The sequence below is a fragment of the Streptomyces sp. MB09-02B genome, assembly GCF_033794485.1.
Taxonomy (GTDB): Bacteria; Actinomycetota; Actinomycetes; order Streptomycetales; family Streptomycetaceae; genus Streptomyces.
On sequence record NZ_JARGEE010000021.1, the window covers coordinates 1 to 43,580 of the forward strand.

Consider the following 43,580-nt stretch of genomic DNA (forward strand, 5'->3'; position numbering starts at 1 on the left):
CCCCTGCTGCCGAGGCGCCTGCCCCCCACGGGAACCCCGCTGCTGCCGAGCACCCCCTCCGGACTGCCCGGCTGAACCCTTCGGCGCCGCCTCGTCGTCCAACCGCAGCGTCAGCGAAATCCGCTTCCGCGGAATGTCGACGTCGAGCACCTTCACCTTCACGATGTCCCCGGGCTTGACCACGTCCCGCGGATCCTTCACGAACGTCCGGGACAGCGCTGAGACGTGCGCCAGCCCGTCCTGGTGGACACCGACGTCGATGAACGCCCCGAAGGCGGCGACGTTCGTCACGACGCCCTCCAGCACCATCCCGGACTCCAGGTCGGAGATCTTCTCGACGCCTTCCTTGAAGGTGGCCGTCTTGAAGGCCGGCCGAGGATCCCGCCCCGGCTTCTCCAGCTCCTTCAGGATGTCCGACACGGTCGGCAGACCGAACGTCTCGTCCACGAAGTCCGCCGGCCTGAGCGACCGCAGGACCCCCGTGTTGCCGATGAGCGCCGCCACCTCCTGCCCTGAGGTCTTCACCATCCGCCGGACGACGGGGTAGGCCTCCGGGTGCACGCTGGACGCGTCCAGCGGGTCGCCGCCCCGGATGCGCAGGAAGCCCGCGCACTGCTCGTACGCCTTGGGACCCAGCCGCGCCACACCCTTGAGCTCGGAACGCGAGGTGAAGGGGCCGTTGGCGTCACGGTGGGCCACGATGTTCTCGGCGAGCCCGGAGGAGATGCCGGAGACCCGGGCCAGCAGTGGCGCGGAGGCCGTGTTCACGTCCACGCCCACGCCGTTCACACAGTCCTCCACCACCGCGTCCAGCGAACGGGAGAGCTTCACCTCGGACAGGTCGTGCTGGTACTGCCCGACACCGATCGACTTGGGGTCGATCTTGACCAGCTCGGCAAGCGGGTCCTGCAGACGGCGCGCGATCGACACGGCGCCCCGCAGGGAGACGTCCATCCCGGGCAGCTCCTGCGAGGCGAACGCCGACGCCGAGTACACGGACGCGCCCGCCTCGGACACCATCACCTTGGTGAGCTTCAACTCCGGGTGCTTGGTGATCAGTTCACCGGCGAGCTTGTCGGTCTCCCGGGAGGCCGTGCCGTTGCCGATCGCGACGAGCTCGACCGCGTGCTCCCCGGCCAGGCGCGCCAGCTTGGCGATGGCCTCGTCCCACTTGTTGGCCGGGACGTGCGGATAGATCACGTCGGTGGCGACGACCTTGCCGGTGGCGTCCACCACGGCGACCTTCACACCCGTACGGAAGCCGGGGTCCAGGCCCAGCGTCGCGCGCGTACCGGCCGGGGCGGCGAGGAGCAGATCGCGCAGGTTCGCCGCGAACACGTTCACCGCCTCGTCCTCGGCGGCCGTCCGCAGCCGCAGCCTGAGGTCGATGCCGAGGTGGACGAGGATGCGGGTCCGCCAGGCCCAACGGACCGTGTCCGTCAGCCACTTGTCGCCGGGCCGGCCCCGGTCGGCGATCTGGAACCGATGCGCGACGATCCCCTCGTACGACGAGGGGCCGGGCTGCTCGGAGGGCTCCTCCGGCTCCAGGACGAGATCGAGGACGTCCTCCTTCTCACCGCGCAGCATCGCCAGGATGCGGTGGGAGGGCAGCTCGGTGAACGGCTCGGCGAAGTCGAAGTAGTCGGCGAACTTGGCGCCCGCGTCCTCCTTGCCGTCCTTGACCTTGGCGGCCAGCCTGCCCCGTACCCACATGCGCTCGCGGAGCTCGCCGATCAGGTCGGCGTCCTCCGAGAACCGCTCGGTGAGGATCGCCCGCGCGCCGTCCAGGGCGGCCTGCGGATCGGCCACACCCTTCTCGGCGTCCACGAACGCCGCGGCGGCGGCCAGGGGCTCGACGGTCGGGTCCCCGAGCAGGCCCTCGGCCAGCGGTTCGAGACCGGCCTCGCGGGCGATCTGCGCCTTGGTGCGCCGCTTCGGCTTGAAGGGGAGGTAGATGTCCTCCAGACGGGCCTTGGTCTCGGCGCCGCGGATCCGCCCCTCGACCTCGGGCGTCAACTTGCCCTGCTCGCGCACCGAGTCGAGGATCGCGGTCCGGCGCTCCTCCAGCTCCCGCAGATAGCGCAGCCGCTCCTCGAGCGTGCGCAGCTGCGCGTCGTCGAGCATCTCGGTCGCTTCCTTGCGGTAGCGGGCGATGAAGGGCACGGTCGAACCGCCGTCGAGCAGCTCCACCGCGGCCTTGACCTGCCGCTCCCGTACGCCGAGCTCCTCGGCGATCCTGCCTTCGATGGACCGTACTTCGATGGACCCGGGTGTCGTCACGTTCCCGTACCGCCTTCTCCACTGAGGTTGCGCGGCAATTGTGGCAGGTGGCACGGACAGCGGGGGCTCAGGGAGGGAAACGCGCGAACCCGTACAGCGGGGGAGCCGGACGCGACCACGCGTCCGGCTCCCCTGATGTGTCGGCCTGGCCGCCCTCAGGCCCGGCGGGCCCGCCCGGTGCGGCGCGTCGAACTCGACGCGCCCCCGAAGAGCCGGGCCACCGCCCGGAACGGCAGCGTGACCACCGTCGCGATGGCCCCACCGATCTGCCGCAACACGTCTGCGATCGCACGGAACACGTACTTCCCCTTTCGTCTCCCGGCTGGCTGGGCCAGGAACGATCGGGTACCGCGCCCGGCACTGTTCATGCCTGCGTCCTCCGGCCTCACCCCTTGCCGATCATCCCCGTCGGGAACGCCCCCGCGCCGAGCATCGTCGTCACCAGGCCGGTCATCAGCTCGGTGAGCCGCGCCACCCCTGCCGCGCCGAGATGCTCGTACGGGGCCAGGTCCAGGCGGTCCGTCGCGTCCTCGATCTCCCTGCGGAGAGCCACGCCCGCCTCCGTCAGCCCGCCCTCGGCGTCGAGCAGCCCGCGCTCCCGCAGCCGGGCGCACGCCGCGTCCCAGTCGTCCCGCGTCCAGCCGCGCGTGGCGACGGCCCACTTCGGGGACATGCCCTTCCCGGTGGCGGTGTGGCTCGCCAGGGCCTCGACCGGGTCGAGACCGGCGTCGAGGAGCACCGTGAGATGTCCGTCGCCCCGGTGCTCGCGCAGCAGCGTGGTCGCGTGCCAGAGCGCGAGATGGGGGCGCTCGGGTACGGGGAGGTCGGCGTGCGCGGCGTACAGGGGGCGTGCGCTCCGCACACACGCCTCGGTGGCGCGCAGCGCCAGCTCCGCCGCCTCGGCGAGCTCCACGGAGGCGAGCCGTTCCGCACCGAGCAGCCGTCGCAGCGTGGCGTCCACAGCGCGCTCCCGGGCCGCCAGCACCGCGGACGGCGACGCCGTCTCCCACACGGCGGGCACGTGCTCCGCCACCAGCTCGTGACGGAAGTTGAAGAACGTCGCCGTCACGACGCCCGCGCCGACACGGCCCAGGGCGGCGGCCCGTACGGCGAAGTACGCCGCCTTCGGGTCCTCGACCCCCACGGCGGCCAGCTCCCGCCCGAGATCCGTCGAGAAGTAGTGCGCGGAGTGGAACGGATTGAGGAGGCTGTGGCAGCGCCGCCCGGCGCGCTCCGGCAGGGAAGAGGTCATACCCGCAGGTTACCGACTGGTTGGTACGGGTGCGGAGGGCGGTCCCGCCCCCTGCCCCGATGGCAGGAAAGGTGGGGTGCTCGTCATTGCGGTCATGACCCGGCCACCCAAGAATCGAAGGCATGCGAACCGTCCTGGTCGTCCTCTTCGACGCCGTGCAGAGCCTCGACGTCACCGGCCCGCTGGAGGTCTTCGCCGGTGCGGAACAGCACACTCCGGGGACCTACCGCATCAGCACGGCCTCCCTGGACGGCACACCCGTACGCACCTCCAGCGGCCTCACCCTCGTACCGGACCACACCCTCGCCACCGCCCCCGCCGCGCACACCCTGCTCGTCCCGGGCGGTCAGGGCACGCGGCACCCGGCTCCCGAGGTCGTCGACTGGCTGCGCGAGCACGGTCCGCGCGCGGAGCGCCTGGTCTCGGTCTGCACCGGCGCCGTCCTGCTCGCCGAGGCGGGCCTCCTGGACGGCCGCAGGGCGACCACCCACTGGGCGTACTGCGACACCCTCGCCCGCCGTCACCCGGCGGTCGAGGTCGACCCCGACCCCATCTACGTCCGCGACGGGCACATCGCCACCTCCGCCGGAGTCACCGCCGGCATCGACCTCGCCCTCGCGCTCGTCGAGGAGGACATCGGCCGTGAGACCGCCCTCGCCATCGCCCGTCATCTCGTCGTCTTTCTGCGCCGCCCGGGCAACCAGGCCCAGTTCAGCGCCCAGCTAGCCGCCCAGACCGCGCAACGGGAACCGCTCCGCGAGGTCCAGCGGTGGATCAACGAGCACCCCGGCGACGACCTGAGCGTCGAACACCTGGCCGCCCGCGCCCGGCTCTCACCCCGCCACTTCGCCCGCGCCTTCCGGACCGAGACGGGCACGACCCCGGGCCGGTACGTCGACCGGGTCCGCCTCGAACACGCCCGCCGCCTCCTGGAGGACACCTCAGACGGGGTGGAGGAGATCTCCCGCACCTGCGGCTACGGCACCGCCGAGGCCATGCGCCGCGCCTTCGTGAAGGCCCTCGCCACCTCCCCGGCGGAGTACCGCCGCCGCTTCCGCCCGGCCTCCGACCTCACCCGCTGAAAGGAAACCCGATGCAGATCGCCATCGTCCTCTTCGACCGCTTCACCGCCCTCGACGCCGTGGGCCCCTATGAGACGCTCGGCCGTGCCCCGGACGCGGAACTGCTTTTCGTCGCGGAGGAGGCCGGCCCGGTCCGCACCGACCAGGGAACCCTGGCGATCACCGCCGACAAGACCCTGGCCGAGGTGCCGAACCCCGACATCGTGATCGTTCCCGGCGGACCCGGCCAGAGCGCGCAGATGGAGAACGAGGCCCTCCTGGGCTGGCTGCGCACAGCGGACGCCACCAGCGCCTGGACGACCTCCGTGTGCACCGGCTCCCTGCTGCTCGCCGCCGCGGGCCTGTTGCAGGGCCGCCGCGCCACCTCGCACTGGCTGGCCCTCGACGCGCTGGAGCGGTTCGGCGTGAAGTCGACGGGGGAGCGGGTGGTGTTCGACGGCAAGTACGTCACCGCGGCCGGAGTCTCCTCCGGCATCGACATGGGCCTGACCCTGCTCGGCCGGATCGCGGGCGACGACCATGCCCGGGCGATCCAGCTGGCCACGGAGTACGACCCGCAACCTCCGTACGACGCGGGCGCACCGGAGAAGGCCCCCGCCCACCTCGTCGAATGGTTCCGCGACAACAGCCGTCACGTCCTGCGGTGAGGCCGGGGGTGTGGGAGCTCAGGAACTCCAGGTGAACCGGGGCGGCCTGCGCTCCAGGAACGCGGCGACGCCCTCCGCGGCGTCGCCGCTGCCGCGCGCCTGCTCGGCCCAGTGGGCGTCGCGGTCGGTGCGGCCGTCCGCGAACTCCTTGGCCGCCGCCTGTGTCAGCCGCGAACGCGAGACCAGGATCCGGGTGAACTCCTCGACCCGATCGGTGAGTTCGTCGTCGCGCAGCACCTCGTCCACGAGCCCCGTGCGCAGCGCCCGCTCGGTGTCGATCAACTCGCCGGAGAACAGGAGGTACTTGGCGGTGCTCGGCCCGACCAGCGACACCAGCCTACGGGTGGAGGAGGCGGGATAGACGAGCCCCAGCTTCGCCGGGGTGATCCCGAACAGTGCCCCCTCCTGAGCGAACCGCAGATCACAGGCCGCCGCCAGCTGGGCCCCGCCGCCCACGCAGTGCCCCCGGATCGCCGCGAGGGTCGGCTTGGGAAAGGCGGCGAGGGCCTCCTCGGCGAGGCCCGCCAGTCGCTGGGCCTCTTCCGGGGACCCCCGCAGCGTGGAGATGTCGGCCCCCGCGCAGAAGGTTGCGCCCTCCCCGGTCAGCACCAGTGCCCGTACCCGGGGGTCTGCGGCCAGCCGGTCCAGCAGCGGCGGCAGCGCCCGCCACATCCCCGCCGTCATGGCGTTGCGCTTGGCGGGGTGGTGGACGACGACGGTCGCGATCCCGTCGGCGACGGTGTCCAGCAGCTGAGGCTCCATGCCCCGGATGCTAACCACTCGCCCTCCGGGCGCTTTACGGAGAGTGAGGGGCCGAGGGAGGAAGCGGGCGAGACCGGCGTCGAACCCGTACAACCCGAATAGTTCCGAAAGCGACGCAGCTCGAAAAGTCGCTGTCCTGTGCCCGACCGACCCGCTCACAAGTGATCCGAAAGTCGTCGATACACGCTGACTTCTGTTCAGTTCTCCGCGTGCGGCGTCGAGTTACCAACACTCGACATGTGGTGACAATCGAGCGCAAGGGTGGCGACCGGACCATGGACGACCAAGGGCGCGGGAGCGACCCACGCCCTGACGGCGGCGGGCACGGACCCGAGGCCCCGAGGCCGCCGGCGCCACTGCCTTACGAAGGGGTCTGGCGGTTCACCGCCACCGCAGTCGACGCCTCGGTGCCGCAGGCGCGACGCGCCGTCCGGGAACTGCTCGCCCGCCAGGGCGTGCCCATCTCGGACGACCTCGTCCAGGGGCTCCTGCTGATCGTCTCCGAGCTGGTGACGAACGCCGTGAAACACGCGGCGCTCCTGTCCCCCACGCTCGCCGTCGAGGTCGCCGTCGGAGCCCGGTGGGTGCGGGTCTCGGTGGAGGACAACCACCCCTACCGCCCGACCGCCCTGGAGACCGACCACGGCCGGCTCGGCGGCCGTGGTCTGCTCCTGGTGCGGGAGATCACCCTGGAGGCGGGCGGGGTCTGCGACGTGGAGCACACCGCGAGCGGCGGCAAGGTGGTCTGGGTCGCCCTGCCGCTCGAACCCGCACATCTGATCCAGGGGTGAGGGCCCGAGGCCCCGGGCCGGAGGCCGTGGTCACCAGCCCGCGGCCGGCCCCGTCAGCTCCCTGACCGCCGGACGGGCCGCGTCCAGGACCGTCATGAACCAGGCCGAGAAGGGGTCCTTGGCATGCCGCTCCGCGAGCTCGGCCGGGGTGACGAACGCGGTGTCCCCGACCTCCTCCGGGTCCGGCCGGAGCGGGGCCTGGAGCAACCCGACGAACAGGTGGTTGAACTCCTGCTCCACCAGGCCCGAGTCCGGGTCCGGGTGGTTGTAGCGGACCGTGCCCGCCTCACCGAGCAGCGCCGGGGAGACCCCGAGCTCCTCGTGCGTCCGCCGTGCGGCCGCCGCGAAGGGGGACTCGCCCGGGTAGGGGTGGCCGCAGCAGGTGTTCGACCAGACGCCGGGGGAGTGGTACTTGCCGAGGGCACGCTGCTGCAGCAGCAGCCGGCCACGCTCGTCGAAGAGGAAGACGGAGAACGCCCGGTGCAGTTGCCCGGGCGGTTGATGAGCGGCCAGCTTCTCCGCGGTGCCGATCGTGGTGCCGTCCTCGTCGACCAGCTCCAGCAGGATCGCTTCCGTGGTGCCGCTCTCGGGACTGTGCATCGCGGTGGCAGGTGTGATCGGCATGCCCATCCTTCGCCTCGTTCTTCGAGCCTCAAGTCTGCCGCACGACACCGGCTCTCCCGGCACGTCGCGGTCGACCCGCATGTCCTACCCGCACACCCCTGCCGAAGACACCTGGGCCCGTGGATCAGACCCCGAAAGCCGCCGGATACCTGATGGTGCCGGACGCCACCGTGGCGGAACCGTCGAGGACCAGCGCCATCATCGCCTCGTCCGGCACCTCGAATGCCGGCCGGATGGCGTACTCGGACGCACGTACGAAACCGAAGCGCGGGTAGTACCCGGGATGCCCCAGGACGAGGACGAGCCGCTCCCCGCGCGCGCGTGCCGCCTCCAGCACCGCGCGTACGACGGCCGCGCCCGCCCCCTGCCGCTGGTGATCCGGCAGCACCGCGACGGGGGCCAGCGCCAGCGCGGGCGCCTCGTCGACATGGCAGCGGGTGATCAGCGCGTACGCCGCGATCGTGCCGTCCGGGGCCTCGGCGACGTACGACATGCCCGGCAGCCAGGCGCCGGGGTCCTCGCGCAGCGCGTCGACCAGTCCGGCCTCCGCGTCGGTCTCGAAGGCGGCGGCGTTGACGCCGTACACCCCCTCGCGGTCGGCGGATGTCTCCGGTCGCGTGGTCCAGTCGGTGGTCAGTGACACAGTTTCGCCTCGTGTTCCGCGTGGCCGCTCGGCTCCAGTTGGAAGGTGCAGTGCTCGACGTCGAAGTGATCGCCGATGCAGCCCTGGAGGTCGTGCAGCATCTTCTCGTGGCCGATGGAGTCCAGCGTGTCGGAGCTCACCACCACATGGGCGGAGAGCACCGGCATGCCGGAGGTGATGGTCCAGGCGTGCAGATCGTGGACGTCCTCCACGCCGGGCAGCGCCAGGATGTGGGCCCGCACCTCGGCCATGTCGACGTTCTTCGGCGCCGCCTCCAGCAGGACGTCGAGGGTCTCGCGCAGCAGCTTCACCGTACGCGGGACGATCATCACACCGATGACGAGCGAGGCGATCGGGTCGGCGGTCTGCCAGCCGGTGAGCAGGATGACCGTCGCGGAGATGATCACCGCCAGTGAACCGAGCGCGTCCGCGGCCACCTCCAGGAAGGCGCCCCGGACGTTCAGGCTCTCCTTCTGGCCCCGCATCAGCAGAGTCAGCGAGATCATGTTCGCGACCAGGCCGATCGCGCCGAAGACGACGGTCAGTCCGCCCTGTGTCCCGACCGGTGTGATGAACCGCTGGATCGCCTCGAACAGCACATAGCCGCCGACGCCGAGCAGGAGCAGACAGTTGGCAAGCGCCGCGAGTATCTCGGCGCGGGCGAAGCCGAAGGTGCGGTTGCCGCTCGGCGGGCGGTTCGCGAAGTGGATCGCGAGCAGCGCCATGCCGAGGCCCACCGCGTCCGTCGCCATGTGCGCCGCGTCGGCGATGAGCGCCAGCGAATCGGCGAGCACGCCGCCGACGATCTCGACCACCATGACGGTGAGCGTGATCGCCAGCGCGATCCGCAGCCGCCCGCGGTACGCCGCTGCCGCCGTACCGCTGGTCGGCGCGTGATGCGCGTGCCCGTGGTCGTGACCGGCCCCCATGGAATCCGCCTCTCATGCGTCCGTGTGTTCGGCTCCGGATCACAGTCAACTACGGGTGGGGGGTATCCGGCAACGCGGCACTGAACACCGTTGTCATCTGCTCTGACCTGCGGAAACGACATGCAGGTCAGAGCGTTGCCATGATCCGGAGCGGCGGACGGGGGGACAGTCAGCGACCGTGGTGCAACCGCCAGCCCGCCCAGGCGGACTCGACCATCTCGCGCACCCCGCGCCGGGCCGTCCAGCCGAGCTCGCGCCGGGCCCGCTCGGCCGAGGCGACCGCGCGCGGCGCGTCACCGGGGCGGCGGGGCTCGACGAGCGCGGGACGGCGGTCCCCGGTCACCTCGCCGATGAGGTCGACGAGTTCGCGGACCGAAACGCCTTCGCCCCGGCCGATGTTCACAGTCAGGTCGCCCGTGACGTCCCCGCCGGTGAGACGGCGGGCCGCCGCGAGGTGCGCGTCGGCCAGGTCGGCGACATGGATGTAGTCGCGGACACAGGTGCCGTCCGGGGTGGGGTAGTCGTCGCCGAAGATCCTCGGCGCCTCGTCACGGGTGAGGCGGTCGAAGACCATCGGGACGACGTTGAAGATGCCGGTGTCGGCCAGAGCGGGTTCGGCGGCGCCGGCCACGTTGAAGTAGCGCAGACACACGGTCGCGATGCCGTGCGCCTGCCCCGCGGCCCTGACCAGCCACTCCCCGGCCAGCTTGGTCTCGCCGTACGGGCTCATCGGGGCGCACGGGGTGTCCTCCGTGATGAGGTCCACGTCGGGGTTGCCGTAGACGGCGGCGGAGGAGGAGAAGAGGAAGCGCTCGACCCCGGCGGCGGCCACCGCCTCCAGGAGCGCGGCGAGACCGCCGACGTTCTCCTGGTAGTAGCGGGTGGGCTGGGCGACCGACTCGCCCACCTGCTTGCGGGCCGCGAGGTGGACCACACCGGTCACGGCGTGCTCGGTGAGCACGCGCTTGAGGAGGTCGCCGTCGAGGGCGGAACCATGGATCAGCGGGATGTCCTCGGGGAGGCGGCCGCGGACCCCCGCGGAGAGGTCGTCGAGTGCGACGACCCGTTCACCGGCCTCGGTCATGACCTTCGCCACGTGTGCGCCGATGTAGCCCGCCCCGCCTGTGATCAGCCATGTCATGCGGTCACTTTATGCGGGGTGTCTGTTGTGCTCATTCGCCGTAGGGGGTGTGCAGGGTTGGCGGGTGCGCGTGCGGTCGTGACGGGTCGCGGCGTGCCCCGCGCCCCTCGAAGGGGCGCCGATCGCACGCTCCTGAGGGGCGGCAACCCGGCTTTTCGACCTCTATCCACCGATATCCGCACCGGAGTTTGTGGCGCAACCCCCACATCCCCGATGATGATCGCGGCGGAGGGCCGACGGCTTGAGCAGGCCGAACTGATCCGGCCGTGAACGGGCGGTGAACGCCCGCCTCTCTTCATCCGATAACCTCTGCCGACACGCCGCCGGGTCGCAGCGGGCCGGGGCGCCCCCACCACGTACATGTCCGGCGCGTATCGCGTCGGCACCCAGGGAGTGAGTTCGTCTGTCGACCGCCATCCTCACCGGTCAGCCGGTCCCCGGGTCGTCGCTGGAGGGCGATCTGCGGTCGCTCGGCTTCGACGTGCGGACCGCCTCCGACGCCGGTGACGCCGAGACGCTCCTGGCGACGGTGCCCGCGGACCAGCGGGTCGCGATCGTCGACACCCGGTTCGTCGGCCATGTGCACGCGCTGCGCCTGGGACTCACCGACCCCCGCTTCGAGGCCGCCGCCCTCCCGGGCGCCGTGACCGTGCGGCCGGCCGCACGCCAGGCGCTGACCCGGGCGCTGACCCGCGAGAACTCGGCCGAGGGCGGCACCACGGCCGTCGCCGTCGACAGCGTCGCCGACCGGGTCGTCGCCGCCCTCGACGCCGACGGTGTCGGCCTGTACCGGCCCGAGCTCGGCACCCTGGTCGCCGCCGTCCCCGCCGACCCGCAGGCCCGCGACGAGGCCCGCCAGGCGGTCGCCGACGTCGACGACGAGGCCGTACGGCTGCGCACGGCGGTGAAGTCCCGCGACGGCTTCTTCACCACCTACTTCATCAGCCCGTACTCCCGCTACCTCGCCCGCTGGTGCGCCCGCCGGGGCCTGACCCCGAACCAGGTCACCACGGCCTCGCTGATCACCGCCCTGATCGCGGCGGGCTGCGCGGCCACCGGCACCCGCGGCGGCTTCGTCGCGGCCGGCCTCCTCCTGCTCTTCTCCTTCGTCCTCGACTGCACCGACGGCCAGTTGGCACGCTACTCGCTGCAGTACTCGACGCTCGGCGCCTGGCTCGACGCCACCTTCGACCGCGCCAAGGAGTACGCCTACTACGCGGGCCTCGCCCTCGGGGCCGCGCGTGGTGGTGACGACGTATGGGCCCTCGCCCTCGGCGCGATGGTCCTGCAGACCTGCCGCCACGTCGTCGACTTCTCCTTCAACGAGGCGAACCACGACGCCACCGGCAACACCAGCCCCACCGCCGCCCTCTCCGGCAAGCTCGACAGCGTCGGCTGGACGGTGTGGGTACGGCGCATGATCGTGCTGCCGATCGGTGAACGCTGGGCGATGATCGCGGTCCTCACGGCGGTCACCACGCCCCGCATCACCTTCTACGCGCTGCTCATCGGCTGCGCCTTCGCCGCGACGTACACCACGGCGGGCCGCGTCCTGCGCTCGCTGACCCGCAAGGCGCAGCGCACGGACCGGGCGGCCCAAGCCCTCGCGGACCTCGCGGACACCGGCCCGCTCGCCGAAGCGCTGGCGCGGCTCCTGCCGGGCCCGCCGCGCAAGACGGCACTGCTCAGCGCGGCCTTCGGAGCCGTGGCCGTGGTGACCGCCGCCTGGGTCTGGGGCCCTGCCTGGCAGGTCGTCGCCATGGCCGCCCTGTACGTCGGGCTGTCGGCCGAAGCCGTCGAGCGCTCCCTCAAGGGCCCCCTCGACTGGCTGATTCCGCCGCTCTTCCGCGCCGCCGAGTACGGCACCGTCCTGATCCTCGCGGCCAAGGCCGAGGTGAACGGCGCCCTTCCCGCGGCTTTCGGGCTCGTGGGGGCCGTCGCCTACCATCACTACGACACGGTGTACCGCATCCGCGGCGACGCCGGTGCGCCGCCGCGGTGGCTGGTGCGGGCGATCGGCGGTCACGAAGGCAGGACCCTGCTGGTCACCGTCCTGGCCGCGCTGCTCGCGCCCACAGAGTTCACAGTCGCGCTCACGGCTCTCGCCGTGGCCGTGGCCCTGCTGGTGCTCCTCGAGAGCATCCGCTTCTGGGTGACCGCCCACACAACAGGCGCACCCGCCGTACACGATGAAGGAGAACCCGCATGATCGGCCTCGTGCTGGCGGCCGGCGCCGGACGGCGTCTTCGCCCCTACACCGACACCCTCCCCAAGGCTCTGGTGCCGGTCGGCCCCGAAGGCGCCGAGGAGAGCCTGACGGTTCTCGACCTCACCCTCGGCAACTTCGCCGAGATCGGCCTGACCGAGGTCGCGATCATCGTCGGGTACCGCAAGGAGGCCGTCTACGAGCGCCGTGAGGCGCTGGAGGCCAAGTACGGGCTCAAGATCACCCTCATCGACAACGACAAGGCCGAGGAGTGGAACAACGCCTACTCCCTCTGGTGCGGCCGTGACGCCATCAAGCACTCCGTGATCCTCGCCAACGGCGACACCGTGCACCCGGTCTCCGTCGAGAAGACCCTGCTCGCCGCCCGCGGCGACGGCAAGAAGATCATCCTCGCCCTCGACACGGTGAAGTCCCTCGCCGACGAGGAGATGAAGGTCGTCGTCGGCCCCGAGGGCGGCATGGCCAAGATCACCAAGCTGATGGACCCGGCCGAGGCGACCGGTGAGTACATCGGCGTCACCCTCATCGAGGGCGAGGCCGCCGACGAGCTGGCCGACGCCCTGAAGACGGTCTTCGAGACGGACCCGCAGCAGTTCTACGAGCACGGCTACCAGGAGCTCGTGAACCGCGGCTTCCGTATCGACGTCGCGCCCATCGGTGACGTCAAGTGGGTCGAGATCGACAACCACGACGACCTCGCCAAGGGACGTGAGATCGCGTGCCAGTACTGACGAGGCTCATCCCCTCGCCGGTCGTCGTGGACATCCGTCCCGGCGCGCTCGATGATCTGGCGACGATCCTGTCGGACCAGCGCATCGCGCCGTCGGGCCGGCTGGCCTTCGCGATCAGCGCCGGCTCCGGCGCGGCGCTGCGCGACCGGTTCGCCCCCGCGTTCCCGGAGGCGGACTGGTTCTGTGACGCCGACGGCACCATCGACGGGGCGGTACGGCTCGCCGACTCGATCAAGAAGGGCGGTCACTACGACGCTGTGGTCGGGCTCGGCGGCGGCAAGGTCATCGACTGCGCCAAGTACGCGGCCGCCCGGGTGGGCCTGCCGCTGGTCGCCGTCGCCACCAACCTCGCCAACGACGGTCTGTGCTCCCCGGTCGCCACCCTCGACAACGACGCGGGCCGCGGCTCCTACGGGGTGCCGAACCCGATCGGCATCGTCATCGACCTCGACGTCATCCGTGAGGCCCCGGTGCGCTTCGTGCGGGCCGGCATCGGCGACGTGATCTGCAAGATCTCCGCCGTGGCCGACTGGGAGCTGTCCAGCCGGGAGACCGGCGAGAAGGTCGACGGACTGGCCGCCGCCATGGCCCGCCAGGCCGCCGAGGCCGTGCTGCGCCACCCCGGCGGGGTCGGCGACGACGACTTCCTGACCACGCTCTCCGAGTCCCTCGTGCTGTGCGGGATCTCCATGTCCGTGGCCGGCGACAGCCGCCCCGCCTCGGGCGCCTGCCACGAGATCAGCCACGCGTTCGACCTGACGTTCCCCAAGCGGAACGCCCTGCACGGCGAACAGTGCGGTCTCGGCGGCGCGTTCGCCACCTTCCTGCGCGGCCACCACGAGATCGCGGGCCAGATGACCGAGGTGCTGCGCCACCACGGCCTGCCCGTCCTCCCGGACGAGATCGGCTTCACGGTCGACGAGTTCGTCCAGGTCGTCGAGTTCGCCCCGCAGACCCGGCCGGGCCGCTACACCATCCTGGAACACCTCGAACTGAGCACCGAACAGATCAAGGACGCCTACGCCGACTATGCCAAAGCCATCAGTAGCTGAGCTGCGCCCGGTCGTGCACCCCCCGGGTGTGAAGGACCGCCGCAGCGGTGAGCACTGGGCCGGCCGGCTCTACATGCGCGAGATCTCGCTGCGGATAGACCGGCACCTGGTGAACACCCGGGTCACGCCCAACCAGCTGACCTACCTGATGACCGTCTTCGGCGTCCTCGCCGCCCCGGCCCTGCTGGTGCCGGGCATCCCGGGCGCCGTCCTCGGTGTGCTGATGGTCCAGCTGTACCTGCTGTTCGACTGCGTCGACGGCGAGCTCGCCCGCTGGCGCAAGCAGTACTCGATGACCGGCGTCTACGTCGACCGGGTCGGCGCCTACCTGTGCGACGCGGCCGTCCTCGTCGGCTTCGGCCTGCGCGCGGCCGACCTGTGGGGCACCGGCCGCATCGACTGGCTGTGGGCCTTCCTCGGCACGCTCGCCGCGCTCGGCGCCATCCTGATCAAGGCCGAGACGGACCTCGTCGGGGTCGCCCGACACCAGACCGGCAAGCCGCCGGTCCAGGAGTCGGCCGCCGAGCCGCGCTCCTCCGGCATGGCGCTGGCCCGCAAGGCCGCCGCCGCCCTGAAGTTCCACCGGCTGATCCTCGGCGTCGAGGCCTCCCTGCTGATCCTGGCCCTCGCGGTCGTGGACCAGATCCGGGGCGACCTCTTCTTCTCCCGGGTGGGCGTCGCCGTCCTCGCCGGCATCGCACTGCTCCAGACCCTGCTGCACCTGGTGTCGATCCTCGTCTCCAGCAGGCTGAAGTGAGCGGCGCCATGAAGGTCGGCGCGGTGATCATCACCATGGGCAACCGCCCCGACGAGCTCCGCGCCCTCCTCGACTCGGTCGCCAAGCAGGAGGGCGACCGGGTCGAGGCGGTCGTCGTCGGCAACGGCTCGCCCGTCCCGGACGTCCCCGAGGGCGTCCGGACGGTCGAGCTGCCCGAGAACCTCGGCATACCCGGCGGCCGAAACATCGGCATAGAGGCGTTCGGCCCCAGCGGCCGGGACGTCGACGTCCTGCTCTTCCTCGACGACGACGGCCTGCTCGCGCACCACGACACCGCCGAGCTCTGCCGCCGGGCCTTCGACGCCGACCCGAAGCTCGGGATCGTCAGCTTCCGGATAGCCGACCCGGAGACCGGCGAGACCCAGCGGCGCCATGTGCCCCGGCTGCGGGCGGCCGACCCGATGCGCTCCTCCCGGGTCACCACCTTCCTCGGCGGCGCCAACGCCGTACGGACCCAGGTCTTCGCCGAAGTCGGCGGCCTCCCGGACGAATTCTTCTACGCGCACGAGGAAACCGACCTGGCATGGCGGGCCCTCGACGCGGGCTGGATGATCGACTACCGGTCCGACATGGTGCTGTACCACCCCACGACCGCGCCCTCCCGGCACGCGGTCTACCACCGCATGGTCGCGCGCAACCGCGTCTGGCTCGCCCGCCGCAACCTCCCGGCCCCGCTCGTCCCGGTCTACCTGGGCGTCTGGCTGCTGCTGACCCTGCTCCGCAAGCCCTCCGGTCCTGCCCTGAAGGCCTGGTTCGGCGGCTTCAAGGAGGGCTGGAGCAGCCCCTGCGGTCCCCGCCGGCCCATGAAGTGGCGTACGGTGTGGCGGCTGACCCGGCTGGGACGGCCTCCCGTCATCTGACAAGCTCGAAATCTGAGAGCATGCGGCCGTACCCGGTCCAGGTTTCCGCCTCGGCCCGACCAGGCTGCGCACTTTGAGGACGAAAGTTTCCATTTGTGAGTGAGACAACGCATGACGGCAGGGTTGTGGTGAGCGACCGTCCGTCGCCCGACGACGGGCTCTCCGCGACGGAACTGGCCGCCAAGTACGGGCTCGCCGTGAGCGGAGCCCGGCCCGGACTCGTGGAGTACGTCCGCCAGATGTGGGGGCGGCGTCACTTCATCCTCGCCTTCTCCCAGGCGAAGCTCACCGCGCAGTACAGCCAGGCCAAGCTCGGCCAGCTGTGGCAGGTGGCCACCCCGCTGCTCAACGCGCTGGTGTACTTCCTGATCTTCGGTCTGATCCTGAACGCCGACCGGGGCATGTCGCGCGAGGTCTACATCCCGTTCCTGGTCACGGGTGTGTTCGTGTTCACCTTCACGCAGAGCTCGGTGATGGCCGGCGTCCGCGCGATCTCCGGCAACCTGGGCCTCGTGCGCGCCCTGCACTTCCCGCGCGCCTCGCTGCCCATCTCCTTCGCGCTCCAGCAGCTCCAGCAACTGATGTTCTCGATGATCGTGCTGTTCTGTGTCACGGTCGGCTTCGGCAGCTACCCGCGCCTGTCCTGGCTGCTGATCCTCCCCGTGCTGGTGCTGCAGTTCTTCTTCAACACCGGGCTCGCGCTGATCATGGCCCGCATGGGGTCCAAGACCCCGGACCTCGCGCAGCTGATGCCGTTCGTGATGCGGACCTGGATGTACGCCTCCGGCGTCATGTTCTCCATCCCGGTGATGCTGGAGGACCACCCCAAGTGGATCGCGGACGTCCTCCAGTGGAACCCGGCCGCGATCTACATGGACCTGATGCGGTTCGCGCTGATCGACGGCTACGGCTCCGAGAACCTGCCCCCGCACGTGTGGGCGGTCGCCGGCGGCTGGGCCGTGCTGATCGCGCTCGGTGGTTTCGTGTACTTCTGGAAGGCGGAGGAGAGGTACGGCCGTGGCTGAGTCACTCATCCCCACCGTCATCGCGGACGAGCTGCACATCGTCTACCGCGTCAACGGCGCCAAGACCGGCAAGGGCAGCGCGACCGCCGCCCTCAGCCGCATCCTCAAGCGCGGCGAGGAGCGGGGCGTGCGCAAGGTGCACGCCGTCAAGGGCGTCTCGTTCGTCGCCTACCGGGGCGAGGCCATCGGCCTGATCGGCTCCAACGGCTCGGGCAAGTCCACCCTGCTGCGCGCCATCGCCGGTCTGCTCCCGGCGGAGAAGGGCAAGGTCTACACCGACGGCCAGCCCTCGCTGCTCGGCGTCAACGCCGCCCTGATGAACGACCTCACGGGCGAGCGGAACGTCATATTGGGCGGCCTCGCGATGGGCATGTCCCGCGAGCAGATCAGGGAGCGCTACCAGCAGATCGTCGACTTCTCGGGCATCAACGAGAAGGGCGACTTCATCACGCTGCCGATGCGTACCTACTCCTCCGGCATGGCGGCCCGGCTGCGCTTCTCCATCGCGGCGGCCAAGGACCACGACGTGCTGATGATCGACGAGGCCCTCGCCACCGGCGACCGCTCGTTCCAGAAGCGGTCCGAGGCCCGTATCCGCGAGCTGCGCAAGGAGGCCGGCACGGTCTTCCTGGTGAGCCACAACAACAAGTCCATCCGCGACACCTGCGACCGGGTCCTGTGGCTGGAGCGCGGCGAACTCCGCATGGACGGCCCGACCGACGAGGTGCTCAAGGAATACGAGAAGTTCACGGGCAAGTAGCCGTGTACGACCCGGGCCCCGCCGGAACTGCTCCGGCGGGGCCCGGCGTCTGCAAGGGATACCGGGGCGAGGCGCTCGTCCGACAGACCGGGGACGGCAGACCGGGGGCGGCAGACCGGGGGCGGCATCCGCAAGGGAAACGCCAACTTCGGCAAGGATGCGTCAACTCCGGCCGCCCATAGGAATCTTGGGGGCAATCGGTGCGTTCTTGTGATGTGCAGGACACCCCCACGGAGCATGGTGCGTTGTACAACGTAAGCTGTACCGGTGCCGAATCGCGGCAAGTGGGTCCATAATGCGCGACACCCGGCATCAGCCGCAGACGCCGCCCACTGGGCGGCGTGTCCGAAATAGTGGGTATTGGGTCGGCAGTGTAGAACGGGAGATGTGACGGCCATGGCTACGGAGACTCCCCAGCGCAACCACGCTTCTGCCGTTCCCGCGCCGGGTGACGAGCGGTGACCGAAACCGGGACGGCGCGCATCGCGAACCCGGAGCGCGACACCCTCGACAAGGCCGGGGCCGAGAACTTTCCCGTCGCCCCGTTCTTCCTGCCGAGGGCCTGGCGTGACGACCTCATGGCCGTCTACGGCTTCGCCCGCCTCGTCGACGACATCGGCGACGGCGACCTCGCCCCCGGCGGCGCCGACGCCCGCCTCCTCGGGCTCGCCCCGCAGGACGCCGACGACCGCCTGCTCCTCCTCGACGCGTTCGAGGCCGACCTCGGCAAGGTCTTCGACGGCACCCCGAACCACCCCCTGCTGCGCAGGCTGCGGCACACCGTCCGCCGCCGCTCCCTCACCCCCGAACCGTTCCTCGCGCTGATCGCCGCCAACCGCCAGGACCAGCTGGTCAAGCGGTACGAGACCTACGACGACCTGCTCGCCTACTGCGCGCTGTCCGCCAACCCCGTCGGCCACCTGGTCCTCGCCGTCACCGGCGCGACCACCCCCGAGCGGGTCCGGCGTTCGGACGCGATCTGCACCGCGCTGCAGATCGTCGAACACCTCCAGGACGTCGCCGAGGACCTGGGCCGCGATCGGATCTATCTGCCCGCCGCCGACATGAAGCGCTTCCACGTCCGGGAGACGGATCTCGCCGCGCCCACCGCGGGCGCGTCGGTACGCGCCCTCGTCGCGTACGAGGCGGAACGCGCCAGAGCCCTCCTCGACGAGGGCGCCCCCCTCGTGGGCAGCGTCCACGGCAGGCTGAGGCTGCTCCTCGCGGGGTTCGTGGCGGGCGGAAGGGCGGCCGTCCACGCGATCACCGCCGCCGAGTTCGACGTACTTCCCGGCCCGCCCAAGCCCGGCAAGCTCCGGCTGCTGCGCGAGGTGGGCGCGACCCTGCGAGGAGAGGGGTGATCCGGATCGTGGAGTCGGAACCGCACGTGTCCGCGCCGGTACTCGCCGCCTACAGCTACTGCGAGGCCGTCACCGGACAGCAGGCCCGTAACTTCGCCTACGGCATCAGGCTGCTGCCGACGCCCAAGCGTCGCGCGATGTCCGCGCTCTACGCGCTCTCCCGGCGCGTCGACGACATCGGTGACGGCGCCCTCGCGATCGAGGTCAAGGCGGCCCGGCTGGAGGAGACCAGAGCGCTCCTGACCCGGGTCAGGAGCCGCTCGGTCGACGAGGACGACACCGACCCCGTCGCGGTCGCCCTCGCCCACGCCGCGGCCGCCTTCCCGATCCCGCTCGACGCCCTCGACGAACTCATCGACGGCGTCCTCATGGACGTGCACGGCGAGCACTACGAGACCTGGGACGACCTCAAGGTCTACTGCCGCTGCGTCGCCGGTGCCATCGGCCGGCTCTCGCTCGGCGTCTTCGGCACGGAACCCGGCGCACGCGGTGCGGAACGCGCGCCCGAGTACGCCGACACCCTCGGACTCGCCCTCCAACTCACCAACATCCTCAGGGACGTTCGTGAGGACGCGGAGGGCGGGCGGACCTATCTGCCCTCCGACGACCTCGCCAAGTTCGGCTGCTCGGCGGGGTTCGCCGGGCAGCTGCCACCCGCCGACTCCGACTTCGCGGGTCTGGTGCACTTCGAGGTGCGCCGGGCCCGCGCCCTGTTCGCCGAGGGGTACCGGCTGCTGCCGATGCTCGACCGCCGCAGCGGCGCCTGTGTCGCCGCCATGGCCGGCATCTACCGCCGACTGCTGGACCGCATCGAGCGCGAGCCGGAGGCCGTCCTGCGCGGGCGCGTCTCGCTGCCCGGCCGGGAGAAGGCGTACGTCGCCGTGCGCGGCCTCTCGGGTCTGGACGCCCGCCATGTGTCACGCCGTACCGTCAGGAGGCGCGTGTGAGGGACAATCCGCCCCAAGCCGAACCCATCGGCGAAAAGTGGTACGCAACCCTCCGCACCGGCGGGGCGTCCCAGACAGCGACGGTCCGCCGCGAACCGCTCCGGCACCCCGGCGGACCGTCAGGGGAGGGTGCACGATGACCGACGGCGCACAGTCCGGGGGACTGCCGGACGAGGATCGCGAGGGCCCGCGCCCACGCACGGCCGTGGTGGTCGGCGGAGGGCTGGCGGGCATCACCGCCGCGCTCTCGCTCGCGGACGCGGGCGTCCAGGTCACCCTGCTGGAAGGACGGCCCCGCCTCGGCGGACTCGCCTTCTCCTTCCAGCGCGGCGACCTGACCGTCGACAACGGACAGCATGTGTACCTGCGGTGCTGCACCGCCTACCGCTGGTTCCTCGACCGGGTCGACGCGGCCGCGCTCGCCCCCTTGCAGGATCGTCTCGACGTGCCCGTTCTCGACGCCGAGGGTCGGCCGGGCAGGCGGCTGGGCAGACTGCGGCGCGACGCGCTGCCCGTGCCGCTGCACTTGGGGCGCAGCCTCGCCACGTACACCCATCTCTCGCTCGCCGAGCGTGCGAAGGTGGGGCGGGCCGCGCTGGCGCTCAAGGCGCTCGACCTCGCCGATCCCGCCCTGGACGAGCGGGACTTCGGCGGCTGGCTGGCCGCGCACGGGCAGTCGGCGCGGGCCGTCGAGGCACTGTGGGACCTCGTCGGGGTCGCCACCCTCAACGCGGTGGCCGGCGACGCCTCCCTCGCGCTGGCCGCGATGGTGTTCAAGACGGGACTGCTGTCCGAGCCGGGCGCCGCCGACATCGGCTGGGCCCACGTCCCGCTCGGCGAACTGCACGACCGGCGGGCCCTCAAGGCGCTCGACTCGGCGGGCGTCCGTACCGTGCTGCGCGCCCGCGCCACCTCCGTCTCCCGTACGGAGAACGGGAGTTGGCGGGTCGAGGTGCCCGGCGAGACCCTCGACGCGGACGCGGTCGTGCTCGCCGTACCGCAGCGCGAGACGCACGACCTGCTGCCCGGGGGAGCCCTCGACGACCCCGGACGGCTGCTGGAGATCGGCACCGCGCCGATCCTCAACGTCCACGTGGTGTACGACCGCAAGGTGCTCGGCAGGCCCTTCTTCGCGGCGCTCGGCTCACCCGTGCAGTGGGTCTTCGACCGGACCGAGGCCTCGGGCCTGCGTCACGGCCAGTACCTGGCGCTGTCGCAGTCGGCCGCGCGGAGCGAGATCGACGCACCGGTCTCCGTCCTGCGCGAGCGGTATCTGCCCGAGCTGGAGCGGCTGTTGCCCGGCGCGCGCGGCGCCGGGGTGCAGGACTTCTTCGTGACCCGGGAGCGCACCGCGACGTTCGCTCCCACCCCCGGCGTCGGACGGCTCAGGCCCGGCGCCCGCACCAAGGCACCCGGCCTGTACCTGGCCGGAGCGTGGACCGCCACCGGGTGGCCCGCGACCATGGAGAGCGCGGTCCGCAGCGGCATCGCGGCGGCGGACGCCGCCCTCGCCGCCGCGGGCCGGCCCCGGCACCGCCTCCTCGACCACGAGGAGGCGGCATGACGCTCGAAGCGCACCGGACCGGTTCCCGCGCTCTCGGTACCGCGAACACATCGACATCTGGAGAGACTGTGCCCACTGTGCCCCCGGCCGTGACGGCCGCCGCGAGGACCGCGGTGGACGTGACCGCGCTCCTGGAGCGCGGGCGGACCCTGGCCACCCCCGTGCTGCGGGCGGCCGTCGACCGGCTGGCGCCCCCCATGGACACCGTCGCCGCCTACCACTTCGGCTGGATCGACGCCCAGGGCAACCCCGCGGACGGCGACGGCGGCAAGGCCGTACGCCCCGCGCTCGCCGTCATGTCCGCCGAGGTCACCGGCGCCGCACCCGAGGTCGGTATCCCCGGCGCGGTCGCGGTGGAGCTGGTGCACAACTTCTCGCTGCTGCACGACGACCTGATGGACGGCGACGAACAGCGCCGCCACCGCGACACCGTGTGGAAGGTGCACGGCCCCGCGCAGGCCATCCTCGTCGGCGACGCCCTGATGGTCCTCGCCAACGAGATCCTCCTCGAACTGGGCACCGCCGAGGCGGCCCGCGCCACCCGCCGCGTCACCACGGCGACCCGGGCGCTCATCGACGGACAGGCCCAGGACATCTCCTACGAGCACCGCGAGCGGGTCACCGTCGAGGAGTGCCTGGAGATGGAGGGCAACAAGACCGGAGCCCTGCTCGCCTGCGCCTGCTCCATCGGTGCCGTCCTCGGCGGCGCGGACGACCCCACCGCCGACACGCTGGAGAAGTACGGCTACCACCTCGGCCTCGCCTTCCAGGCCGTGGACGACCTGCTGGGCATCTGGGGCGACCCGGTCTCCACGGGCAAGCAGACCTGGAGCGATCTGCGCCAGCGCAAGAAGTCCCTGCCCGTGGTGGCCGCGCTCGCGGCCGGCGGCCCGGCCTCCGAACAGCTGGGCGAACTCCTCGCCGCCGACGCCAAGGCCAGCGACTTCGAGAACTTCTCCGAGGAGGAGTTCGCCGCGCGCGCCGCCCTCATCGAGGAGGCGGGCGGCCGCGAGTGGGCCGTCGAGGAGGCCCGCCGCCAGCACCGCATCGCCATCGAGGCACTGGACTCGATCCGGATGCCCGAGCGGGTCCGGGAGGAGTTCGCGGCGCTCGCGGACTTCGTCGTCGTACGGAAGAGATGAGCACCATCCCCCAGGAGCCGACCGTCATCGGTCGAATAGCCCTCGCGTAGTCGCCGGCCGGTGCCCCGTCACCGGACACGCACCGGCCGACGGCTGACCCACCGCAGAGAGATCCGTCCACTGCACGAAGGGGAAGCCATGACAGCGACGACCGACGGAAGCACCGGGGCACTGCCGCCCCGCGCCCCCTCGGCCAGCGACACCGACCACGACACCCCGCAGGCGGCCGGGGTCCAGGACGCCGCCGCGCGCGCCGTACGGCGCTCCACCGACTTCCTCCTCTCCCGGCAGGACGACCAGGGCTGGTGGAAGGGCGACCTGGAGACCAACGTCACCATGGACGCCGAGGACCTGCTGCTCCGCCAGTTCCTCGGCATCCGCGACGAGAAGACCACCCGGGCCGCCGCCCTGTTCATCAGAGGCGAGCAGCGCCCGGACGGCACCTGGGCCACCTTCTACGGCGGACCGCCCGACCTCTCCGCCACCGTCGAGGCGTACGTCGCGCTGCGACTGGCCGGCGACGAACCCGACGCCCCGCACATGGCGCGGGCCTCGGCCTGGGTCCGGGAGCGGGGCGGAATCGCCGCCGCCCGGGTCTTCACCCGTATCTGGCTGGCGCTGTTCGGCTGGTGGAAGTGGGACGACCTGCCGGAGATGCCACCCGAGATCATCTGGTTCCCCAAGTGGATGCCGCTCAACATCTACGACTTCGGCTGCTGGGCCCGGCAGACGATCGTGCCGCTGACGGTGGTCTCGGCGAAGCGTCCGGTGCGGCCCGCGCCGTTCCCGCTGGACGAGCTGCACACCGACCCGGGCCGGCCGAACCCACCCAGACCCCGTGATCCGCTGGGCAGTTGGGAAGGCGCCTTCCAGCGGATCGACAGGCTTCTGCACGGCTACCACAAGGTGGCGCTGAAGCGATTGCGCAAGGCCGCGATGAACAGCGCGGCCCGCTGGATCGTCGAGCGGCAGGAGAACGACGGCTGCTGGGGCGGCATCCAGCCGCCGGCCGTGTACTCGCTGATCGCGCTGCACCTCCTCGGCTACGACCTCCAGCACCCCGTGATGCGCGCGGGGTTGGAGTCCCTCGACCGGTTCGCCGTGTGGCGCGAGGACGGGGCCCGGATGATCGAGGCCTGCCAGTCGCCGGTGTGGGACACCTGCCTCGCCACCATCGCGCTCTCCGACGCGGGCCTGCCCGCCGACCACCCCCAACTCGTCAGGGCCGCCGACTGGATGCTCGGCGAAGAGATCGTCCGGCCCGGTGACTGGGCGGTGAAGCGACCCCAACTCCTGCCGGGCGGCTGGGCCTTCGAGTTCCACAACGACAACTACCCCGACATCGACGACACCGCCGAAGTCGTCCTCGCGCTGCGCCGGGTGGCGCACCCCGACCCGGAGCGCGTGGAGAAGGCCGTCCGGCGGGGGGTGCGCTGGACCGTCGGCATGCAGTCGAGGAACGGCGCGTGGGGCGCCTTCGACGTCGACAACACCAGCCCCTTCCCCAACCGGCTGCCGTTCTGCGACTTCGGCGAGGTCATCGACCCGCCGTCCGCCGACGTCACGGCCCATGTGGTGGAGATGCTCGCGGTCGAAGGTCTGTCCCACGACCCGCGCACCCGGCGCGCCATCGAGTGGCTGCTCGCCGAACAGGAGTCGAACGGCGCGTGGTTCGGGCGCTGGGGCGTCAACTACGTGTACGGCACGGGCTCGGTGGTCCCCGCGCTGGTGACCGCCGGACTGCCCGCCTCCCACCCCGCGATCCGCCGGGCCGTGGCCTGGCTGGAGACCGTGCAGAACGACGACGGGGGCTGGGGAGAGGACCTGCGTTCCTACCCGGACCCCGCCGAGTGGGGCGGCAAGGGCGCCTCCACCGCCTCCCAGACCGCGTGGGCGCTGCTGGCGCTGCTGGCGGCGGGGGAGCGGGACGCCAAGTCCACCGAACGCGGTGTCGAGTGGCTGGCCCGGACCCAGCGGGAGGACGGCTCCTGGGACGAGCCGTACTTCACCGGCACCGGCTTTCCCTGGGACTTCTCCATCAACTACCACCTCTACCGGCAGGTCTTCCCGCTCACCGCGCTCGGCCGGTACGTCCACGGCGAACCGACCGTCCTGAAACCTCAGGGGCGCTGATGAACACGCCCGCCGCCCCGGCCCCGCTGCTGATCGCCTGCGCGCTCGGCATCGAGCAGCTCGCCCTGCGCAGCGGCGACCGGGGCGGCGCCGGGGGCCCGGTCACCGTCGTGCGCACCGGCATGGGTCCGAGAGCCGCCGAGCGGTCCGTCACCCGGCTGCTCGCGGGCCCGGAGCTGCGCGACGCGGCGGTCCTGGCCACCGGGTTCTGCGCCGGGCTCGCCCCGGGCACGCACCCCGGCGACCTCGTCGTCGCCGAGGAGACCCGGGGCCCCGACGGCGCCGTCACGCCCTGCGTGGGCACCGAACTGCTGGTCAAGGAGCTGGCGAGGGCCGTACCCGGGCGCACGATCCACACCGGGCCGCTCACCGGATCCGACCACGTCGTACGGGGACAGGAGCGGTCGGACCTGTTCGCGACCGGCGCGATCGCCGTCGACATGGAATCCGCGGTCACGCTCCACCACGCCGTGAGAGCGGGCGCACGCCCCGTTGCGGCCGTCCGGGTGATCGTGGACGCTCCAGAACATGAACTGGTCCGGATCGGCACGGTACGCGGTGGAATATCAGCCTTCCGCGTCCTTCGTGCCGTCCTTCCCGCTTACTACGAATGGCACCGTTCCCTGCTGCTCCCCCGGAGGTGAGCCAGATGGCCATGCCGCTCCGCCAGTCCATCAAGGTGGCGACGTATCTCGCCGAACAGAAGCTCCGCAAGCGCGACAAGTTCCCACTGATCGTCGAGCTGGAGCCGCTCTACGCCTGCAATCTGAAGTGCGAGGGCTGCGGCAAGATCCAGCATCCGGCGGGCGTGCTGAAGCAGCGCATGCCGGTGGCGCAGGCGGTGGGAGCCGTCCTGGAGTCCGGCGCGCCGATGGTGTCCATCGCCGGCGGCGAGCCCCTGATGCACCCGCAGATCGACGAGATCGTGCGGCAGTTGGTGGCGAGGAGGAAGTACGTCTTCCTGTGCACCAACGCCATGCTGCTGCGCAAGAAGATGGACAAGTTCAAGCCCTCGCCTTACTTCGCCTTCGCCGTGCACATCGACGGGCTGCGGGAGCGGCACGACGAGTCGGTGGCGAAGGAGGGCGTGTTCGACGAGGCCGTGGCCGCCATCAAGGAGGCCAAGCGGCGCGGCTTCCGGGTGACCACCAACTCCACCTTCTTCAACACCGACACCCCGCAGACCGTCATCGAGGTCCTCAACTTCCTCAACGACGACCTGAAGGTCGACGAGATGATGATCTCGCCCGCCTACGCCTACGAGAAGGCGCCCGACCAGGAGCACTTCCTCGGCGTCGAGCAGACCCGCGAGCTGTTCAAGAAGGCCTTCTCCGGCGGCAACCGCCGGCGCTGGCGTCTCAACCACTCACCCCTGTTCCTCGACTTCCTGGAGGGCAGGGTCGACTTCCCGTGCACGGCCTGGGCGATCCCCAACTACTCGCTCTTCGGCTGGCAGCGGCCCTGCTACCTGATGAGCGACGGGTACGTCACCACGTACCGGGAGCTGATCGAGGACACCGACTGGGACGCGTACGGCCGGGGCAAGGACCCGCGCTGCGCCAACTGCATGGCGCACTGCGGCTACGAGCCGACGGCCGTCCTCGCCACCATGGGATCGCTCAAGGAGTCCCTGCGCGCTCTGCGCGAGACCGTCTCCTCGAACCACGCGAACCAGGGGTGATGGGATGACCGCCGTGTCGCTTGGCGTCCCCGAGCTGCCCGCCCGACCGATCGCGGAACGCCGCCCTTCGCGGCGGATCCAGGTCGGGCCGGTGGCCGTGGGGGGCGGGGCCCCGGTGTCGGTGCAGTCGATGACGACGACCCGTACGTCGGACGTCGGCGCCACCCTGCAGCAGATCGCGGAACTCACCGCGTCCGGCTGCCAGATCGTCCGGGTCGCCTGTCCCACGCAGGACGACGCGGACGCCCTCGCCACCATCGCCGGCAAGTCGCAGATCCCCGTGATCGCGGACATCCACTTCCAGCCCAAGTACGTGTTCGCGGCGATCGAGGCCGGCTGCGCGGCGGTACGGGTGAATCCCGGCAACATCAAGCAGTTCGACGACAAGATCAAGGAGATCGCGCGGGCGGCGAAGGACCACGACACCCCCATCCGGATCGGGGTCAACGCCGGCTCGCTCGACCGGCGGCTGCTGCAGAAGTACGGGAAGGCGACGCCCGAGGCGCTGGTGGAGTCCGCGCTGTGGGAGGCGTCGCTGTTCGAGGAGCACGACTTCCGGGACATCAAGATCTCGGTCAAGCACAACGACCCCGTCGTGATGATCGAGGCGTACCGCCAGCTCGCCGCCCAGTGCGACTACCCGCTGCACCTGGGCGTCACCGAGGCCGGTCCGGCGTTCCAGGGCACGATCAAGTCCGCCGTCGCCTTCGGGGCCCTGCTCAGCGAGGGGATCGGCGACACGATCCGGGTCTCGCTGAGCGCCCCGCCGGTCGAGGAGATCAAGGTCGGCATCCAGATCCTCGAGTCGCTGAACCTGCGGCAGCGGCGGCTGGAGATCGTCTCGTGCCCGTCGTGCGGGCGGGCGCAGGTCGATGTGTACCGGCTGGCGGACGAGGTGTCCGCCGGGCTGGAAGGCATGGAGGTCCCGTTGCGGGTCGCGGTCATGGGCTGCGTCGTCAACGGACCCGGGGAGGCGCGGGAGGCGGACCTGGGGGTCGCGTCCGGCAACGGGAAGGGGCAGATCTTCGTGAAGGGCGAGGTCATCAGGACCGTGCCCGAGTCGAAGATCGTGGAGACCCTCATCGACGAGGCGATGAAGATCGCCGAGCAAATGGAGAAGGACGGCGTCGCGTCGGGCGAACCGGCGGTCACCGTGAGTTGACGACACGGGCTGAAGAGCACGGAGCGAGAGGGGGCCCGACGTGACGATTCTGGAGAACATCCGGCAACCGCGCGACCTGAAGGCGCTGACCGAGGCGGAACTCGGTGAACTGGCGGCAGAGATCCGGGAGTTCCTGGTGCACGCGGTCGCCAGGACCGGTGGTCACCTGGGGCCCAACCTGGGGGTGGTGGAACTGTCCATCGCGCTCCACCGGGTCTTCGACTCACCCGTGGACCGCATCGTCTGGGACACCGGTCACCAGAGCTATGTGCACAAGCTGCTGACGGGACGTCAGGACTTCTCCAAGCTGCGCGGCAAGGGCGGCCTGTCCGGCTATCCCTCGCGCGAGGAGTCCGAGCACGACATCGTCGAGAACAGCCACGCCTCCACGGCCCTCGGCTGGGCGGACGGCCTCGCCAAGGCGCGCCAGGTGCGGGGGGAGCAGGGCCATGTGGTCGCGGTCATCGGCGACGGCGCGCTGACCGGCGGTATGGCCTGGGAGGCGCTCAACAACATCGCCGCAGCCAAGGACCGGCCGCTGATCATCGTCGTCAACGACAACGAACGCTCCTACTCGCCGACCATCGGTGGCCTCGCCAACCACCTCGCGACCCTGCGCACCACCGACGGCTACGAGCAGTTCCTCGCCTGGGGCAAGGAGGTCCTGCTGCGCACCCCGGTCGTCGGCAAGGAGGTCTACGAGGCGCTGCACGGCGCGAAGAAGGGCTTCAAGGACGCCTTCGCCCCGCAGGGCATGTTCGAGGACCTGGGCCTGAAGTACGTCGGACCGATCGACGGGCACGACACCAAGGCGGTCGAGTCGGCGCTGCGCCGCGCCAAGCGCTTCCACGGGCCCGTCCTGGTGCACTGCCTGACGCAGAAGGGCCGCGGCTACGAGCCCGCGCTCGCCAACGAGGAGGACCACTTCCACACCGTCGGCGTGATGGACCCGCTGACCTGCGAGCCGCTCACGCCCGCCGGGGGACCGTCCTGGACGTCGGTCTTCGGCGACGAGATCGTGCGGATCGGGGACGAGCGCGAGGACGTCGTGGCGATCACGGCGGCCATGCTGCACCCGGTCGGCCTCGGCAGGTTCGCGGAGAAGTTCCCCGACCGGGTGTGGGACGTCGGCATCGCCGAGCAGCACGCCGCGGTCTCCGCCGCCGGGCTGGCGACGGGCGGGCTCCATCCGGTCGTGGCGGTCTACGCGACCTTCCTCAACCGGGCCTTCGACCAACTGCTGATGGACGTGGCTTTGCACCGGTGCGGGGTCACCTTCGTCCTGGACCGGGCGGGGGTGACCGGCGTCGACGGCGCGTCGCACAACGGCATGTGGGACATGTCCGTCCTCCAGGTCGTGCCGGGGCTGCGGATCGCCGCGCCCCGCGACGCCGAGCAACTGCGCGCACAGTTGCGGGAGGCGGTGGCCGTGGACGACGCTCCCACCCTGATCCGGTTCCCGAAGGAGTCGGTCGGGCCGGAGATCCCGTCCTTGGAACGGGTGGGCGGCATGGACGTGCTGTACCGCTCCCCGTCCGGTGGGACCGCGGCCTCCCCGGACCGACCGCAGGTGCTGCTCGTCGCCGTGGGCGTGATGGCGTCGGTGTGTCTCCAGACCGCCGAGCTGCTGCGGACACGGGGCATCGGCTGCACCGTCCTCGACCCGCGCTGGGTCAAGCCGGTCGATCCGGCGCTGCCGTGGCTCGCGGACGAACACCGGCTGGTGGCCGTCGTGGAGGACAACAGCCGGGCCGCCGGCGTCGGTTCGGCGGTCGCGCTCGCCCTGGGGGACGCCGAGGTCGACGTACCCGTACGGCGGTTCGGCATCCCGGAGCAGTTCCTCGCGCACGCCAAACGCGCGGAGGTGCTGGCGGACATAGGACTGACGCCGGTCGAGATCGCGGGGCGGATCAGCGCCTCGCTGGCCGCCCGGGACGACCTCGCCGCGCACGTCCCGTCGAAGGCCGCCCCCGCCGAGGAGGAACCGGAATGACCACCCTGGAACCAGCGCCGGGAACCGAGGAGTTCGACCTCGGCGGACTCCTCGCCGAGCGCGGCGCCGAGCGCTACGAACTCCACGCCCGGTACCTCAACCACCAACTCCCGCGCATGCTGCACACCATCGGGTTCGACAAGGTCTACGAGCGTGCCGAGGGCGCGTACTTCTGGGACACCGACGGTGCCGACCACCTCGACATGCTCGCCGGGTTCGGGGTGATGGGGCTCGGCCGCCACCACCCCGTGGTCCGCAAAGCCCTGCACGACGTGCTCGACGCGGGGCTCGCCGACCTGACCCGCTTCGACTGCCCGCCGCTGCCCGGCCTGCTCGCCGAGCGACTGCTCGCCCACAGCCCGCACCTGGACCGGGTGTTCTTCGGCAACAGCGGCACGGAGGCCGTCGAGACCGCGCTGAAGTTCGCCCGCTACGCCACCGGCAGACCCCGCGTCCTCTACTGCGACCACGCCTTCCACGGGCTCACCACCGGCTCGCTCTCCGTCAACGGCGAGGACGGCTTCCGGGACGGCTTCGCACCGCTGCTGCCCGACACGGCCGTACCGCTCGGCGATCTGGACGCGCTGGAAAGGGAGTTGCGGAAGGGCGACGTCGCCGCCCTCGTCGTCGAGCCCATCCAGGGCAAGGGCGTGCACGAGGCGCCGCCCGGCTATCTGCGCGCCGCCCAGGAACTGCTGCACCGGCACAAGGGGCTGCTGATCGTCGACGAGGTCCAGACCGGGCTCGGCCGCACCGGGGACTTCTACGCCTACCAGCACGAGGACGGCGTCGAACCGGACCTGGTCTGTGTGGCCAAGGCGCTCTCCGGCGGTTATGTCCCCGTCGGCGCGACCCTCGGCAAGGACTGGATCTTCAAGAAGGTCTACTCGTCGATGGACCGGGTCCTCGTCCACTCCGCGAGCTTCGGCTCCAACGCCCAGGCCATGGCCGCCGGGCTCGCCGTCCTCTCCGTCATGGAGAACGAGCAGATCGTGGCCCATGCCCGGGCGACGGGCGAGCTGCTGAAGAGCAGGCTCACGGCTCTGGTCGACAAGTACGAACTCCTCAGTGACGTGCGCGGCCGCGGCCTGATGATCGGCATCGAGTTCGGCAGGCCCAGGTCGCTCAAGCTCCGCAGCCGTTGGACCATGCTCCAGGCGGCCCGCAAGGGGCTCTTCGCCCAGATGGTCGTCGTACCGCTGCTGCGACGCCACCGCATCCTCACGCAGGTCTCGGGCGACCACCTGGAGGTGATCAAGCTGATCCCGCCGCTGATCATCGGGGAACGGGAGGTGGACCGGTTCGTCGCTGCCTTCACGGAGGTGATGGACGACGCGCACAGCGGGGGCGGACTGATGTGGGACTTCGGCAGGACACTGGTGAAGCAGGCGGTTGCCAACCGCTAGCCGGGGCGGTGTCGCTGCACTTCCGTGGCGCGGTCCGCAGAGCTCTGCCTCTGAGGCAGGCCTGTGGGTGGGCTTTGCCTCTGAGGCAAGAAATTTGCCGCAGAGGCAAAGCTGCGGCTGAATGGAGGGCATGAGCCCCTCCGAGGGTACGCACCCTCCCGAGCCGCCGGTCGACACGGAACTGCCCGTCGTCGCCCCGCAGTTGCGGGGCCTGCGCCGCCGGGCCGCCCTCACCCTGGAGGCCGCCGCCCGCGCCGCCGGGCTGTCACCCGCCCACCTCTCCCGGCTGGAGACCGGACAGCGCCAGCCCTCGCTGCCGATGCTGCTCGCGCTGGCCCGCGTCTACGGTACGACCGTCTCCGAACTGCTCGGCGAGACCGTCGCCGAACGGGACGCCGTGCTGCGGGCGTCCGACATGGAGCCCACCCGGGCCGGTGGCTGGACGTACTGGCAGGCGGGCGCGTCCGGGCGCGGGATGCAGGCGCTGCGCGTCCATGTGCCGCACGGCTCGCAGGGCGACATCGTGCGGGTCCATCCCGGCGAGGAGTGGCTGTACGTCCTCAAGGGGCGGCTGCGGCTGCGACTCGGGGACACCGCGCATCTGCTGGAGCCGGGGGACAGCGCGCACTTCGACTCGCTGACCCCGCACCGCATCGCCGCCGCCGACCACGACGGCGCCGACCTCCTGTTCGTCCACACCCTTCTGCAGAGCCCGACCGCCGCGCTGTGCCTCGGGCCGACCCCGTCCGGAGAGACGCCATGACCGACCTGGAAGAGAAGTTCCCCCGCGCCCTGTGGGTGCGGCTCATCATCTACATCGCGGTCGGCCATGTCTTCGCGGCGTTCATCTATCTGCTGTTCGAGGTGGGCGCCAACCAGTGACGCCCCGGCCGGGCCGGGCGTCGTGACGCCGCGGAGATACATCAGAAGGGCCCTAGTCCAGCAGGCGCTCGCGCAGGCGCTCCCGGGTGGCCGGGGTGAGCTTCAGGCCCTGCTCCAGGTAGGTGTCCACGTCCCCCCAGGTCTCCTCGACGGTGTCGAAGGCCGCCTGGAGATACTCGGCGCGGGCGTCGAAGAGCGGACTCAGCAGTTCCATGACCTCCGGGGTGTACGCGCTCGCCGCGCTGCTGCTGCGGTGCACCTTGTAGCGGCGGTGCTTGGCGTTCGACTCCAGGTAGTCCGCGACTATGGCCTCGCGCTCCACACCCAGGGCGAGCAGCGTGATGGCGACGGAGAGGCCCGCGCGGTCCTTGCCCGCAGCGCAGTGCATCAGCGCGGGCACGCTGTCCTCGGCCAGTGCGTGCAGTACCCGGGAGTGCTCGGCCGTGCGGTCCTTGATGATCCGCCGGTAGGAGGCGATCATCCGGCCCGCCGCCTTGCCGTCGTCCAGCAGCTCCCGCAGCTGGTCCAGATCGCCGTCGCGGACCAACTTCCAGAACTCGGCACCGTCCGCCGGGTCGCTCAGCGGCAGGTTCACATTGAGGACGCCGGGCAGCTCGACGTCCGGGCCCTCCAGCTTCTGGTCGGCCGCGTTACGGAAGTCGAAGACCGTGTGCAGGCCCAGGGAGGCCAGGAACGCGGCGTCCTCCTCGCTCGCGTGCGCCAGGTGGCCGCTGCGGAACAGCACCCCGTGACGCACCCGACGGCCGTCCACGGTCGGCAGACCGCCCACATCGCGGAAATTGCGCACGCCGGTCAGCTCGGGTTCGGTCGACGGGATCTGCTGCGTCACTGGGGCTCCCTCCCATACGGCCGTCCGCGTCGAGCGCCGACGGGCGCGCACTCGACATCGAGGCGCGCTCTCGACGATACGACATGGGTGCGTACGCCAATGAGTTGTCCACAGCCGGGTGCGGGAGCCCGGACGGGTTGTCCACAGGCTGCTCCGCCGACGGATCGGCGGTTGTCCACAGGCGCCGTCGGGCGCCCGCGGCGACCTGCCATGATGTTGCAGCCCGATCGCACCTGTTCGAATCTGTGGGGGCTTGATGTTGGAAATCGGAGCGGACGGCCGGACCTGGCTTCTCACCGGGCCCAGGAGCAGCTATGCCCTGCGGCTCACCGAGAACGACGAGCTGCTGCACCTGCACTGGGGTCCCCGGATCGCCCTCGCCGACGCCGAGGAGCTGGCCGCACGGCAGCGGCTGCCGTACTGGCCGTTCGAGGCCCCGGTCGACGGACACGAGGAGTACCCCGTCGAGGGCGGGCCCCGCTTCACCCGCCCCGCGCTCTCCGTGCGCACGGACGAGCGGCGCGGCACCGAGTGGACCTTCCGGGCGTACGAGGCCGACGGCGACGAGCTGCGGCTGCGGTTCGCCGACGGCGGACTGGGGATCACCCTGCACTACCGGATGCGCGACGACGTGGTCGAGCGCTGGGTGACCCTCCTCAACGAGGGACCTGCGGTGGAGCTGCTGCGCGCCGACTCGGCGACCTGGACGCTGCCGCGGCGCGAGGAGGAGACCTGGCGCCTCTCTCAGCTGCACGGGCGGTGGGCGGCCGAGTCCCGGCTCGTGCGCGCCGACCTCACCTACGGCGAGAAGGTCATCGGCAGCCGTCGCGGACACACCGGGCACCAGCACCTGCCCTGGGTCGCCCTCGACACGGACGCCACCGAGGAGCGCGGCGAGGTCTACGGCTGCGCCCTGGGCTGGTCGGGTTCCTGGCGGATCGCGGTGGCCCAACTCCCGGACGCGCGCGTACAGATCACCGGGGGCGCCGGCTACGACGAGTCCGGACTGCTGAGGCTGGAGACGGGTGGGACGTTCACCACGCCTGTCTTCGCCGGCCTGTGGAGCGATGGTGGCCTCGGCGGGGCGAGCCGCGCCTGGCACGCGTACCAGAGGGCGTACGTCATCCCGGACGCGGACCAGGACCGGCCGGTGCTCTTCAACTCCTGGGAGGCCACCGAGTTCGACATCTCCGAGGAGCAGCAGGGGGCCCTCGCGCGGCGGGCGGCGGCCATCGGGGTCGAGCTGTTCGTGGTGGACGACGGCTGGTTCGGGGCGCGGACCAGCGACCGGGCCGGCCTCGGCGACTGGACGCCCAACCCGGACCGTTTCCCGAAGGGGCTCGGGCCGCTCGCCGACTATGTGCACGCCCTGGGGATGCAGTTCGGCATCTGGGTCGAGCCGGAAATGGTCAATCCGGACAGTGAGCTGTACCGGGCGCACCCCGAATGGGCACAGTTTCAAACGGGGCGGAAGCGGACGGAACTGCGCAATCAGCTCGTGCTCAATCTCGCGCGCGAGGATGTCCAGGAATACCTCTGGCAGCGGCTCGACACCCTCCTGTCCAGCGCCCCGATCGATTATGTGAAGTGGGACTTCAACCGCTGCTTCACCGACGCCGGCTGGCCCGGTGAGCCCTATCCGCAGAAGCTGTGGGTCGAGCACGTGCACGCCTTCTACGCCCTGCTGGACCGGCTGCGGGCCGCGCACCCCGGGGTCGCGTTCGAGTCGTGCTCGGGTGGTGGCGGCCGAGTGGACCTCGGGGTCATGGCGCGGACGGACCAGGTGTGGACCTCCGACAACACCGACCCGCTCGACCGGCTCGCCATCCAACACGGCTTCAGTCAGATCCATCCGGCCCGGAGCATGGCGGCGTGGGTCACCGACAGCCCGAACAACCAGCTCAACGGGCGGGTCAGCTCGCTGCGGTTCCGGTTCGTCAGTGCCATGGCCGGCGTGCTCGGCGTGGGCGGCGACCTCACCGAGTGGAGCGAGGAGGAGCTTGCCGAGGCCCGGGAGTGGGTGGAGCTGTACAAGGAGATCCGGCCGGTCGTGCAGCGCGGCGACCTGTACCGGCTGCGGCCGCCGACGGGAGGGCTGAGCGCCGTGCAGTACGTCCACGGTGACGAGGTCGTCGTCCTCGCCTGGCTCCAGGCCCAGCACTACGGAGAGCCGCTCGCCCCGCTCCGGCTGCGCGGGCTGGATCCGACGGAGTCGTATGAGTGCCGCGAAACGGGCGAAACGTACCGAGGTGCCGTGCTGGCGCATCACGGATTGCCGACGCGGCTACGTGGCGACTTCGATGCGGCAATTATCCGTCTGCGACGCACTTGAGTGATCTGTCCGAAATGAAGCAATAATTCCAACAAGCCCTGGAATAAAGCCTACTGGGCCGTAGGGGCGTGAGCAGCGTCATATTCGTGACGTTCCGTTGCCGTCATGTCCACGTAATTCGCGCTGATTTCCAGGGAGGTTGGAATACGCGCTAGACCAGTCTTTTACGGAGCGTGATGGTGAATTGAGGTAAGGATCAGGGTGCAAGACGCACAGGAAGTCCCAATGGTTGTCTCTGTGGGCACAAGTCGCTTACGTTCGGCGTCAATCCGGACGGACGCCCAATCCTGCCGCCGACCGGAGCCGCGTACCGACCCGATCCACGGCAGGAGCGGGGGACCCACAGGAACCACCGCCTGTTCCGGTCTCCGGAACGGCTAGGGGTAAAGCCGTGCACCAGCACGGCCGGACATCTCCAGTCCGCACCCGACAGCTCACCTCGCAGGCGCCGGAGAGGAATTCGCCATGCCCGCGAAGGGTAAGCACCGCCGTCCGAAGTCCCAGCGCTTCACCCGCTCGATAGCCGCCGCCGGGACCGGTGGCGCGGCGCTCGCGCTGCCGCTGATCGGAGCCGCCGGCGCCCACGCCGCGACCCCGAGCGCCACCGTTTCCGGTGTCTCCGAGAAGGCGACCACGATCGCCGCCGAGAAGGCGGCGGCCGAGGCGGGCGCCCGGATCGAGCAGGCCGAGAAGGCCGCTCAGGCGGAGAAGACCGCCGGCAAGAAGGCGGCTCCCAAGACCTACTCGGTCAAGGTCGGCGACTACCTCGCGAAGATCGCGGACGAGCAGGACGTCGAGGGTGGCTGGAAGCGGCTGTACTCGGACAACCGTGCGGCGATCGGCTCCGACCCCTCGCTCATCCACCCGGGGCTGAAGCTGTCCATCGGTGAGAGGGCCGCGTCGAGCGAGACGTCGCGCTCCTCGTCCAAGCCGCAGCTGTCGCAGTCCTCGAAGCCCGCCGAGTCTTCCACGCCGTCCCAGCCCTCGAAGCCCTCCGGTTCCGCGAAGCAGGAGTCGAAGGACACCCAGGCGTCTACCTCCACGGCGAGCGGCCAGTCCTCGTCGTCCAACGCCTCCGGCTTCAGCCGGCCCATCCTGAGCGGGACCGTCGGTACCGCGTACAAGACCGCCGGCAGCATGTGGTCCAGCGGTTACCACACGGGCGTCGACTTCGTGGCCCCGACCGGGACCAGCCTCAAGGCCGTGGGCGCGGGCACCGTCGTCTCGGCCGGCTGGGGCGGCGCGTACGGCAACCAGGTCGTCGTCAAGCTCGCCGACGGCTACTACGCCCAGTACGCGCACCTGTCCTCGATCTCCGTCTCCGCCGGTCAGTCCGTGAGCGGCGGCCAGCAGATAGGCCTCTCGGGCGCGACCGGCAACGTCACCGGACCGCACCTCCACTTCGAGATCCGCACCAGCCCCAACTACGGCGCGGACATCGACCCGCTGGCGTACCTCCGCTCGAAGGGCGTCGGCATCTGATCCACGCCGCCGCACCCGTCGAAGGCCGGACCCCACCATGACCGGGGGTCCGGCCTTCGACGTTTTCCGGAAAGCAGGCGGGCGGACCAGGGCCAGGACCAGGACCAGGACAGGGCCAGGACCGGCACCGGGGATTGGGCGGGTGTGGGTGGGGGCGGGCCGTGGTGACTTCGTGATCACCGCGTTGCGGTCGTGTGGCATGGCTGATCGACGTCTCGACAGACGTGCGGGCGCGAGGCCACAGTGATCCCTGCAAGCGCTTTCTGCACCATGGACCCCTACGGCCCTACTGCCCCTACTGCGCCTACCGCCCCTTCTGCACAAGGAGCGCCGGCGCGTGCCGCACGTCACCGAGAACAAGGAGCGTCGTATGACCACCCGTAGAGCGTTCGGAGCGCTCGCCGCCGGTGCCGCCCTCGCGGCCGTCGCCCCGGCGGGAACCGCGTCCGCCCGTACGCCCCGGCGGCGCGGCCGGCTGATCGCCGCCGACGACTTTCGGCACGGACTCGGGCAGTGGGCCGCGGAGTTGGAGCGGGGCGGGACGGTCACGGCCTCGCGCGGTGTGCTGGAGGTCGACGTACCGGCCGGGGCCACGCTCTGGTTCAGGCGCGAGCTGGCAGGGCCGTACGTCATCGCGTACACGGCCACACCGGTATCGGCGGGCGGGGTCAACGACCGGGTGTCCGATCTGAACAACTTCTGGAACGCCGTCGACGTGCGCTCGCCCGATGACCTCTTCGCCACCCCGCGAGGGGGCGCGCTCGCCGAGTACGACCATCTGAAGACGTACTACGTCGGGTACGGGGCCAACACCAACACGACGACGCGCATGCGGCGCTACGTGGGTGAGGCGGGGGTGCGGCCGTTGCTCTACGACTACACCGAGCCGCTGCTCGTCGCGAACGAGCCGCATCGCGTGCGGATCGTCTCGGACGGGTCGAAGGTCCAGTGGTGGAACAACGACCGGCTCGTGTTCGACCACCGTGATCCCGAGCCGTACACGCGGGGGCACTTCGCCTTCCGGACCACCTGGAGCCACTTCCGCATCGAGGACTTCCGGGTGTGGAGGCTCCACTGACGGGGCCTGGCTATTCCGGATTGACCAACACTTGACACGTGGTCTATCTCACCGTCCGTCAAGCCCTTATTACGGTCGCGTAGGTCACACGCGAAGGTGAATCATGGCCCGATGTGACAGACGATTCGAATGGCAGCAGAGCAATGATCGGGTCGTACGTGGCGCTGGGGGACAGCTTCACCGAGGGCGTCGGCGACCCGGGGCCCGACGGGCGGTTCGTCGGCTGGGCCGACCGGTTCGCGGTGCTCCTCGCGGACCGGTTGCCCGAGGGCGACTTCGACTACACCAACCTGGCCGTGCGGGGGAAGCTCCTCGACCAGATCGTGGAGGACCAGGTGCCGAGGGCGCTGGAGCTCGCCCCCGATCTGATCTCCTTCTGCGCGGGCGGCAACGACATCATCAGGCCGGGCACCGACCCCGACGAGGTCGCGGAGCGGTTCGAGCGGGCGGTGGTGAGACTCACCTCGGCCGTCGGCACGGTCATGGTGACGACCGGGTTCGACACCCGTGACGTGCCGGTGCTGAAGCATCTGAGGGGCAAGATCGCGACGTACAACCTGCATGTGCGGGCCATCGCCGACCGTTACGGGTGCCCCGTGCTGGACCTGTGGTCGCTGAAGACGGTGCAGGACCGGCGTGCCTGGGACCTGGACCGGCTGCATCTCTCCCCGGAGGGGCACACACGGGTCGCCCTGCGGGCCGGGCAGGTGCTGGGGGTCGAGGTCCCTGCGGATCCCGATCAGCCCTGGCCGCCGTTGCCGCCGCGCGGGACGCTGGAGATGCGGCGGGACAACATCCAGTGGGCGCGGGAGTACCTGGTGCCGTGGATCGGCCGACGGCTGCGGGGGGAGTCCTCCGGGGACCACGTGTCGGCGAAGGGCCATCTGTCGCCGGACGACATCAGGCTGCGGATCGAGACCGTGGCCTGAGGGTCGAGACCGTGGCCTGCGGTTCGAGACCGTGGCCTGAGGTTCGAGAAAGGGCGCCTTCTCGCCGTGGGAAGGCCGCTTCGTGGGCGGCGTTCCGTATGTCGTGGTTGCTCGCGCAGTTCCCCGCGCCCCTTTCGGGGCGCGGGTGTTCGCCGTTTTCAGCGAGTTGCCGTCGTCAATGACGCGGGGTCCAGGCCCAGTTCGTGGGCGAGAGCCCGGTCGGCCCACTCCTGTGCCCGGGTGCGGGAGACGGCTCCGTCGTAGGCCGTCATCTGTACCGCCAGGCCGTCCAGGAGGGCGGTGAGGCGCAGGGCGGACGCCGCCGGATCCGGGCAGCGGAACTCGTCGGCGGCCACACCGGCCTCGATGACCTCGGTGAGGGCCGCCTTCCACTGGCGGTCCAGGTCACGGGTGACCTCGCGCAGGGCAGGGTCGCGCAGGGACGCGGCCCAGCCCTCGATCCACAGGCGCCAGCCCTTGGCCTGACCGGTGGGGGCATACCAGCGCACGGCCGCCCTCAGGCGGCGCAGGGCCGTGGTGCGGCGGCCCAGGAGTTTGCGGAGATGGGCCAGGTCGTCCTCGGCGGCGTGGCGGAAGGCCTCGGCCACCAGGCGTTCCTTGGTGGAGAAGTGATAGAGGACCAGGGCGTTGCTCACCCCGAGGACAGCGGCCACGTCGGCGATCCGCACCGCCGCGACGCCCCGCTCCTCGATCTGTTCGATGGCGGCCCGGAGCAGCTCCGCACGCCGCTCGGCCACGCTCAACCGCACCCTGCCCACACGGCAACCCTACCCAGGCCCCCGCGCGGCGCCGCAGGCTTCGAGCCACCCCGGCGCGGGCCGGGACGTCAGCGGTGCCAGCCGAAGCGGTCCGTGATCGTCGGCAGGCGGTCGGCGGCGATGGCGTGGGCGGCGGCGCGGGGCGTGGCGCCCTCGGTCTCGGCCCGGGTGAGCATCAGGTCGACGAGGGCGCGCATGGAGCGGCGGATGTGGGTGAACGCCTCGTCGGCGGTGGGGCCGATGTCACCGAACAGGGTCCACCACCACCAGGCGTTCGTACCGGAGTTGACCACCACGTCGGGCAGCACGGTGACGCCGCGGGAGGTGAGTGCTTCCTCGGCTGCCGGGAGAACGGGCATGTTGGCCGCCTCGACGATCAACCGGGCGGTGACGAGGTGGTGGTTGGTGGTGTCGATCGCGTAGGAGACGGCCGCGGGCACGAGCACCTCGGCCTCGGTGGCCGCCCAGGCGTCGGCGGAGGTCTCGTGGTCGGCGGGCCGGAGCGCGGCGCGGTCGATCGTGCCGTGCGGGTCGCGCGCGGCGAGGAGGGCCTCCACGTCCAGGCCGGCGGGATTGGTGAGGGTGCCCTTGACGTCGGCGACGGCGACCACCGTGAGGCCTGCGCGGGCGAGGAAGCGGGCGGTGGCGCCGCCCATGGTGCCCAGGCCCTGCACCGCGACCCGGGTCCCGGCGTACGGCGTACCGGTCCGGTCCAGGGCGGTGAGCACGGACTCGGCGACACCGCAGCCGCCGACCAGTTCGTCCAGGCCGATGCCGTCCATCTGGACGGCGAAGGCGTCCGCGAGGCGCCGTCGGGCCGATCCCTCGTCGTCCAGGAGGGGGTACACCGCCTGGATCGTCGACACCAGGCCCGCCTCGCCGGCCGCGCGGTCCACCAGCTCCTGGGAGAGCCCGAGGTCCTCGCCGGTGGTCCAGAAGCTCTCGATGTACGGGCGCATCGCGCGCAGGTAGCGCACCAGGATGCCGTAGGCCTCCGGGTCCCGGGGGTCGCAGTCGATGCCGCCCTTGGCGCCACCGAGCGGGATGTACCGGGCGTCGGGGGCGTAGTGCAGGGCCTCCTTCATGGTCATGCCGCGCGCGAGTCCGGCGACCTCGTCCAGCGTGCAACCGGGGCGCATCCGCAGGCCGCCGCTGCAGACCCCGCGCACCAGCCGGTCCACTACGAGAAAGCCCCGTCGGCCCGTGACGTGGTCGGTCCAGGTGAGCGACATGAAAGGGGTGGTGGTCATGGGGCTCCCCGGGAACAAAAATATCTACTGAATAGTTGGTCAGTATTGCATCGTGCGGGGACAGTCGGACCCGGCGCGGTCGGAGGGGCGGACCATAATGGGATGCCTGAGCGAATCCACCTGGAGGTGCCGTGTCCGGTTCCGGATCCCGTTCTCTGAGCTCGGCGCTGCGCGCAGCGCGGCCCGCCGCCTTCGGCGCGGATCCGAGCGGTGCCCGATTGGAGCGGATCCGCAGATCCCCGCATTTCGCGAACGGGGTCTTCGTGAACCCCGAGGGCGCGCAGGTCCGCCCCTCCGGGGGTGCCGCCGTGGAGATGGCGAAGAGCTACTTCCGCAAGGACGAGAGGGCGCGGCGGGCCCCGGCGGGGCTGATCCCGGTGCACTCCACGACCCTCGCCGACCTGGCCAGGCCCCCGGCGAGCGGGCTGCGCACCACCTGGATGGGACATTCCAGCGTGCTCGCGGAGATCGACGGCCACCGGGTGCTCTTCGACCCGGTCTGGGGCGAGCGCTGCTCCCCCTTCGCCTTCGCCGGGCCCAAGCGGCTGCACCCCGTGCCGGTGCCGCTCGCCGCGCTCGGCCCGGTCGACGTCGTGGTCATCTCGCACGACCACTACGACCACCTCGACATGCCCTCGATCAGGGAACTGGCGGGCACGGACACGCTCTTCGCCGTGCCCCTCGGCGTAGGCGCCCATCTGGAGCACTGGGGGGTCTCCGCGGACCGGATCCGCGAGCTGGACTGGCACGAGGCCACGAAGGTCGGCGGCCTCACCCTGACCGCGACGCCCGCCCGGCACTTCTGCGGCCGGGGCCTGCGCAACACCCAGCACACGCTCTGGGCCTCCTGGGTCGTCGCCGGTGACGAGCACCGGATCTACCACAGCGGCGACACCGGGTACTTCGGGGGCTTCGAGGACATCGGCGCGGCGCACGGCCCGTTCGACCTCACCATGATCCAGGTGGGCGCTTATTCGGAGTACTGGCCAGACATCCACATGACACCCGACGAGGGGTTGCAGACCCACCTCGACCTGCAGGGCGGCGAGCCCGGCGGGGTGATGATGCCGATCCACTGGGCGACGTTCAACCTGGCGATGCACGCCTGGGCCGAGCCGGGCGAGCGCATGATGTGGGCCACCCACAGCGCGGGGGTCACGATGGCCGCGCCGCGGCCGGGGGAGCCGTTCGAGCCGAAGAACACGCCGCCGGTGGATCCGTGGTGGCGCGCGGTCTCCCAGCGGCCGGTCGGCGGCTGGGCCGCCTGGCCCCCGGTGGGGGAGCGGCTGGACCTGGTGGCGGAGGGCTGAGAATCCGGTCGGGAATTCTCCCGACAGGGTGATTTTTCGACGGACGTCGAGGGCCGGGGAGCACAGGCTCCCCGGCCCTCGACGTCTTTTGCCGACCTATTTTGATCGGCTCTGATCGAAATTCGGGCGCAAAAAGAATCCGGCAGGAACAAGCGTCCGAAGAATTATCGGACTTTCGCACGAAGCCTCATACCAGAGCGGGACGCATTACGGCTGTCTTTGTCAACTGCGCACCGCACATGTCGCGTTGGCGACTACTGTGAGTTGCCGTCGGACGACGCTGTGGCGAATTCTTCGACTCTCGCGACCGACACGCGATGGCGCACGCCCGAGTCGCCCGGACGCCGCACCCCCCACACCCAGACGGACCAGTACGAGGACGCTGATGTCTCACCTTCGCGCACCGGCCGCCCGCGCAGACCGCCGTGAGGGCGGGCGGCACGGGCGATCGGCCACCCGCGCCGCCGTCCCCTCGTTGCCCGAGATCCACATACGGCCACAGCTGGTGCGCCTCGCGGTGCTGCCCCCCACCGCGGTCGCCCTCAGCGCCTGCGCCGCCGTCCTGTTCACCTTCCGGGCCGGCGGAGCCCGGCCCAGCCTGACCCTGTGGGCGGTCCTCGCCGGAGCCGCCACCGTGGCGCTCGCCGGCATCGCCATCGGCGCCGTGGCCGCCGGGCGCACCGCCAGGTCCGTCCGCGAACGGCTGGGCAGCCTGCGCCAGGCCAGCAGCAAGCGCGAGGACGACCTGCGCTCCCTGGTCGACGCACTCCGGCGCGGCGACCAGCCGCCCGCGCGCGGCCCCCGCATCAGAACCGCCGCGGGCGCCGACGACTTCGAGCCGCTCGCCGCCGACCTCGCCCGCGCCCACGACAGCGCCGTCACCGCCGTCGTCCAGGCCTCCCAGCTCTCCAGCCACGTCGGCAGCGAACAGAAGCTCGAAGTCTTCGTGAACCTGGCCCGCCGACTCCAGTCCCTCGTCCAGCGCGAGATCTCCATCCTCGACGACCTGGAGAACGAGATCGAGGACCCGGACCTGCTCAAGGGCCTCTTCCACGTCGACCACCTCGCCACCCGCATCCGCCGCCACGCCGAGAACCTCGCCGTCCTCGGCGGCGCCGTCTCCCGCCGCCAGTGGAGCAACCCCGTCTCCATGACCGAGGTGCTGCGCTCCGCGATCGCCGAGGTCGAGCAGTACTCCCGGGTCAAGCTGGTGCCCCCGGTCGACGGCACCCTGCGCGGGCACGCCGTCGCCGACGTCATCCACCTCCTCGCCGAACTCGTCGAGAACGCCACGGTTTTCTCCGCTCCGCACACCCAGGTCCTGCTCCGCGCCAACCTCGTCACCTCCGGCCTCGCCGTCGAGGTCGAGGACCGCGGCCTCGGCATGCCCGTCACCGAGCAGAACAAGATGAACGCCCTGCTCGCCGACCCCGACCAGGTCAACGTCGCCAGCCTCCTCCAGGACGGCCGCATCGGGCTCTTCGTCGTCTCCCAGCTGGCCCGCCGCCACGGCATCCAGGTCCGTCTGCAGAGCAACATCTACGGCGGTGTCCAAGCCGCGTTCGTCGTCCCGCAGGGCCTCCTCGGCGGCGAACCGGGTGACCTGCCGCAGATCCACGCCGTCCCCGAGCAGAGCAGCGGCACGCGCCGGCCCGCAGGGCCCCACCCCGCACCGGGCGCGCCGCCCCAGCGGGCGTCCGCACCCGGCCCCACCG

The 43,580-nt window shown here is 71.1% G+C and carries 40 protein-coding genes and 1 riboswitch; of the genes, 29 read left to right on the forward strand and 11 right to left on the reverse strand.

Annotated elements, in window-relative coordinates; all coding sequences use genetic code 11:
* From P1P70_RS05460 to P1P70_RS05470, 3 genes are all read right to left on the reverse strand, one after another.
* The coding region (locus tag P1P70_RS05460; RefSeq protein WP_319235028.1) for a Tex family protein at positions 1–2,280 on the reverse strand (2,280 nt) is incomplete at its 3' end.
* A gap of 155 nt (positions 2,281–2,435) precedes the next feature.
* Positions 2,436–2,579 carry an LPFR motif small protein gene (locus P1P70_RS05465; RefSeq protein ID WP_169797823.1) on the reverse strand — a complete coding sequence of 48 codons (144 nt, stop codon included), beginning with the start codon at positions 2,577–2,579 and terminating at the stop codon, positions 2,436–2,438.
* Between the two features lie 86 nt (positions 2,580–2,665).
* Complete coding sequence (locus P1P70_RS05470) at positions 2,666–3,532, reverse strand: SCO6745 family protein (RefSeq protein ID WP_319235030.1); 867 nt, start codon at positions 3,530–3,532, stop codon at positions 2,666–2,668.
* 122 nt (positions 3,533–3,654) lie between these two features.
* Between P1P70_RS05470 and P1P70_RS05475 the strand changes: the two genes are divergently transcribed.
* Both P1P70_RS05475 and P1P70_RS05480 read left to right on the forward strand, forming a co-directional pair.
* Positions 3,655–4,614: a GlxA family transcriptional regulator gene (locus P1P70_RS05475; protein WP_319235031.1), complete on the forward strand. Its 960-nt coding sequence runs from the start codon at positions 3,655–3,657 to the stop codon at positions 4,612–4,614.
* Positions 4,615–4,625: 11 nt separating this feature from the next.
* Entirely contained in the window at positions 4,626–5,261 is a 636-nt protein-coding gene (locus P1P70_RS05480; protein WP_319235033.1) for a DJ-1/PfpI family protein, read from the forward strand.
* An 18-nt stretch (positions 5,262–5,279) separates the two neighbouring features.
* Here the strand turns inward: P1P70_RS05480 and P1P70_RS05485 are convergent, their stop codons facing one another.
* Positions 5,280–6,023: an enoyl-CoA hydratase/isomerase family protein gene (locus tag P1P70_RS05485; protein ID WP_319235034.1), complete on the reverse strand. Its 744-nt coding sequence runs from the start codon at positions 6,021–6,023 to the stop codon at positions 5,280–5,282.
* Positions 6,024–6,298: 275 nt separating this feature from the next.
* Between P1P70_RS05485 and P1P70_RS05490 the strand changes: the two genes are divergently transcribed.
* Positions 6,299–6,814 (forward strand): ATP-binding protein, encoded by a 516-nt coding sequence (locus tag P1P70_RS05490; RefSeq protein WP_319235075.1) that lies wholly within the window; start codon positions 6,299–6,301, stop codon positions 6,812–6,814.
* 30 nt (positions 6,815–6,844) lie between these two features.
* On the opposite strand, the gene idi is transcribed toward P1P70_RS05490, so the two are convergent.
* The 4 genes from idi to galE form a co-directional block, all read right to left on the reverse strand.
* Positions 6,845–7,438 (reverse strand): isopentenyl-diphosphate Delta-isomerase, encoded by a 594-nt coding sequence (idi, locus tag P1P70_RS05495; protein ID WP_184901999.1) that lies wholly within the window; start codon positions 7,436–7,438, stop codon positions 6,845–6,847.
* Between the two features lie 124 nt (positions 7,439–7,562).
* Positions 7,563–8,081 carry an N-acetyltransferase gene (locus tag P1P70_RS05500; RefSeq protein ID WP_319235036.1) on the reverse strand — a complete coding sequence of 173 codons (519 nt, stop codon included), beginning with the start codon at positions 8,079–8,081 and terminating at the stop codon, positions 7,563–7,565.
* Positions 8,072–9,010, reverse strand: a complete 939-nt coding sequence (locus tag P1P70_RS05505; RefSeq protein WP_319235037.1) for a cation diffusion facilitator family transporter — start codon at positions 9,008–9,010, stop codon at positions 8,072–8,074. Before P1P70_RS05505 ends, P1P70_RS05500 begins: the two co-directional genes overlap by 10 nt.
* A gap of 169 nt (positions 9,011–9,179) precedes the next feature.
* Entirely contained in the window at positions 9,180–10,151 is a 972-nt protein-coding gene (gene galE, locus P1P70_RS05510) for a UDP-glucose 4-epimerase GalE (protein WP_319235038.1), read from the reverse strand.
* A gap of 403 nt (positions 10,152–10,554) precedes the next feature.
* Here galE and P1P70_RS05515 point away from each other — a divergent pair, with 403 nt between their 5' ends.
* The 20 genes from P1P70_RS05515 (at position 10,555) to P1P70_RS05605 (ending at position 31,855) form a co-directional block, all read left to right on the forward strand.
* Positions 10,555–12,360, forward strand: coding sequence for a DUF5941 domain-containing protein (locus P1P70_RS05515; RefSeq protein WP_319235077.1), 1,806 nt, complete (start codon positions 10,555–10,557; stop codon positions 12,358–12,360).
* Positions 12,357–13,109: a phosphocholine cytidylyltransferase family protein gene (locus P1P70_RS05520; protein ID WP_319235040.1), complete on the forward strand. Its 753-nt coding sequence runs from the start codon at positions 12,357–12,359 to the stop codon at positions 13,107–13,109. Before P1P70_RS05515 ends, P1P70_RS05520 begins: the two co-directional genes overlap by 4 nt.
* Positions 13,097–14,161 carry an iron-containing alcohol dehydrogenase family protein gene (locus tag P1P70_RS05525; RefSeq protein WP_220645151.1) on the forward strand — a complete coding sequence of 355 codons (1,065 nt, stop codon included), beginning with the start codon at positions 13,097–13,099 and terminating at the stop codon, positions 14,159–14,161. The genes P1P70_RS05520 and P1P70_RS05525 overlap by 13 nt, the downstream gene beginning before the upstream one ends.
* Before the next feature lie 28 nt (positions 14,162–14,189).
* Entirely contained in the window at positions 14,190–14,918 is a 729-nt protein-coding gene (locus P1P70_RS05530; protein ID WP_413471419.1) for a CDP-alcohol phosphatidyltransferase family protein, read from the forward strand.
* 8 nt (positions 14,919–14,926) lie between these two features.
* Complete coding sequence (locus tag P1P70_RS05535; protein WP_413471421.1) at positions 14,927–15,799, forward strand: glycosyltransferase family 2 protein; 873 nt, start codon at positions 14,927–14,929, stop codon at positions 15,797–15,799.
* 95 nt (positions 15,800–15,894) lie between these two features.
* Positions 15,895–16,824, forward strand: coding sequence for an ABC transporter permease (locus tag P1P70_RS05540; protein WP_319235047.1), 930 nt, complete (start codon positions 15,895–15,897; stop codon positions 16,822–16,824).
* Positions 16,817–17,584, forward strand: a complete 768-nt coding sequence (locus P1P70_RS05545; protein ID WP_319235048.1) for an ABC transporter ATP-binding protein — start codon at positions 16,817–16,819, stop codon at positions 17,582–17,584. Before P1P70_RS05540 ends, P1P70_RS05545 begins: the two co-directional genes overlap by 8 nt.
* Positions 17,585–18,042: 458 nt before the next feature.
* The gene (gene hpnC / locus P1P70_RS05550; protein ID WP_319235049.1) at positions 18,043–18,945 is read left to right on the forward strand and encodes a squalene synthase HpnC; all 903 of its coding nucleotides are present in this window, start codon (positions 18,043–18,045) and stop codon (positions 18,943–18,945) included.
* Positions 18,942–19,892, forward strand: coding sequence for a presqualene diphosphate synthase HpnD (gene hpnD / locus P1P70_RS05555; RefSeq protein ID WP_319235050.1), 951 nt, complete (start codon positions 18,942–18,944; stop codon positions 19,890–19,892). The genes hpnC and hpnD overlap by 4 nt, the downstream gene beginning before the upstream one ends.
* Positions 19,889–20,032: a DUF6380 family protein gene (locus P1P70_RS45665; RefSeq protein ID WP_413471420.1), complete on the forward strand. Its 144-nt coding sequence runs from the start codon at positions 19,889–19,891 to the stop codon at positions 20,030–20,032. Before hpnD ends, P1P70_RS45665 begins: the two co-directional genes overlap by 4 nt.
* Positions 20,029–21,456, forward strand: coding sequence for a hydroxysqualene dehydroxylase HpnE (gene hpnE / locus P1P70_RS05560; protein WP_319235051.1), 1,428 nt, complete (start codon positions 20,029–20,031; stop codon positions 21,454–21,456). The genes P1P70_RS45665 and hpnE overlap by 4 nt, the downstream gene beginning before the upstream one ends.
* Positions 21,453–22,598: a polyprenyl synthetase family protein gene (locus P1P70_RS05565; RefSeq protein ID WP_319235052.1), complete on the forward strand. Its 1,146-nt coding sequence runs from the start codon at positions 21,453–21,455 to the stop codon at positions 22,596–22,598. The genes hpnE and P1P70_RS05565 overlap by 4 nt, the downstream gene beginning before the upstream one ends.
* Before the next feature lie 138 nt (positions 22,599–22,736).
* Positions 22,737–24,731 carry a squalene--hopene cyclase gene (gene shc / locus P1P70_RS05570; protein WP_319235054.1) on the forward strand — a complete coding sequence of 665 codons (1,995 nt, stop codon included), beginning with the start codon at positions 22,737–22,739 and terminating at the stop codon, positions 24,729–24,731.
* A complete protein-coding gene (locus P1P70_RS05575; protein ID WP_319235056.1) occupies positions 24,731–25,375 on the forward strand; it encodes a 1-hydroxy-2-methyl-2-butenyl 4-diphosphate reductase in 645 nt (214 codons plus the stop codon). The genes shc and P1P70_RS05575 overlap by 1 nt, the downstream gene beginning before the upstream one ends.
* A gap of 5 nt (positions 25,376–25,380) precedes the next feature.
* On the forward strand, positions 25,381–26,412 hold the full coding sequence (hpnH, locus tag P1P70_RS05580; RefSeq protein WP_319235057.1) for an adenosyl-hopene transferase HpnH: 1,032 nt from the start codon (positions 25,381–25,383) through the stop codon (positions 26,410–26,412).
* Positions 26,413–26,416: 4 nt separating this feature from the next.
* Positions 26,417–27,574, forward strand: a complete 1,158-nt coding sequence (ispG, locus tag P1P70_RS05585) for a flavodoxin-dependent (E)-4-hydroxy-3-methylbut-2-enyl-diphosphate synthase (RefSeq protein ID WP_319235059.1) — start codon at positions 26,417–26,419, stop codon at positions 27,572–27,574.
* 40 nt (positions 27,575–27,614) lie between these two features.
* Entirely contained in the window at positions 27,615–29,567 is a 1,953-nt protein-coding gene (dxs, locus tag P1P70_RS05590) for a 1-deoxy-D-xylulose-5-phosphate synthase (RefSeq protein ID WP_319235060.1), read from the forward strand.
* A complete protein-coding gene (locus P1P70_RS05595; RefSeq protein WP_319235062.1) occupies positions 29,564–30,973 on the forward strand; it encodes an aspartate aminotransferase family protein in 1,410 nt (469 codons plus the stop codon). The genes dxs and P1P70_RS05595 overlap by 4 nt, the downstream gene beginning before the upstream one ends.
* A gap of 130 nt (positions 30,974–31,103) precedes the next feature.
* Positions 31,104–31,736 carry an XRE family transcriptional regulator gene (locus P1P70_RS05600; protein WP_319235063.1) on the forward strand — a complete coding sequence of 211 codons (633 nt, stop codon included), beginning with the start codon at positions 31,104–31,106 and terminating at the stop codon, positions 31,734–31,736.
* A complete protein-coding gene (locus P1P70_RS05605; RefSeq protein WP_033529568.1) occupies positions 31,733–31,855 on the forward strand; it encodes a DUF6126 family protein in 123 nt (40 codons plus the stop codon). The genes P1P70_RS05600 and P1P70_RS05605 overlap by 4 nt, the downstream gene beginning before the upstream one ends.
* Positions 31,856–31,907: 52 nt before the next feature.
* Here P1P70_RS05605 and P1P70_RS05610 read toward each other — a convergent pair whose 3' ends face one another.
* Positions 31,908–32,705 (reverse strand): tyrosine-protein phosphatase, encoded by a 798-nt coding sequence (locus P1P70_RS05610; protein WP_319235064.1) that lies wholly within the window; start codon positions 32,703–32,705, stop codon positions 31,908–31,910.
* Between the two features lie 256 nt (positions 32,706–32,961).
* Here P1P70_RS05610 and P1P70_RS05615 point away from each other — a divergent pair, with 256 nt between their 5' ends.
* From P1P70_RS05615 to P1P70_RS05630, 4 genes are all read left to right on the forward strand, one after another.
* Entirely contained in the window at positions 32,962–35,037 is a 2,076-nt protein-coding gene (locus P1P70_RS05615) for an alpha-galactosidase (protein WP_319235065.1), read from the forward strand.
* Between the two features lie 302 nt (positions 35,038–35,339).
* Positions 35,340–35,498, forward strand: a riboswitch (cyclic di-AMP (ydaO/yuaA leader).
* Between the two features lie 4 nt (positions 35,499–35,502).
* The gene (locus tag P1P70_RS05620; protein ID WP_319235067.1) at positions 35,503–36,519 is read left to right on the forward strand and encodes a M23 family metallopeptidase; all 1,017 of its coding nucleotides are present in this window, start codon (positions 35,503–35,505) and stop codon (positions 36,517–36,519) included.
* A gap of 370 nt (positions 36,520–36,889) precedes the next feature.
* Positions 36,890–37,597: a DUF6250 domain-containing protein gene (locus tag P1P70_RS05625; RefSeq protein ID WP_319235068.1), complete on the forward strand. Its 708-nt coding sequence runs from the start codon at positions 36,890–36,892 to the stop codon at positions 37,595–37,597.
* A gap of 143 nt (positions 37,598–37,740) precedes the next feature.
* Positions 37,741–38,526: an SGNH/GDSL hydrolase family protein gene (locus P1P70_RS05630; protein ID WP_319235079.1), complete on the forward strand. Its 786-nt coding sequence runs from the start codon at positions 37,741–37,743 to the stop codon at positions 38,524–38,526.
* A 158-nt stretch (positions 38,527–38,684) separates the two neighbouring features.
* Here the strand turns inward: P1P70_RS05630 and P1P70_RS05635 are convergent, their stop codons facing one another.
* Both P1P70_RS05635 and P1P70_RS05640 read right to left on the reverse strand, forming a co-directional pair.
* Entirely contained in the window at positions 38,685–39,284 is a 600-nt protein-coding gene (locus P1P70_RS05635; protein ID WP_319235070.1) for a TetR/AcrR family transcriptional regulator, read from the reverse strand.
* Between the two features lie 89 nt (positions 39,285–39,373).
* Complete coding sequence (locus P1P70_RS05640) at positions 39,374–40,555, reverse strand: Glu/Leu/Phe/Val dehydrogenase dimerization domain-containing protein (RefSeq protein WP_319235072.1); 1,182 nt, start codon at positions 40,553–40,555, stop codon at positions 39,374–39,376.
* Between the two features lie 131 nt (positions 40,556–40,686).
* On the opposite strand from P1P70_RS05640, the gene P1P70_RS05645 reads away from it, so the two are divergent.
* Together P1P70_RS05645 and P1P70_RS05650 are read left to right on the forward strand one after the other, a co-directional pair.
* Positions 40,687–41,865: an MBL fold metallo-hydrolase gene (locus P1P70_RS05645; RefSeq protein ID WP_319235073.1), complete on the forward strand. Its 1,179-nt coding sequence runs from the start codon at positions 40,687–40,689 to the stop codon at positions 41,863–41,865.
* A 385-nt stretch (positions 41,866–42,250) separates the two neighbouring features.
* On the forward strand, positions 42,251–43,580 hold a 1,330-nt coding region (locus tag P1P70_RS05650; RefSeq protein ID WP_319235074.1), incomplete at its 3' end, for a sensor histidine kinase.

Coding starts and splice junctions, on each gene's coding strand:
- P1P70_RS05630 (WP_319235079.1), top strand. CDS start 37,741: ATGATCGGGTCGTACGTGGCGCTGGGGGACAGCTTCACCGAGGGCGTC.
- P1P70_RS05490 (WP_319235075.1), top strand. CDS start 6,299: ATGGACGACCAAGGGCGCGGGAGCGACCCACGCCCTGACGGCGGCGGG.
- P1P70_RS05565 (WP_319235052.1), top strand. CDS start 21,453: ATGACGCTCGAAGCGCACCGGACCGGTTCCCGCGCTCTCGGTACCGCG.
- P1P70_RS05640 (WP_319235072.1), bottom strand. CDS start 40,555: ATGACCACCACCCCTTTCATGTCGCTCACCTGGACCGACCACGTCACG.
- P1P70_RS05625 (WP_319235068.1), top strand. CDS start 36,890: ATGACCACCCGTAGAGCGTTCGGAGCGCTCGCCGCCGGTGCCGCCCTC.
- P1P70_RS05480 (WP_319235033.1), top strand. CDS start 4,626: ATGCAGATCGCCATCGTCCTCTTCGACCGCTTCACCGCCCTCGACGCC.
- P1P70_RS05575 (WP_319235056.1), top strand. CDS start 24,731: ATGAACACGCCCGCCGCCCCGGCCCCGCTGCTGATCGCCTGCGCGCTC.
- P1P70_RS05605 (WP_033529568.1), top strand. CDS start 31,733: ATGACCGACCTGGAAGAGAAGTTCCCCCGCGCCCTGTGGGTGCGGCTC.
- P1P70_RS05595 (WP_319235062.1), top strand. CDS start 29,564: ATGACCACCCTGGAACCAGCGCCGGGAACCGAGGAGTTCGACCTCGGC.
- idi (WP_184901999.1), bottom strand. CDS start 7,438: ATGCCGATCACACCTGCCACCGCGATGCACAGTCCCGAGAGCGGCACC.
- P1P70_RS05520 (WP_319235040.1), top strand. CDS start 12,357: ATGATCGGCCTCGTGCTGGCGGCCGGCGCCGGACGGCGTCTTCGCCCC.
- P1P70_RS05535 (WP_413471421.1), top strand. CDS start 14,927: ATGAAGGTCGGCGCGGTGATCATCACCATGGGCAACCGCCCCGACGAG.
- P1P70_RS05615 (WP_319235065.1), top strand. CDS start 32,962: ATGTTGGAAATCGGAGCGGACGGCCGGACCTGGCTTCTCACCGGGCCC.
- P1P70_RS05475 (WP_319235031.1), top strand. CDS start 3,655: ATGCGAACCGTCCTGGTCGTCCTCTTCGACGCCGTGCAGAGCCTCGAC.
- P1P70_RS05470 (WP_319235030.1), bottom strand. CDS start 3,532: ATGACCTCTTCCCTGCCGGAGCGCGCCGGGCGGCGCTGCCACAGCCTC.
- ispG (WP_319235059.1), top strand. CDS start 26,417: ATGACCGCCGTGTCGCTTGGCGTCCCCGAGCTGCCCGCCCGACCGATC.
- hpnH (WP_319235057.1), top strand. CDS start 25,381: ATGGCCATGCCGCTCCGCCAGTCCATCAAGGTGGCGACGTATCTCGCC.
- P1P70_RS05620 (WP_319235067.1), top strand. CDS start 35,503: ATGCCCGCGAAGGGTAAGCACCGCCGTCCGAAGTCCCAGCGCTTCACC.
- shc (WP_319235054.1), top strand. CDS start 22,737: ATGACAGCGACGACCGACGGAAGCACCGGGGCACTGCCGCCCCGCGCC.
- hpnE (WP_319235051.1), top strand. CDS start 20,029: ATGACCGACGGCGCACAGTCCGGGGGACTGCCGGACGAGGATCGCGAG.
- P1P70_RS05485 (WP_319235034.1), bottom strand. CDS start 6,023: ATGGAGCCTCAGCTGCTGGACACCGTCGCCGACGGGATCGCGACCGTC.
- P1P70_RS05505 (WP_319235037.1), bottom strand. CDS start 9,010: ATGGGGGCCGGTCACGACCACGGGCACGCGCATCACGCGCCGACCAGC.
- P1P70_RS05600 (WP_319235063.1), top strand. CDS start 31,104: ATGAGCCCCTCCGAGGGTACGCACCCTCCCGAGCCGCCGGTCGACACG.
- galE (WP_319235038.1), bottom strand. CDS start 10,151: ATGACATGGCTGATCACAGGCGGGGCGGGCTACATCGGCGCACACGTG.